Genomic DNA, 56133 nt, shown 5'->3' on the forward strand with positions numbered 1-56133 from the left:
GCCGTGAGCCCTGCACAGGCCGCTGCCGCCCGGCTTCGCGTTCCCCTCGTCTCGCTGCTCGCCGCCCTGGTCGCCGCCTCCGCCGTGCTCCTCGGCGCGGGCAGCGCCCAGGCCGCCGGGTACCGCTACTGGTCCTTCTGGGAGGGCAACGGCAAGAACTGGGAGTACGCCACCCAGGGGCCGTCCCTTCTGCGCCCGGACGACGGTACGGTCCAGGGCTTCCGGTTCGCCGTGAGTGAGGACTCCGGCGACGCGGACCAGCCGCGCCGCGCCCCCGGCTTCGGGGCGATCTGCGCGGACACCCCGGCGAAGGACGGCCGGAAGCGGGTGGCACTGGTGATCGACCCGGGGACGACCACGGACGCTCCGGACGGGGAGAAGCCGCCGGCCCTGCGGACGGCCTGCGCCCAGGTCGCGCCGGACGCCAGCAGCGCGGAGGCGCTCGCCGCGGTGGCGAAGCCGCTGCGGTACGACGACAGCGCCATGCTCTGCGCGATCTCCGGCTATCCGAGGACGGGCTGCGGCGAGCAGGTGTCCGGCGACACCGGCAGCGCGAAGCCGTCCGAGCCCGCGAAGACCACCGGCGACCAGGACAAGGGCGAGGGCGAGGAAAGTGACGGCGGCGGCGGCCCGTCCGTCGGGCTCCTCGTCGGCATCGGCGCCGTCCTGCTGCTCGGCATCGCCGCCGTCGTCCAGGCCCGCCGCCGCCGGTGACCGCCGCCCCCGCCCCGGCCCGGCGGCTGCGCCGGGCCCTGCACGCCCCCGAGGCGGACCGCGCCAACGCGCTGCCCGCCGGGGCGTGGTGGCTGTGGGCGCTGGGGCTCGCCACCGCAGCCTCCCGGACCACCAACCCGCTGCTGCTCGGGCTGCTGGTCGGCGTGGCGGGGTATGTGGTGGCGGCCCGGCGTACGGACGCGCCGTGGGCCCGTTCGTACGGGGCTTTCATCAAGCTCGGCCTGTTCGTCGTGGCGCTGCGCCTGGTCTTCTCCGTCTTCCTCGGCTCGCAGATCCCGGGAACGCACACCGTGTTCACGCTCCCCGAGCTGCCGCTGCCCGACTGGGCGCAGGGCGTGCGGATCGGCGGTCGGGTCACCGCCGAACAGCTCGTCTTCTCCCTCTACGACGGGATGAAGCTGGCCACCCTGCTGATCTGCATCGGCGCTGCGAACGCGCTGGCCAATCCGGCGCGGCTGCTGAAGTCCCTGCCCGGTGCGCTGTACGAGGCCGGGGTCGCCGTCGTGGTCGCGATGACGTTCGCGCCGAACATGGTGGCCGACGTGGTCCGGCTGCGCACCGCGCGCCGACTGCGGGGGCGGCCGACCGGCGGGGTGCGGGCGGTGGCGCAGATCGGGCTGCCGGTGCTGGAGGGGGCGCTGGAACGGTCGGTGGCGGTGGCCGCGTCGATGGACGCGCGGGGGTACGGGCGTACCGCCCAGGTCCCGGCGGCCGTCCGGCACACCACGAACCTCCTCACCCTGGGCGGGCTGCTCGGGGTGTGCGCCGGTACGTACGGGCTGCTGGCCGCGCAGGGGGCGGTGTACGGGCTCCCGTTGCTGCTGGCCGGTCTGGTCACCGCGATGGCCGGGCTGCGGCTCGGCGGGCGGCGCTCGGTGCGTACCCGCTATCGCCCGGACCGGTGGGGTGTGCGGGCCTGGCTGGTGGCGTGCTCGGGTGCGGCGGTCGCGGCGGCGATGATCTGGGCGGGCACGGTGGATCCGGAGGCGCTGCGCCCCGGTGTCGTACCGCTGACCGCGCCGGTGCTGCCGCTGTGGCCCGCGGCGGCGGTGCTGATCGGGCTGCTGCCCGCGCTGGTCGCCCCCGTACCGCCGTCGAACCGGGCGGCCGACAGACCAGTGCGACGCGGCAAGGAGCAGGCGTGATCAGGTTCGAGCGGGTCTCCGTGCGGTACGAGGGCACGGAGCGCCCCACACTGTCCGGGGTCGACCTCACGGTCCCCGAGGGCGAACTCGTGCTGCTCGTCGGCCCCTCCGGTGTCGGCAAGTCGACTTTGCTGGGTACGGTCTCGGGGCTCGTCCCGCATTTCACGGGCGGGCTGCTGTCGGGCCGGGTCACGGTGGACGGCCGCGACACCCGTACGCACAAGCCGCGTGAACTGGCCGATCTGGTCGGGACCGTGGGCCAGGACCCCCTGGCGCACTTCGTCACGGACACCGTCGAGGACGAGCTCGCGTACGGCATGGAGTCCCTGGGTCTCGCCCCGGACGTGATGCGCCGCCGGGTCGAGGAGACCCTCGATCTGCTGGGCCTGGCCGAGCTGCGCGACCGGCCGATCGCGACCCTGTCGGGCGGCCAGCAGCAGCGGGTGGCGATCGGTTCGGTGCTCACGCCGCACCCGAAGGTGCTGGTGCTGGACGAGCCGACCTCGGCGCTGGACCCGGCGGCGGCCGAGGAGGTCCTCGCGGTGCTCCAGCGGCTGGTGCACGACCTGGGCACGACCGTGCTGATGGCCGAACACCGGCTGGAGCGGGTGGTGCAGTACGCGGACCAGGTGATCCTGCTGCCCGCCCCGGGCGCACCCCCGGTGATGGGGCCGCCCGACGGGATCATGAAGGTGTCGCCGGTCCGGCCGCCGGTGGCCGAGCTGGGCCTGCTGGCGGGCTGGGACCCGCTGCCCCTGTCGGTACGGGACGCCCGGCGCGCGGCGGGCGGGCTGCGGGAGCGGCTGGCGGATGCGTCGCCGCCCGCGCCCACGGGGACGACGGGAGCACCGGAGGGCGCGTCGGGTTCGAAACTGCCGGGGGCCGCGGCGCCCGCGCGGGCGGACGCTGCCCCGGCGTCGGGGCCGGGGCCGGCACCGGTGCCGGTGGTCGCCGCGGAGCGGCCCCGCCCCGGCCGCCTCGCCCGGCTGCTGGGACGAGGGCACGCCGCCCCGGTCACCCCGGCCGCCGCCGATCCGGTCACCCGGGTCGACGGGCTCGGGGTGCGGCGCGGCCGGGTCGAGGCGCTGCGGCGGGTGACGCTCACCGTGGCTCCGGGCGAGACCGTGGCCCTGATGGGGCGCAACGGGGCCGGCAAGTCCACGCTGCTCGGCGCGCTCGTCGGCATGATCGAGCCCACCGCGGGCTCCGTGCGCGTCGGCGGCCTGGCCCCGGCCCGGACGGACCCGCGCGCGATGGTGCGCCGGGTCGGCCTCGTACCGCAGGAGCCGCGCGATCTGCTGTACGCGGACACGGTGGCCGCCGAGTGCGCGGCCGCCGACCGGGACGCGGGCGCGGCGGAGGGCGCCTGCCGGGCGCTGGTGTCGGAGCTGCTGCCGGGGGTCGGGGACGACACCCATCCCCGGGACCTGTCCGAGGGGCAGCGCCTCGCGCTCGCCCTGGCGCTGGTGCTGACGGGCCGCCCGCCGCTGTTGCTGCTGGACGAGCCGACGCGGGGCCTGGACTACGCGGCGAAGGCCCGGCTCGTCGGCGTACTGCGCGGACTGGCGGCCGAGGGACACACGATCGTCCTGGCGACGCACGACGTGGAGCTGGCTGCGGAGCTGGCGCACCGGGTGGTGATCCTCGCCGACGGGGAGGTCGTCGCGGACGGACCGACGGGGCAGGTCGTGGTTTCCTCCCCCGCGTTCGCCCCGCAGACGGCGAAGATCCTCGCCCCGCAGGAGTGGCTGACCGTGTCCCAGGTGCGCGGGGCGCTGGAGGCGGGAGCGTGAAGGCGATGACGGACGTCACCGAGCGGGCTCCCCGGCCCGTGCGGCTCGGGCCGAAGTCGGTGGCCGTGCTGCTGCTGACCGGGGCCGTCGGTGTGGTCGCCTTCGGGTGGCCGCTGCTGGCGGACTCCGGATCCGGGCTCGCGCACGCGAAGGACGCGCCCTGGCTGTTCGCGGCGCTGCTGCCGCTGCTCGTCGCGGTGGTGGTGGCGACGATCTCCGAGTCCGGGATGGACGCGAAGGCCGTCGCGATGCTCGGCGTGCTGGCGGCGGTCGGGGCCGCGTTGCGCCCGCTCGGCGCGGGGACGGCGGGTCTTGAGCCGATGTTCTTCCTGATGGTGCTGAGCGGCCGGGTGCTCGGCCCCGGCTTCGGCTTCGTGCTCGGCTCGGTGACCATGTTCGCCTCGGCGCTGCTGACGGGCGGGGTCGGGCCGTGGATGCCGTTCCAGATGCTGTCGATGGGCTGGTTCACGATGGGCGCGGGGCTGCTGCCGGGGGCCGACCGGCTGCGCGGGCGGGCCGAGTTGACGATGCTGGCGGGGTACGGGTGCGTGGCGGCGTTCGCGTACGGCACGGTGATGAACCTTCAGGGCTGGCCGCTCATCGCCGGTCTCGGATCGGGGATCTCGTTCGTCGCGGGCGACCCGCTGCACGAGAACCTGGTGCGCTTCCTCGCCTACTGCGCGGCGACCTCGCTGGGCTGGGACCTGGGGCGGGCGGTGCTGACGGTGGTCCTGACCCTGACGCTCGGCCCGACACTGCTCAAGGCGCTGCGCCGGGCCACCCGCCGCGCCGCGTTCGACGCGCGGGTGGCGTTCGGAAAGCCGGAGAAGCGGCCCGAGGGGACGGCCCCGGGCTCATCGTGAGGGGCCGCTGAGGCCGACAGGACCGCCGAACGCCCCGCCGTGAGGACCGCTGGACGCCCCCGCTACGGGGTCACAGTCGCTGGATGATCGTTCCCGTCGCCAGGGCTCCTCCCGCGCACATCGTGATCAGCGCGAACTCCTTGTCGCGGCGTTCCAGTTCGTGCAGGGCCGTGGTGATCAGCCGGGCTCCCGTCGCGCCGACCGGGTGGCCCAGCGCGATCGCGCCGCCGTTGACGTTGACTTTCTCGAGGCCGTCGAGGTCCGCCTCGAACTCCTGCGCCCAGCTCAGGACCACCGACGCGAACGCCTCGTTGATCTCGACGAGGTCGATGTCGCGCAGCGACATGCCGGCCTTGCCGAGCACCGCCCGGGTCGCGTCGATCGGACCGTCGAGGTGGAAGTGGGGGTCGGAGCCGACGAGGGCCTGGGCGACGATCCGGGCCCGCGGCTTGAGCTTCAGGGCCCGCGCCATGCGCTTGGAGGACCACAGGATGGCCGCGGCCCCGTCGGATATCTGCGAGGAGTTGCCCGCCGTGTGGATCGCGCTCGGCATGACGGCCTTCAGTCCGGCGAGCGCCTCCATCGAGGTGTCGCGCAGCCCCTCGTCCCGGTCGACGAGCCGCCACATGCCCTGCCCGGCCGCCTGCTCCTCCTCGGTGGTCGGGACCTGGACGGCGTACGTCTCGCGTTTGAAGCGCTCCTCGGCCCAGGCGGCGGCCGCCCGCTGCTGGGAGAGCAGCCCGAGGGCGTCGGCCCGCTCCCGGGTCAGACCGCGTTTGCGGGCGATGCGCTCGGCGGCCTCGAACTGGTTGGGCAGGTCGACGTTCCACTCGTCCGGCCAGGGCTTTCCCGGGCCGTGCTTGGAGCCGCTGCCCAGCGGCACCCGGGACATCGCCTCGACGCCGCAGCTGATGCCGACGTCGATGACCCCGGCGGCGACCATGTTGGCGACCATGTGGGAGGCCTGCTGCGAGGAGCCGCACTGGCAGTCCACGGTGGTGGCGGCGGTCTCGTAGGGCAGGCCGACGGTCAGCCAGGCGGTGCGGGCCGGGTTCATCGACTGCTCGCCCGCGTGGGTGACGGTGCCGCCGACGATCTGTTCGACGCAGTCGGCCTGGATGCCGGTGCGGCCGAGAAGTTCACGGTAGGTCTCGCCCAGCAGATAGGCGGGGTGCAGATTGGCGAGTGCGCCTCCACGCTTGCCGATGGGGGTGCGTACGGCTTCGACGATGACGGGTTCCGCGGCCATGAGCTCGTCCTCTCCTCGCGCTTCCGCAGGGGGCGTCCCGGCGCCCGCGGAAGGAACTAGTACGCGTTCTAGTTCTGTCCAGCAGTCTCGTGACGGCGCCCCGGCTGCGCAAGGGGCGTGCACGCACCGCACACACGCGACTCCGCAACGGAAGCCCCCTTCCACGCTTCCGCACACCCGCCCGGGGCGATGGATCCGGCCACGGCTCTTGCCACTTGTAGAACTCGTTACTACCTTGCGGGAAACTCCTGATGGGCCGTCAGAAGCAGGGCGGCGCGCCCGTCGGACTCGGACGGTTCGCGATCAGATCCGGAGTGGAGAGGTGCCCATGCGCTGCCCCCATCTGCCCGACGGGTTCGACTTCACCGATCCCGATCTCCTCCAAGACCGTGTGCCGCACCCGGAGTTCGCCCTGATGCGGGAGACCGCACCGGTCTGGTGGTGCACCCAGCCGGCCAACATCTCCGGGTTCGGCGACGAGGGCTACTGGGTCGTCACCCGCCACGCGGACGTCAAGTACGTCTCCACGCACCCGGAGTTGTTCTCCTCGAACACCAACACCGCCGTCATCCGCTTCAACGAGACGATCAGCCGCGACCAGATCGACGTCCAGAAGCTGATCATGCTGAACATGGACCCGCCGGAGCACACCCGGGTCCGCCAGATCGTCCAGCGCGGCTTCACCCCGCGCGCGGTGCGCTCGCTGGAGGCGGCGCTGCGCTCCCGGGCCCGCTCCATCGTCGAGACGGCCCTCGCGTCGGCGGACGCGGACGGGTCCTTCGACTTCGTGACGAACATCGCGGTGGAGCTGCCGCTCCAGGCCATCGCCGAGCTCATCGGCGTACCGCAGGACGACCGGTCCAAGATCTTCGACTGGTCCAACAAGATGGCCGCGTACGACGATCCGGAGTACGCGATCACCGAGGAGGTCGGCGCCGAGGCGGCGATGGAGATCGTGGCGTACTCGATGAACCTGGCGGCGGCCCGCAAGGAGTGCCCGGCCCAGGACATCGTCACGCAGCTGGTCGCGGCGGAGGGCGAAGGGAACCTGTCGTCCGACGAGTTCGGGTTCTTCGTGATCCTGCTCGCGGTGGCCGGGAACGAGACGACCCGTAACGCGATCAGCCACGGCATGCACGCCTTCCTCACCCATCCCGAGCAGTGGGAGCTGTACAAACGGGAACGGCCGAAGACCACCGCCGAGGAGATCGTGCGCTGGGCGACGCCGGTCGTCTCCTTCCAGCGGACCGCCACCCAGGATGTGGAGCTGGGCGGTCAGCGGATCAGGAAGGGCGAGCGGGTGGGTCTCTTCTACTCCTCGGCCAACAACGACCCGGAGGTGTTCGACGCCCCGGAGGCCTTCGACATCACCCGCGATCCCAATCCGCACCTCGGGTTCGGGGGCGGCGGCCCGCACTTCTGCCTGGGCAAGTCGCTGGCCGTGATGGAGATCGACCTGATCTTCAACGCCGTCGCCGATGTGCTGCCGGACCTGCGGCTGCTGGAGGATCCGCGGCGGCTGCGATCGGCCTGGCTCAACGGGATCAAACAGCTCCAGGTGACCACGGCGGCGGAAGCCTGATACTCGTCCCGAGTGGCGGGGCGGGCGCGACGGCCGGACCATGTAAGGACGCGGCGATCCACGCCGAAGGGGTGCCGGGACGGTGAACGTCGTCCCGGCACCCCTTCGGCCTGCTCACCCGCTGTGCGCCGCCTCCTGCTTCCCGGCGGGTACGGGCTCCGCCTGCTCGCCCGCGGGTTCCGCGGGCGGCGGCTCGGCGGGCTTCGCCCCCGCTTCCCGCTCCTCGTCGACCAGCTTCCGCGGACCCGACAGCACATACGTCAGGCCGAAGCCCAGCCCCACGACCAGCGCGCCGCCGACCGCGTCGAGCACCCAGTGGTTGGCGGTGGCCACGATCGCGGCGATGGTGAAGAGCGGGTGCAGCAGGCCGAGCGCCTTCATCCACAGCTTCGGAGCCAGCATCACGATCACCACACCGCACCACAGCGACCAGCCGAAGTGCAGCGACGGCATCGCCGCGTACTGGTTGGTGACGGTGGTCAGTGTCCCGTAGTCGGGCTTCGCGAAGTCCTGCACCCCGTGGACGGTGTCGATGAAGCCGAGGCCGGGCATGAGCCGGGGCGGGGCCAGCGGGTAGAGCCAGAAGCCGACGAGCGCGAGGAGCGTGGCGAAGCCGATGGAGGAGCGGACCCAGCGGTAGTCGGCGGGGCGGCGCACGTACAGGACGCCGAGGATCGTCAGCGGGACGATGAAGTGGAACGTGGAGTAGTAGTAGTCGAAGAACTCGCGCAGCCAGTCGATCTTGACGACGGCGTGGTTGACCCAGTGCTCGATGTCGATGTGCAGCCACTGCTCGATGGCGTGGATCTGCCGGCCGTGTTCCTCGGCGAGCGGGCGGCCCGCCCGGGCGGCGAGGCGGACCTGGGCGTAGGCGTCGTAGACGACCCGGATGAGCAGGAGTTCCAGCAGCAGGTTGGGGCGGGTGAAGACCCGGCGCCAGAACGGCAGGAGCGGCACGCGTCTCCAGCGCGCCGCGACCGGTTTCGCGTAGTCGGTGGGGACCGGGTGCTGCCAGTACGGCGAGGTGCGGGGCAGGAAGGGGGCGAGGCAGGCCGCGCCGAGCGCCGCGAGGAGCAGGATGTTGTCGCGTACGGGGAAGAGCGCCTCGATGTTCGGCAGGAGCATCGTGCCCGGCAGGGTGACGGCGAGCACCACCACGGACGGCCAGACCAGCCGGTCGGAGGCGCGCTTGCCGACCTTGCCGACGACCGCGAGGAGCACCCAGAGCAGCTGGTGCTGCCAGGCTGTCGGCGAGACGGCGACGACGACGCACCCGGTCACGGCCACCGCGAGGAGCAGCTGGCCGTCCTCGGCGTACCGCACCGCGCGCCGCAGCCCGAGGACCACGACGGCGGCGGCGAGCACCAGGAACAGGGCGATCTCCACGGGGCCTTCGAGGCCGAGCCGGAGCAGCGCCCCGTGCAGGGACTGGTTGGCGAGGCTGTCCGGCCGCTCCCCCAGTCCGGCGCCCGCGAGATGGTGCACCCAGTACGTCCATGAGTCCTTCGGTGCCGCGGCCCAGGCGACGGCCGTGGCGAGGGCGAAGGTCGCGCCCGCGCTCACCGACGCCTGCCGTCGGCCGGTCAGCCAGAGCAGGGCGGCGAAGAGGACCAGCACCGGCTGGAAGGCGGCGGCGATGCCGACGAGGACGCCCGCCGCCCGGTGTTCCCGGACGACGAACCAGGCCAGGAGCACCAGCAGGACGGGCAGGATGCTCGTCTGGCCCAGGTGCAGGGCGTTGCGGACCGGCAACGACAGCATGAACAGGCTGATCGCGACGGGGGCCGCGAGCAGGGCCGTCCGTCGGCTCACCGGCCCGGGCAGGGCCTTGGCCGCGACGAGGCCGAGGGCGACGACGAGCAGCAGGGACCCGAACGTCCAGACCACGCCCAGGGTCTGCTGGGCCGTGGCGGTGAGCGGCTTCAGGACGAGCCCGGCGAAGGGCGTCCCGGTGAACCGGCCGCTGTCGTACAGCGAGCCCGTCATGTGCAGGACGCCGTTCTCCCCGATCCAGGTCTCCAGATCGAGGAGCCGTTCCCCCGGTGGCTGCCGGAGCACCACCGCCACCTGCCGAACCGCGAGCACGGCCACGACCAGCCAGAGCAGGGCCCTGGTCAGCCCCGCCCCCGCTCCCGTGTCCGCCGCCGCGTCACCGCGCACACTGTGATCCGCATTCACCACGCTGCGCCGACCCTCCCACCGTTCCATGCACCGCCCCTTCGAGTGGGGGCCATGCAGGATGAAGCCTCGCATTGCCCTACGAGGTAGACACAATCAACCCCCTCTTTGCCTGACTGTCATCCTGCTTTGGTCCGGAAGAAGTCGTCCGTCGGGATGACGGGGGCGCCGGAAGGCCTCAGATGGGCGCGGGAAGGGCCTCAGGCGTCCGGGTCGGCAGGGGCGTCCGCCTGCCAGGCGGTGAACAGGGGTACGTCGTCGGCTCCGGCCAGCACGACGATGCCGAAGGGCCGGTCGAAGGCGATGTGGTGGAGCCGCTGCGGCCGGGGCGCCGCGCCCGCCGGGGCCGCGACCACCGTCACGGCCGCGGCCTCCACGCCCTCCTCGGCGATCTTCAGCACGGCTTCCTGGATCACGTCGGAGACGCGAAGGGATTCGGGCGAGAGGCCGGAGAAGTCGGCGTCGTCGGAGGTGGCGAGCCGTACGCCGAGGGCGGGCAGTTGCTCGGTGACGGCCGCCCGGGTCCGCAGGGCGAGCCGGGGCAGCCCGATGGTCACCCGGTCGGTGTCCAGCGCGGTGCCCGCGGTCCGGGGCGCCCAGCCCACCGGGAGGACACGTTCCGGGCCCGCCCCCGGCTCGCCCAGGACGAGGCGGACCCGGGCTCCGGAGGCGCCGCCCGGTTCCTGGGCGCAGCGCAGCTCGACGACGTACGCCCCGCCGGCCGTCCAGGCATCGGCCAACGGGACGTCCTTGGACATGGTCGGCACCGGGCGGACCGTCCCGGCCGCGTCGGTGAACGGCAGGTCCCGGGTGCGCCACCCCTCGAACGGCTTCTCCCAGCGGGCCTTCAGCGCCAGGACGTTGACCAGGGCGAGCAGGGTGTCGTCGGTGATCTCCAGCGGCAGCCGCTCGATCAGCCCGCCGGTGGCCTCGCGCACCCAGGTGTCGACGGCCGCCGGGTCCATCGGGTCGAAGCGGACGTCCGGCAGCGCCTCCCGGTACGCGCGCAGCACGGGCACCCGGCTCCAGACCCGGGTGGCCACGCCCAGCGCCCCGGTCGCCGCCAGTCCGCGGGCCACCGCCGTGACGGCCGGGGCGGCCTCCCGGTCCGCGGTGCCGAGGAGGGCCCGCAGCTCGGCCGCGGTCGCGCCGCGGGCGCCGGCGGCGACAGCGGCCAGGGCGAGCCACAGCCCGGCGGGCGAACAGACGAAACCGACGGTCTGCACGGTACGGCCCCGGCGCCACCACCGCTCTCGCCCCCGGCCCGCTGTTCCCTCGGTCGCCATGCCGTCCTGTATCCAGCGTTCGGCGAGATGCTGGATCGCCCGGGTGGTCGTGGTCGCGGCGTCGGTCGCGGACACGTCGGTCACTGCTGCCCCCTGCACAGGTAATTGCGTCGTCGTCAGTCCGTACGGCAGCAAGAATGCCTGACATGACCTGGACCGTGGCCGCCGAACGATTCGACTCCCCCGACGCGAGCGCGCTGCGCCGTGACTACTACGACGAGGTCGCGAGCAGCTACTGGAACCGGCCCGCGACCGCCGAGGAGATCGCCGACGGGCTGGCCGACGACGGGGCCGACCTGCTCGTACCGCCGACCGGTCAGTTCGTCGTCGGCCGGTACGGGAGCAAGGCGGCGAGCTGTGCCGGTCTTGTGCTCACGGAGGAGGCCGGGGCGGGCACGGCGGAGCTGACGCGGGTGTACGTGCGCCCGGCGTTCCGGGGCACGGGTGGCGGCGGGCTGCTGCTGGCCGCGGTGGAGGAGGAGGCGAGGGCGTACGGCGTACGGCTGCTGCGGCTGGACACCCGCAACGACCTGGTCGAGGCGCGCGGGCTGTATGCGAAGCACGGGTACCGGGAGGTGCCGGCGTTCCACCGCCGTAACCGGTACGCGGAGCACTGGTTCGCCAAGGAGCTGTGACCCGGCCCCGGCGCACGGGAACCGTTGGGGTTCAGGCGGGCGGGTGCGGGTGGCCGTGGTCGTCCCGGTCGTCGAGGGCCCGGCTGTGGGCCTCTCGCTCGTCGCGGCGCAGATGGGCCTCGTGGTCGCGAGGAGGCGTCGGGGAGTGGGGCCGCTCCCTGGTCGAGCCGCTGACCTCGGCGGTCAGTTCATGGACGAGTGTGACCAGGTCGGTGGGGCGCTCGGGGCCCCACCAGTCGCCGAGGAGTTCGGCGAGCGAGTCCTCGCGGGCCTGCGAGAGCCGGACGACGGCCTCGGCCCCGGATTCGGTGAGGATCATCTGCAGGCCCTCCCGGCGGGCCAGTCCCCGTTCCTCGACCTGCCGGGCCGCGTCGGTGATCACGTGCAGCGGTACGGGAGCCGTCTCGGCGAGCCGGGCGGGTTCGACCATGCCGTGCCGCTTGATCCGCAGGAGCAGCCAGCTGGCCGCGGGCAGCAGGTCGTACCCCGCCCGCGCGGTGATCTTCTCGTAGATCTCGCGGCGGCCCTCCCGGGTGGCGAGCACGGACAGGGCGCGGGCGCACTCGTCGTACGAGGAGCGCTCGACGGGGTTGGAGGCGAGGGTCTGGCTCGTGTCCGGGGCGGTCACCGAGCCCCGGAGCTTGTCCTCGCGGAGGAACCAGGCGAGGACGAAGGCCAGGAGGACGACCGGGGCGGCGTACAGGAAGACGTCCGTGATGGAGGTCGAGTACGCGCTGAGGACACCGGGCCGCAGGTCGGCGGGGAGCTGCCCGAGGGCCCGGGGGTCGGCGGCCAGGCTCCCCGCGTCGATGCCCGGGGGCAGCGGCTGCCCGGCGAGCGCGTCCGTCAGCTGGCCGGTCAGCCGGTTGGTGAAGATGGTCCCGAAGACGGCCACGCCGAACGCCGCGCCGATGGACCGGAAGAACGTCGCGCCGGAGGTGGCGACCCCGAGGTCCTGGTAGGAGACGGAGTTCTGGGCGACCAGGACGAGGACCTGCATGACCAGCCCGAGCCCGGCGCCGAAGACGAAGAAGTAGAAGCTCATCAGCCAGGTGGAGCTGGACTCGTCGAGGCGGTGGAGCAGCAGGAGGCCGACCGTGGTGAGGGCCGTGCCGAGGACCGGGAAGACCTTCCAGCGGCCGGTCCGGCTGACGATCTGGCCGGAGGCGGTCGAGGTGATCAGCAGGCCGAACACCATCGGCAGCATGTGCACGCCGGACATCGTCGGGGTGATGTCGTGGACCACCTGGAGGAACGTCGGCAGGTAGGTCATCGCGCCGAACATGGCGAAGCCGATGACGAAGCTGATCACGGCGACGAGGGTGAAGGTGCGGATCCGGAACAGCTTCAGCGGCAGCACGGGCTCGACGGCACGCCGTTCGGCGGCGATGAAGGCCACGAGCAGGACGACGGCGAGCACCGCGAGCGCGATGATCTGCGGGGAGGTCCAGGCCCAGGTCGTCCCGCCGAGGGAGGCGATGAGCACCAGGCTGGTCGCGACGGCCGCGATGAGGAAGGTGCCGAGGTAGTCGATGGTGTGCTTCTCGCGGCGGACCGGGATGTGCAGGACGGCCGCGATGACGCCCAGCGCGACGACGCCGATCGGCAGGTTGATGTAGAAGACCCAGCGCCAGCTGAGGTGTTCGGTGAAGAAGCCGCCGAGGAGCGGTCCGAGGACGCTCGTCACCCCGAAGACGGCGCCGAAGAGCCCTTGGTACTTGCCGCGTTCGCGCGGGGTGACGAGGTCGCCGACGATCGCCATCGACAGCACCATGAGCCCGCCGCCGCCGAGTCCCTGGAGAGCACGGAATCCGATGAGCTGGGGCATGTTCTGGGCGACCCCGCAGAGCGCGGAGCCGATCAGGAAGATCACGATCGCGGTCTGGAAGAGCTTCTTGCGGCCGTACTGGTCGCCGAGCTTGCCCCACAGCGGGGTCGCCGCGGTGGCCGCCAGCAGATAGGCGGTCACCACCCAGGAGAGATGGTCGAGCCCGCCGAGCTCGCTGACGATGGTCGGAAGGGCCGTGGAGACGATGGTCTGGTCGAGTGCCGCGAGCAGCATGCCGAGGAGCAGCGCTCCGATCGCCACCAGGACGCTCCGGTGGGAATGCCCCTCACCGGGAACGGCGGCCGGGGGCTGCGGGCTCAGCTGCTGGGACATGGGCGTCTCCTCTGCTGGGCCATGGCGTCTCCTCGATCCGCTGCGTCCGCTGATCCACTACACCCCCATCCTGGACGTTTCGCCCCGTTATGGCCTGCCGAAGGCGGGCTGAGCCCGCTGCGGGCCGTTGGGCTTCCCCGAAGCGGGCTGCATAATCGCAGGCAGTTCAAGGGGAGGGGACCCACGATGACCGGACACGCATGCCCGGAGTGCGGTAGACGGACGGCCGGGGAGCCCGGCACGGAGCACCGGGTGCCGTGCCGGTGCGGCGCGGGCGCGGGTTCGGCACCGCTCACGGAGGACGAGCAGCGCGCGGCCCGCACGGCGGAGATCGCCGCGGCCGAGGACTTCGACCCGCTGCGCATCCGGCCGTACGTGACACTGACGGCGGAGCAGACGGGCCCGGGGGCGGACCGTACCGGGGCGGGCGAGGCTTCCCGTACGGCGGAGGGCACGCAGCCCGGCACGTGGGCGGGTGAGGCTTCTCGTACGCCGGAGGGTGCGACTTCCGGGGCCGCGCGGCTTGGGGCAGGCGTTCCGGGGGCGGCGGCGACCACGATGCCGTTGTTCCTGGGCGGCGACGGCCCGGACGCCGGTACGGGCGCAGGCCCGGGCTCGGGCACCGCCACGGGCGCGTACGCCGCACCGGCCGGAAGCGGTGACCGCAACCGCAGGCGGACCGCCGCCGCGAACCCCGCCTTCGCCCCCGACCCCGTGCAGCCGCGCCGCAGGCGGCCCTTCGGAGCGCTCGCCGCAGGGGCGGCCGTGGCCGCGGTGGTCGGCACGGCCGCCTTCGCCGGGGGGCTGTTCGGCGGCGACGACAGCGGGGACGAGGCGCTGCCGGAGGCGACCACGAGCGTCCCGGACACGGACGGCGAACCGGCCGCGTCGGTGGCCCCGTCCCCGTCCGCGTCGGCAGCGCCGTCCCGTACGCCGTCCCGCTCGGCGGCACCGTCGGCCTCGCCGTCCGCGTCCGCATCGGCGACGAAGAGCCGGGAGCCCTCGCCGACCGCCAGCGCGTCCACGTCACCGACGGCGAGCGCCTCGCCCACCCCGGAGGACGGCGGCGCGCCCACGTCCTCGCCGTCCGCCGCCCCGCCCGCGGAGTTCGCCGGCCCCTCGCTGCGGCCGGGCGACCGCGGCCCGGAGGTCGGGGTGCTGCAGAACCGGCTCAGGGAGGTGTGGCTCTACTCGGGGCCGTCCGACCAGAACTACAGCGAGCGGGTGGGGAACGCGGTGGCGGTCTACCAGTCGTACAAGGCGATCCAGGGCGATCCGGTGGGCGTGTACGGGCCGAACACCCGGCGCGCGCTGGAGGCGGAGACGACCGGCCGCGGACACCGCTGAGCCCGGACACCCGGCGGGACGAAGAGCGGACAACGGGGTGATTGGCGTTCCGGCTCCCGTTTTTGTATCGTGATGGAACAAAGTAGCTCCCGCCCGCACTCCCTGACCGGCGGGCGGGGGTTGCTCTGGTTCCGCCCTGCGGCACGCGCGCCCGGGCCGTTCGTACACCTCCCCGCGTTTCTGGAGCAGCCGATGCCGGCCACCGTCCTCACCGCTCACGCCCTCCTGCTCGACATGGACGGCACCCTCGTGAACTCCGACGCGGTGGTGGAGCGCTGCTGGCGGCGCTGGGCGATCGAGCACGGACTGGACCCCGAGGCGGCGCTCAAGGTGGTGCACGGCCGTCAGGGGTACGCCACGATGGCCGTCCTGCTCCCGGACCGCCCGATGGAGCAGAACTACGCGGACAACCGGGTGATGCTCGCCGAGGAGACCGCCGACGTCGAGGGCGTCGTGCCGATCGGCGGGGCGCCCGCGTTCATGGCCGCGATCGCCGAGCTGCCGCACGCACTGGTGACCTCCGCCGACAGCGCGCTCGCGACGGCCCGGATGGGTGCGGCCGCGCTGCCGATGCCCGCCGTCCGCGTCACCGCCGAGCAGGTCGGCGCCAGCAAGCCGGACCCCGAAGGCTTCCTCAAGGGCGCGGCGGAGCTGGGCTTCGACGCGGCGGACTGCATCGTGTTCGAGGACTCCGAGGCGGGTGTCGCGGCGGGCCGGGCGGCGGGCATGCGCGTCGTGGGCGTCGGCCCGCGCACCGCGGCCCTGGCGCCGGACGCCCATGTGGCGGACCTGACGCGGGTACGGGTGGAGGCAGCCGAGGACGGCTCGATCCGCCTGCACATCGACGAGGCCTGAGAGCCCCGGGGTTCAGTCCCGGTACAGCAGCCCGCGCGCGACCAGTTCCAGGACCGTCGCGACGGCCACCACCTGAACCGCCATCAGCGCCACCAGGACGAACAACTGCACGGCGCCCGCCTCCACGGGTGAGGCGCCACCCAGCAGCATGCCCGCGAACGCCCCCGGCAGCGTGACGAGTCCGACGGTCCGGGTCTGATCGAGCCCGGGCAGCAACGCGTCCGACGCCGCCGACCGGACGGTCTCCAGCCGGGCGTCACGCCCTGGGGCCATGCCCGCCTCAACCTCCCCGCGCCGGGAGGCGAGTTGGGCCGCCGCCCGCACCCCGGCGACGAGGATCTCGCGCGACCGGCCCAGTGAGGCCCACGCGGCGACGGCGGCTGCGAAGACCAGCAGGACGGCGAGGACGACACCGAGGGTGACGGAGACCGGAAGCAACACGCGGCAACGATAGAGCCGCACCCTACGCCCGGGGACCCCGAGGCCGCCGAGACTGCAGAGGCAGCAGAGGGCATGCAACCGGCCCCCAAAAACACTTCAGGGGGGCGCGACCGCACGCCCGGGCGCCCCCGACCCTCCCGCAGGCCGCCCAACACCACTCGGATCACCCCTCCGTGACGGACCGACGCGCCCCCGCGATCCGTCACTCCCCTTGCACACCCCTTGATGTGACGTGCACATGTCGCCACTCTGTTACCTGACGCCTACCCCACAGAAACCTGGCGTCGCCACGATGGCCGGGATCCGCCCGAAGCCCGATCGTCGCCCACCCACGCACCCCCCACATCAAGGGAGTTCGCATGTCCGGTGTCTACGCGCGTCGCCTCTCCGTCGTCGCCGCAACCGCAGCACTCGCCGCCACGTCCGCCCTGTTCACCGCCCCCAGCGCCCAGGCCGCCATGCCCACCCCGGTCAGCGCGGCGACCGCGCGGACCTACCTCGGTCAGCTCACCGTCGGCGCGGAGGGCTCGTCCAGCGGCTACAGCCGCGACAAGTTCCCGCACTGGATCACCCAGTCGGGAGCCTGCAACACCCGCGAGGTCGTCCTCAAGCGCGACGGCACGAACGTCCAGCAGGACTCCTCCTGCGCCGCGGTCAGCGGCAGTTGGTACTCGCCCTACGACGGCGCCACCTGGAGCGCCGCATCCGACGTGGACATCGACCACATGGTCCCGCTGGCCGAGGCCTGGCGCTCCGGCGCGAGCAGCTGGACCACCGCCCAGCGCCAGTCGTTCGCCAACGACCTCACCCGCCCCCAGCTCATCGCGGTCACCGACAACGTGAACCAGGCCAAGGGCGACAAGGACCCGGCCGAGTGGATGCCGCCGAGCTCCTCGTACAAGTGCACCTACGTCCGCGCGTGGGTCCACGTCAAGAAGCAGTACAACCTGAGCGTCGACTCCGCCGAGAAGAGCGCCCTGCAGTCGGCCCTGAACGGCTGCTGATTCCGTCGCGGGCCCCCTGACGCTCCCGCCGGGACCCGTGCGCGGCCCCTCCGCGTTCTGTACGTTACGGAGCCGATCCGTTCCGGCGTCGCGAGGAGGCACCACATGGCCGGGCTGCGCCTGGGACCACTGCTGCGGTACGTCGACTGGGAGTCCGGGTCCACCGCGACCGTCTGGGTCGAGGCGAGCCGTCCGTGCACCGTGGAAGTGCGGTGCGCGGACGGCGCCTCGGGGACGTCGCCCACCTTCTCGGTGGCCGGGCACCACTACGCCCTGGTCGTGGTGGAGGGGCTGACGCCCGGCTCGACGACGGCGTACGAGGTGCTGATCGGCTCCCGGCGCGTCTGGCCGCCCGACGACACCCGTCTCCCGCCGAGCACCATCACCACGCCGCCGGCGGCGACACCGGCGGGGCCGGGGAAGGGCGCGGCGGAGAGCGCCGGGGCGGCGTCGGACGGCGTGCGGATCTCGTTCGGTTCGTGCCGCTGGGCGGCAGCCCCGGACGGCGGGCACGATCCCGTGGGGCCGGACGCCCTGGTGACCCTGGCCACCCACCTCGCCGCGGATCCGGCGGCCGAGCGGCCCGACGTCCTGCTGCTCCTGGGCGATCAGGTGTACGCGGACGAGACCTCCGCCGCGACCCGGCGCAGGCTCGCCGCCCGCCGGGACCTGAAGGAGCCGCCCGGCACGGAGATCGCGGACTACGAGGAGTACACCTACCTCTACGACGAATCGTGGCGCGATCCGGAGGTCCGCTGGCTTCTCTCCACGGTTCCCAGCTGCATGATCTTCGACGACCACGACGTGATCGACGACTGGAACACCAGCGCCGCCTGGCAGCGGGACATCCGGGCCACACCCTGGTGGCACGAACGGATCGTCAGCGGGCTGATGTCGTACTGGGTCCACCAGCACCTGGGCAACCTCTCCCCCGCCGAACTGGCCGCCGACCCCGTGTACGCGGCGGTCAGGGCCTCGCACGACGGCACGGAGGCGCTGCGCCGCTTCGCCGCCGAGACCGACGCGGATCCCGCCCGTACCCGGTGGAGCTACCGGCGTGTTTTCGGCCGAGTACGGCTGGTGATGGTCGACACCCGCGCGGCGCGCGTCCTGGCCGAGGACCGGCGGGCGATGCTCGACCCCGAGGAGGCCGACTGGCTGCGGGATGCGGTCCTGGACGACCCCGCTTCGTATGACCATCTGCTCATCGGCAGTTCCCTGCCGTGGCTGCTGCCCCCGCTCGTCCACGACGCGGAGCGCTGGAACGCCTCGCTGTGCGCCGGCGTACGCGGGGACGGCTGGGCACGCTTCGGCGAGAAGGTGCGCCGCGCCGGTGACCTGGAGCATTGGGCCGCCTTCCCGGAATCGTTCGACCGGTTCACGGAGTTGCTGCGGGAGGCCGCGAGCGGTCCGGACGCCCCGGCGACGGTATGTGTCCTCTCGGGCGATGTGCACCACGCCTACATCACCGAGCCCCGGTGGCCGGACACCCCGCCCGGTGACGGACGCGCTTCCGGTACCACCTCCGACCCCGGCCCCGGAAGCGCCCCGGTGTCCCGCATCCTCCAGCTGACCTGCTCCCCCGTGCACAACTCGGTCCCCCGGTGGATCCAGGTGGGATTCCGCTTCGGCTGGAGCCGGACGGGCCGGCGGATCGGCCGGTTCCTTTCGCGCCACGGCCGCACCGGAGCGTCGCCGGTCACCTGGGACAGGGCGGGCGGCCCCTGGTTCGGTAACCAGCTCATGACGCTCACATTGCGTGGCCGGAAGTCTGCGCTGACATTGGTACAGGCCACAGCAGGGAAGCAGGGGGCCCAGCTCGAAGCGGTTCTTGAGCGTTCACTCATCCCGGAGGGTTAGAAGATTTTCAGCCATCCGACAGAATGTTGAAGTTGCAAGCACTGATGAGGTTTCCCTAACCTGATGCGCCCAGTCGGTTCACGTCCCCACCCCGACCGAAGGAGCCCACCCCCCATGCTCATCCGCTTGAACCAGGCGCAGCCCTATGTGCTCAGCCTCTTCCGCTTCGTCGTCGGCCTGCTCTTCGCCTTCCACGGCGCCGCCTCCCTCTTCGGGATCCTCGGCGGCAACCAGGCGGAGACCGGCGCCTGGCCCGGCTGGTACGCCGCTCTGATCCAGCTGGTCTGCGGGTCGCTCGTCGCCCTCGGTCTCGGTACGCGTGCCGCCGCGTTCCTCGCCTCGGGCTCGATGGCCTACGCCTACTTCAAGGTGCACCAGCCGGAAGCATTCCTGCCGCTCCAGAACGGCGGCGAGCCGCCGGCGATGTTCTGCTGGGCGTTCCTGCTGCTGGTCTTCACCGGCCCGGGAGCCGTCGCCCTGGACCGCTTCTTCGGTTCGCGGAACACGGCGGCCACCGCCGAGGACGCGACACGGCGGGACAAGGCCCCGGCCGTCTCGGTCTGACCGGCCCTCCGGCCCCTCGGCTCCCGCGTTCCGGCGCCGACCCGGCGCGCGGCGGGACGGGGAACATACGCCGAGGCGCCCCGCTCCCCGAGTTCGCGGAGGGAGCGGGGCGCCTCGGCGTAGGCCGTGTTACTCGGTCAGGCCCGATCGTCGGGCCCGAACGGCACCGTGAAGCAGGCTGCCCGCTCCCCCGCGCCGCCCTGCCGGTCGTGGATGATCACCGACCGTGCCCCGCCCTCGCGGAAGTTCCACTCGTGCAGGGCCTCCGCGCGCCCGTCACCGTCCTCGTCCGTCCGGAAGTCCAGCCACACCTCGTTGACCGGGTCCGCGGTCGCGGACGGGCGGTGCTGGTAGTGGGGCCCCGCGGCGGCCGGGTCGGCGCCGCAGGGCGAGGTGTGCACGTGCATCCCGTACGCACGGCCGGGCACGAGCCCGTGCAGGCGCGCCCCGACGCGGGTGCCGGACGGGCCGGTGAACTGGGTGACCTCGATCCGGGCGCCCGCCGGCACCAGCCGGGTGTCGTACGTCAGCGCGTCGGACTGAACGAACGAACCGGGCGGGGAGAACACCCCCGCGGCCCGCATCCACGAGCCGTCGCCCGCGGCGACGAGGTCATCCGTACGGCTCGGGTCCGCCGCGGGAGCGCCGGGCGCGCCGTGGTCTCCTGAGCCGTCATGCGCACCGGAGGCGCCGTGGCCACCGAGGGCGTCGTGGGCGCCATGAGCACCCTGCGTGCCGTGCCCGCCGTGGGCGGACTCCTGGGCGATGCCGACGCCCGCTCCGTACGCCAGCGTCAGCAGCGCCGCCGCTCCCGCCAGCGCGCCGGAAACCCTCGAGATCCCCCGGCCCCGCGACCTCGTACCGCCCTCGGGTCCCGCCGTCGGCCACCCTCCCGAAATCGGGTGCGCCGGACCGTGTCCCGTCCGTACCATCCATGCCGTCATGCGCTGCTCCTCGCTCGTGCCGGTCGTTCTCCCCGCCTAACGGGCGCATGGCCGTCAGGTGTACGTGACCTGCACAACATCACCCGCCCTGGGCGATCTCCGGAGAAGCCCCACGCGTACGCTGTACAGCTGAACCTGCCGCCCTGCCGCTCCCCTGCGACCGTCGCGGCGTCGACACGATCGGGGAGTCGTAGACGGTGTTGGAGAGTGTGGCTGCGCTGACCAGCAGCCCATGGATCTACGTGGTGGTCGCCGCCTCCGTCCTCCTGGACGTCTTCCTGCCCCTCCTGCCCAGCGGTGTCCTCGTCATCACGGCCGCCACGGCGGCGGCGGCGGGCTCCACCACCGTGAACGGCGCCGGTGAGGGCACCGGCGGGGAGGTCCCTTCGCTCGTCGTCCTGATCCTGTGCGCGGCCACCGCGTCGGTGCTCGGCGACCTCGTCGCCTACCGGCTCGCCTGGCGCGGGGGCGACCGGCTGGACCGGGCCATCGCCCGCTCCCGGCGCCTGACCAGCGCGCAGGAACGTCTCGGCGCGGCACTGAGCCGGGGCGGCGGCGCGCTGGTGATCATCGCCCGGTTCGCCCCCGCCGGCCGCTCCGTGGTCTCCCTCGGCGCGGGCGCCGCCCACCGCAGGAAGCGCGACTTCCTCCCCTGGTCCGCGCTGGCGGGCCTGGCCTGGGCCGGTTACAGCGTGGGGCTCGGCTACTTCGGCGGCCGGTGGCTGGGCTCCACGTGGTTCGGCACGGCCGTCTCGGTGCTGGCCCTGTTCGTGGCGGGCGCGCTGGCCGCGTTCCTGGTCAAGCGCCCCGCGACGCGCCCCGTATCTCCAGGCCGTCGAGCAGATTCATCGTCGCTGCGGTGATCTCGTCGACGGCACGGTCGAACACCTCCCGGTTGTGCGCGGCGGGCGCGCGGAACCCGGAGACCTTGCGTACGTACTGAAGGGCGGCGGCCCGCATGTCCTCCTCGGTGGCCTCTTCGGGGAGGGCGGGCGGGCGGAGCGTCTTGATGCTGCGGCACATGACTCCAGTGTGGACCGCCCCACTGACAACGGACACCCGGCCGCCCCGCGGCCGGGTGTCGCTCTGCCTGCGCTCGGTGCCGCGCCGGTCGCTCAGCCGCTGCGCGCCCAGCCGTCCTCGCTCGACCGGTCGGTGCACAGGGCCCAGATGACGAAGACGTCGATCGCGATGGTGACGATGGCCCAGACCGGGGTGTACGGGAGCCACATGAAGTTGGCGATGAGGTTCAGGGAGGCGAGGGCGACGCCCGCGCCCCGGGCCCAGGCCGCGCCCTTGAGGATGCCCCAGCCCACGAGGATCAGGACCACGCCGAGGATGAGGTGGATCCAGCCCCACGAGGTGACGCTGAACTTGAAGACGTAGTCGTTGATCCGCGTGTAGACGTCGTTCGACGCGATCCCCGCGATGCCCTTCAGCACTCCGAGGACACCGTCCACGAAGAGCAGGACACCGGCGAACACCGTTCCCCCGGCCGCCCACGGGCTGCCCGGGTCGCGGCCCGGACGGGGGTCGGCGGGGCGCGAGGCTCCGGGCGGGGGCGGGGACGTGCTGGACTGCGACATGAGGACTCCTTGGCCGTGACAGGCGCCGGTTCAGCCGGAACGGATGCCGGACGCCTGCTGTCCTGACCTGCCCCGGTGGTGCGGGCCGATCAGCTCCGACGTTCCTCGCGGCGTCCGGGCGCAGCCAGCGGGACGCACCCGTTCGGGTGAAAGGTCACGGCGCGCTGACCGTGACGATGCGCCCCTGGGCGTCGACGGTGAGCGCCTCCCGTTCGACGCGGTTGACCAGGGCGAGACCGGCCCACACGAAGCCCCACACCAGGCACGAGAAGACGGTGAGGAAGGCGTGCAGCACATGGTTCACCGGCTGCCCGTGCACCAGCACCACCTGGCTCCCGGAGCGGGACTCGACGCGCCAGCCGCTCGCGATGCGCCGGCTCACGACCCAGTCCAGGATGAGGGCCCGCTGCGTCGCGTCGGGAGGCTCGCGCCCGGCGTCCCCCGCGACGTAATAGCCGGGCGGTGGTTCGATCGACGCGCTCTCCCGTACCGTTCGACGACGCTTCACGGGATCACCCCCAGGTGTCGAGGTCGCCGCCGCGCCATTCGATCAGCCCGGGCCGGTCCAGCTCGACGATCTTGTCGGGCCCGGCGGCGAACCCCGCAGCCCGCAGCAGCGCGGCCACCTCGCCCCGCCCGTGCGCCAGGCCCACGATCTGGCCGTGCACGGTGACCCGCCGTCCTCCGGTCGCGGAAGGCGGATAGACGATCACGGGCGGGTGCTCGGCCATGCCTCCACGGTGCCCCGAGCCCTGCCCCCGCGCATCCCGGGCGGCCCCGCCCCGCTCCACGGAACCGCCCGGGCGCGGCCCGGCGTCCCCGAAGACGTCTCTACGATCATGAACCACGACGGAGGACCCGCCCATGACGGCAACGGCCGCCCGCTATCTGTACGTGACCCGGCACGGCCAGGCCTCCCAGGACGAGACCACGCTGACGGAGGCCGGCCGCCGTCAGGCCGCCCTGCTCGGGGAGCGGCTGCGCGGGGCCCCGATCACGGCGATCCACCACGGCCCGCTCGCCCGCGCCGAGCAGACGGCGCGACTGATGGGCGAGCAGTTGCCGGGGGTTCCATTGCTGCGGTCCGAAGCGGCCGGCGACTACATCCCGTACCTGCCGTCGCGGGAGGAGCTGCCGGCGGATTCGGCCGATCAGTCGCTCGCCCGGCTGGCCGAATTCCCGGCGGCGGAACGCGAGCTGGGCCCCGGTCTCGCGGAGGAGGCTCTCGCGCGGTTCACGGGAACGGTCGAGGGTGACGAGCCCCGCCATGAACTCCTCGTCACCCACAACTTCCTCGTCGGCTGGCTCGTCCGGGCCGCGCTGGACGCCCCGAAGTGGCGCTGGCTGGGCCTCAACCACGCCAACGCCGGGCTGACCGTGATCCGTTACGCGCCCGGCCGTCCCTCCGCGCTCCTCCTGTACAACGACACCGGCCATCTGCCCGCCGAACTCCGCTGGACCGGCTTCCCGCCCGAACTGCACATCTGAGGGGTTCAGCCGGTCCGCCCGCGACCGCCGATCATCGACATGAGCAGCTCATGCGTCCCGGCGTCCGCAGCCACGACGAGCCCGCTGCCTCCCGACCCGCCCGGTCCGACCGGGCCGCCGTCGACCCCGGTGACGACACAGCCCGCGGCCCGGCACAGAGCGATCCCGGCGGCGAAGTGCACGCTCCCGCTCAGGTCGCCGCCGTCCGTGACATAGGCGGCCCGTCGGCCTGCCGCGACCCAGGCCAGCGCCAGCGTCGTGGAGACGACGCGCGGGCGGAAGTTCTCGACGAACCCGGGGTGGGCGAGCAGGTCGACGGCCCGGAATCCCGGGGCGCTCGGGAAGGGCGGATCGAGGTTCACATCCACCAGCCGGGTGTCCGCCGTGGGCGCCAACGGCCGCTCCTCGCCCGGCACTCCGGTCCGGACCCGGGCGGTCTCCCCGTCGGTGAGGAAGACCTCGCCGCTGAACGGATCGGCCACGGCGGCCGGACCGTTGCGCAACACCACGTTGACGGCGACGAGTTGGGCACCGGAGGCGTAGTTGAGCGTTCCGCACAGGGGGTCCACCAGCCACTCCCGCTCGGCGTCGGCCGCCCCCTGCCGGCCGCCCTCCTCACCGTGCACCGCGTCCCCGGGCCGGGCGGCGCGGATGACGTCGAGGATCGCCTCCTCGGCGGCCAGGTCGGCGTCGGTGGCGAAGTCCCCGGCTCCCTTGTCGATACGGGAGTGGAGCCGCCCGTACCGGGCCCGTACGACCTCCGCCCCGGCCAGCGCGGCGGCTGCCGCGACCTCGGTGTCCGTCGGGGTCGTGGATGAGCCGATCAAGCCCCCTCCCGACGGCCGAGGAGCAGCGCCTCCGAGCCGACCGGCCGGAATCCGGCGGCCTGGAACGCCCTGATGCTGCGCGCGTTGCCTGCGGCCTGCTGCGACCAGAGCGGTTCGCCCGGGGGTACGAGATGCCGTGCGGCGGTCGCGAGCGCGCGCCCGAGCCCCCGGTGCCGTGCGTCCTCGTCCAGCTCGACGGCCACCTCCCAACGACCGGCCACGCCGCGCCCGAGCACCAGCACTCCCCCGTCGACCTCCCACATCCGCACCCCGTCCCGGCGCCGACGGGCACTCACGACCCGAGGGTGCACAGGATCGGTGACCTTCCGCAGCTCCAGGCCGGGTTCACCGGGCAGCGAGGAGGCCACGGTCAGGAGGTCGATCGTGTCGGTGGTCCGCCCGGTACGTTCCAGGAAGGCCGACAGGAAGCGCGGATGCATGGTCGCCGCCAGCGCATCGCAGTCCAGCGCGGCCAGCGTCGCATGGACCCACTCGGGGTCCTCGTCGGTGAACACGACCGAGTGCGCGGTGAAGGCGATCACCCCCGTGTCGCGGTCACTCGGCGCGGCGACCACGGTCGTCCTCCCGTCGGCCTCCGGAAACCGCCCGCACGCCGCCCCGTCCAGGATCTCCGCCAGTGTCTGCCCCATCAACGTCCCCCTTGTCCTTCGCCGTTCACCGCCCGCGCTCAGGAGAAACGCGGATCGGCCTCCAACGGTCAACGGCAGAAGGGACGATAACCCCGTGACCGATGAGGATCTGTTCGAGCCCGCCCCCCGCGACCGCAGCGAGACCGACGGGGATCACGTCTGATGTGGGAGAGCGCGATCGCCGTCATAGGCACCCTCGCCGGCGGACTCATGGTCACGGTCACCCAGCAGCTGACCGACCGGCGCCGACAGCGCGAGCAGCACCGTGAGCGCGTCGCGGACCTCACCGGCCGGCTCCTGAGCGCCGCGCTCCGCTACCGCCAGCTGTACTGGCTCCGGGTGGACGCCCGCCGGGCGGGCGAGCCGGACCCCGTCGTCCGGGCGGACTTCTACCAGGCCCGCAGCGATGTGACCGAGGCCAGGGACCGCCTGGCCCTGGCGGTCACCGACGAGACCTTGCTCCGGGCGGCCGGACGCGCGGCCTGGAGCGCCCTGGAGCTGAGCGACATCGACCCGGGCATCCCGGAGGACGGCCGCTACACGCCGGAGATCGAGGCCCGGCTGGAGGCGGCGCGGCAGCGTACGCACAACACCCACACCGAGCTGCGGCAGGCAGCCGCCGGCTACGGCACCGCGTCGGCCCCCGGCCGTGCCGTCGACACACGGTCGCAGTCCACCTGACGCCCCTGTGGACTCTTGGTGGGCTTCCGGCATGAGAAGGCCCCCCGATCGATCACGACCGGGGGGCCGGAACAGGCTCTCACCTGCTACTCACTGCTGTGGGCGCGGACGGTTTCGAACCGCCGACATCTGCTTTGTAAGAGCAGCGCTCTACCCCTGAGCTACGCACCCGTGGATGAGGCAACAGCGTACATGGACCGGGGCGCTGCTCATAAACCGTTCAGGACCGGGGGATAACCCCACCCCCGAGACGGTGGTGGGCCGGATCCCGCCGGGAGCCGTCGGTGCATACGGTTTGAGTGCACCGGCAACGACGCCCGGTGGCACGCACCGCACGCACCGCACGCACTGGGGGACCGATCACCGTGGACATCGTGACGAGCGCACCAACCCACACCCGTTCCGGGGCGCGCCTCGGGGGCACCGGGCGGGCCCTCGCGCTCGGGGGCGGGGTGGCGTTGCTGGCGCTGGCTCTCACCGGGTGCGGGAGCACGGACGTGGACGGCGCCCCCGTCGAGCGCAAGTCGTTCGCCCTGGAAGGGAAGACGCTGACCATCGACGCCGAGAGCGATGTCGTGGACCTCGTGCCGGCCGATGTGGAGCAGGTCGAGGTGGAGCGGCAGTTCGACGGGTGGGCGGTGTTCGGCAGCGGGCCCGACGCCGTGTGGAAGATGGAGGGCGACACTCTCACGCTCCGGGTGAAGTGTGAAGGCATCTCCAGCTGCGACTCCCGGCACCGGGTGAAGGTGCCGCGCGGGGTCGCGGTGACCGCCGCCTCGGACAACGGGACGGTCACCGCCACCGGCTTCACCAACGCGCTGGATCTGTCGTCCGACAACGGGGAGATCACCGTCCGGGACGCCGGCGGCGCACTGAAGCTCAAGAGCGACAACGGTGAGGTGCGGGCCGAGCGGATATCCGGCCCCTCCGTGACCGCCCGCGCCGACAACGGGGAGATCCGGCTGGGCTTCGCCTCCGTGCCCGACCTCGTGGACACCGTGAGTGACAACGGGAGCATCACCATCGATCTGCCGCCGGGCGGGCAGAAGTACAAGGTCGACGCCTCCGCGGACAACGGGGACGTCTCCGTCGGCGTGCCGCGCGGCGACGACAGCGCCCATGTGGTGAAGGCCTACAGCGACAACGGGGAAGTCACCGTGCGAAGCGCGAACTAACCGACCCGTGTGTTCGTCCTTACCTGGTGGGAGAATGTACCGGGCAGGGCGAATCGGCACGGGAGAGGGATGTGACGGCGACCAACGCGCGGCCGGAGGCAGGAGCGGGTGCGAGTTCCGCCGTTCGCAGTGGCCGGGACCTTCTGGCGCTGATGTTGCTGCCCGTGCCCCTCGTGCTGGCTGTGCTGCCCGCCGCCTTCGCCGGTGGCGGTACGCGCCGGTGGTTCGGCGGACGCGGCGGGGAGAGTCAGCGGGCCGAGGCGCAGGCCGCGAAGGACGCCGCCGCCGAGGCTTTCTACGACCTGGACACCGCCCAGCGGGATCTGCGGATCTCCATCGAGACCATCAACGCCGTGGACAGCTCCTCGCGCGGCCGCAGGGCATCCGAGGACTTCGCCGCGCTGGGGCGGCGTATCGACGAGGTCAGCCACGCCTACATCACCGCCGTCGACAGCCATGACCTGGACCGGGACGATCTGGAGCCCGCCGTCGCCTCCCGGGCCCGCACCGAGCTGACCCGGGCCAAGGACGACCTCGTGCGGGTCAAGGGCGAGCTGGACCGCTTCGCCCAGGGGCTCGGGCCGCTGCTGGGCAGCGCGGAGACCCAGCTCGCCCGGCCCGCGCCCGCCGTAGAGCGGGCCCGGCAGGCGCTCCTCGCGGCGAGCAACGCCCTCGACACCGTGCGGGCCGCGGGGCTGCGGGCCGACGACCTCGCCGCCCGGCTCGCCGCGCTCGCCCCCGAGCTGACCAAGCTGAACCAGGGTGCGGGGAAGCACGGCGTCCCGGAGACCCTCCAGCGCGCCGATGTGGTCCTCCGTGATGCCGAGGCCGTGCGCACCGAGGCGGAGCGGCTGCCCGAGCGGGCCGCCGAGATCGACCGGCGGCTGGTGTCGCTGCGGACCCGGGCGCAGGCGCTGACGACCCGGGCGGGCTCGGTGGAGCCGGTGCTCAGCGAGTTGCGGCGGCGCTTCTCGGCCGCCTGCTGGCAGGACCTCCAGCCCGTCCCGGAGCAGGCCGCCGTCAACGTACGGCAGGCGGAGGACAAGCTCGCCGAGGCGGCGAAAGCGCGGGAGGAGCAGCGCTGGGCGGACGCCACGTCCCGGCTGTCCACGGTCCGCGCCCTGCTGAACACGGTGGACGAGGCGGTCTCCGCCGCCGGAGACCGGTTGCAGCAGCTGAACGCGGTGGCGAAGGACCCGCAGCAGGAGATCGAGCGGACCCGGTTCGCGGTGCGGGACGCCCAGCGCCTCGCCATGGCCGGGCGGCACACGCCCGACCCCCGGCACGCACGGCCGCTCGACGACTCCGTCGCCCGGCTGGAGCGGGCCATCGCCGGGCTCGAAGGGCGCCACCCCGACTACTGGCACTTCCTGACCGAGACCGAGGCCGTGCGGCAGACCGCGGCCCGGGTCGTCTCCGACATCCGCGAGGAACGCGGCGGCGGCGCGTAGGGCCTTGTCGTCGAACTGCCGCCTGCCGCGCTCCGGGCGACGACTGCGGATTGACGCCTGGCCCTGGGAACGCGTGCTCTAGCCTGAGCCCATGCCCCGTTACGAATTCCGCTGCCGCACCTGCGGAGACACCTTCGAAGTCAGCCGTCCCATGGCGCAGTCCTCGGACCCCGCCTCCTGCCCCGCGGGCCACGACGACACCGTCAAGCTGTTGTCCGCCGTGGCCGTGGGCGGCGCAGCCGGGTCCGCTCCCGCACCCTCCGCCGGCGGTGGAGGTGGCTGCTGCGGGGGCGGGTGCTGCGGCTGAGCCCCCGGAACCCGCCCCCGCAGCGGCCCGCCACTACCTCTTGCGGGACAGCGTCAGGCCGTCCGCGACCGTCAGCAGCACGCTGTCCATCCGGGCGTCCGCGCTCACATGGTCGTTGAACTCCTTGATCGCCGCCGTCGGGCCCGTCGCCTCCGGGTCCGTCACCCCGCCGTGGAAGAGCACGTTGTCCGTGGCGATGACCCCGCCCTGCCGCATCCTGGGCACCAGCTCCTCCCAGTACGCGATGTAGCCGCCCTTGTCCGCGTCCAGGTAGGCGAAGTCGATGTGCGGCTCGGCGGGCATCGCGCGCAGGGAGTCCAGCGCGGGGGCGATCCGCAGGTCGATCCGGTCCGCGACGCCCGCCTTCTCCCAGGCCTCACGGCCGTACGCCGTCCACTCCTCCGAGATGTCACAGGCGATCAGCGTGCCGTCGGCGGGCAGCGCCTGGGCCATCGCCAGGGCGCTGAACCCGGTGAACGTGCCGACCTCCACCACATGCCGGGCGCCCACCAGCCGGACGAGGAAGGCCAGCAGCGGGGCCTGTTCCTCGGCCGACACCATGCCCGCGTGGTCGGGGAATCGTGCGTACGTGGTGTCCACCAGCTCCCGCTGGACCGGGTCCAGCGGCGGGTTGTGGGCCAGCATGTACCGGTAGAGCTCGTCGGTGATCGTGGTGTCGTTGCCCTTGGTCATGACCCCAGCCTGGCGCAACGCGCGCCCGCGCGCAGGGGAACTCACACAGCGGCGGCCGCCAGGAAGCGGCGCAGGATCTCTTCCCCCGCCGCCCCGCCCCGCTCCTCCAGGGCCACCACGTGCGGGGCCCGCCAGCCCTCGTCGGCCAGTTCGCCGTGGCCGGGGCGCCAGCCGAGGTCGGCGGCGAGCAGCAGGTCGGCGTCGAGGAGGGAGTCGCCGGCGGCGAGCGTGCGGGTGGCTCCCGTGCGGCGGGCCACCTCGTGCATCGCGGCGCTCTTGGTGAGCGGGGCCGGGACCGCGTAGATCTTGCGGCCCTGGAGGGAGACCGTCCAGCCGCGCGGGCGGGCCCAGGCCGCCAGCTCCTTCACCCACTCCTCGGGCAGCAGGGACCGTTCGACGACGAGGTAGGCGAAGAGATCCTCGGCGACCCGTTCCTTGAGCAGCCAGGCCGGGTCGGCGGTGGTGGCGAGGTGGGCGCGGATCTCGGTGAGCGGCGCGCATTCGGCCGCGATCCGGGACTGCACCCGCTGCTGCCAGTCGCGGTCGGAGACCCCGTCGACCAGGATGTGGCCGCCGTTGGCGCAGATCGCGTACCGGGGGGCGGGGCCGGGGAGATGGATGCGCCCGTACTGCTCGCGGGTGCGGGTGGTGGTCGGCACGAAGACGGTGGCGCCCGCCACCTCGGTGAGGAGCGCGGCGGCCGTCTCCGTCATGTACGAGAGGGGCTTGTGGCCGTACACCTCGACGCACAGGAGCCGGGGGGCCTCCGCGTCCGGCATGGACAGGTCGAGCGAGGCGGCCGAGTAGATCAGCGTACGGTCGAGGTCGCTCGCCACCAGCGTGGTGGCCGACGAGGTCACGCTCATGCGCCCTTCACCGCCTTGCCGTCCGCGCCCGTCGCGCCGCGCGTGTACCGGGGGTGGATCAGACCGACACAGCTGTACGGGAGGTCGTCGGCCTCCTCGACCGGGACGCCTCGTTGTTCGGCCAGCAGCCGGATGTGGGTCAGGTCCGCGCCCGCGCCGCGCTTCGCGAGGATCTTCCAGGGGACGCGGCGGAGCAGCACCCGGGTGGTCTCGCCGACGCCCGGCTTGACCAGGTTGACGTCGTGGATGCCGTACTCCTCGCTGATCCGCTCGACGGCCGCCCAGCCCTCCCAGGTCGGGGCGCGGTCGGCGGCGAGCAGTTCCTTGGCCTCGTCCTCGACCTGGCCCGCCACCTCGTCGAAGCGGGCGGCGATCGTGTCGAGGAAGCGGACCGAGACGTCGGAGCCGGCCAGCTCGCGGTAGAACTTCCCGCCGTGGAAGTCGTTCGGCCCGACCAGGTCGGCGCGGAGCACCGTACGGGAAATGAGGCCGGAGACCGTGGAGTTGAGGCAGGCCGAGGGGATGAGGAAGTCCTCGCGGGTGCCGTACGTCCGCACACAGCCGCCCGGGTCCGCGAGCACCGCGATCTCCGGGTCGAAGCCGGCGGGCCCGCCCGAGGCCTCGAACTCCTCTATCGCCGCCGCCAGTTCACGGGTGATGGCGCCCTTCCCCGTCCAGCCGTCGACGAACACCACGTCGGCCGGGTCGTGATGGGCGGTCAGCCAGCGCAGGGCGGTGGCGTCGATGCCCCGGCCCCGGACGATGGAGATGGCGTAGTGGGGCAGGTCCAGGCCGTGACGGTGCTGGGCCCAGCGCCGCATCAGCACCCCGACCGGGGTTCCGGCCCGGGCGAGCGAGACGAGGACGGGGCGGGGACCGCGTTCGGCGAGGACCGTCTCGGTGACGGTGCCGACCGCGCGGGCGATGCGCGCGGCGGAGGTCTCCAGGGCGGCGGTGAACAGTGCCTGGTACTCGGCGCTCGGCTGGTACTCCACGGGCAGCGACTCCGCGTAGTGCGCGCCGCCGCTCTGGATCGCCTCCTCGCGCTCCTCGGTGGGCGCCTCCAGCTCGGTGTCCGAGAGGTCCTGGAGCAGCCAGCCGACGTCCTCGGGCGCGTAGCTGGAGAAGTCGGGGCCTCGGAGGGGCTCGGGCAGCACGGCGGACTCCTGCGAGTGGGAGACAGGTGTGGGGGTGTACGAGGGGACGACCGCGAGGAGCACCTGGCCGGCGTGGGCCGCCAGGCGGGTCAACAGCCCTTCGGGGGCGTGCAGTTCGGGGGTGTCGGCGGTGGAGTCGACGACGGCGACCACCGCGTCGAAGCCGGCGCCGGCCACGTTGTACGCGTACCGGTCGCCGGGGCCGTCCGCCGGGGTGTCGTGGGCCGGGAAGACGAGGCGGGTGCGTATCGCGTAACCGGGGTCGTCGACGGCGAGGACGGGTGAGCGGGTCGTGGTGGAGTACCGGACCTCGGCGTCCGCGCCCAGCGTCTGCTCCAGCGCGGTGCCCAGGCGCAGCGGCGCGTACATCAGCTCCTCGAAGCCGAGGACGAGCACCCGGCCCTGGCGGGCCCGGCCGCCCAGCGCGCCCGCGATCCGCTCCGCCATGCCCGGGAGCGCCGCTTCGAGCGCCGCCCGGTGGGCCGGGGTGAAGCCGTGCCGGCCGCCGTCGGGTACGCCCGCGGGCCAGGCGAGGTCGACGCGGGTGACCGGGGCGGGAGCCGGTACAGGGGGCGGCGCGGAAGCGGAAGCCTCCCGCGCTTCCCCGGCCTCCCGCGCCTCCTCCGACTGCTCCGCCTCCTGGGCCGCGACCAGGGCCTGGCCGCGTTCCAGTACACCGTCCGGGAGCGTGACCGTGCCCGTGGAGCGGGTCACCAGGTCGACGCGGGCGCCGATCTCGGCGGCGAAGGCGGTCAGCCGGTCGCGGTCCGCCGGGGAGCGCATGTCGACCAGCGCGACGATGACGTACCGGTCGCGCGGGTGCAGTTCGTGCAGGGCGCGGATGGTGTTCAGCACCGTGTTGCCGGTGGAGAACTCGTCGTCGACCAGCACCAGGGCGGAGGCCTCCGCTCCCTGGGCCAGCAGCTCGGGGTCCTCCGGCAGCAACAGGTGCGAGGTGGCGTGCGAGTGGGCCTCCTCGAAGCCGCCCGCCTGCGCCACGCCCGCCACCGGACGCCGGGTGGAGTGCAGGTACGGGGCGTCGCGCAGGCCGTCCGCGACGGCGTGGCCGAGTCCGGTGGCCGTCTCCGCGTATCCGAGGACCACCGCACGGCGGGCCTCCTCCTCGCCGAGCAGCGCCCGGACCCGCTCACCGAGCCCGTATCCCGCCCCGTACACGACGGAGGGCCGCTGGGGCACATGCTTGCCCAGCACGTTGGAGACGAGCAGGTGCGCCCGCTTGGGGTTGCGGCGCAGGGCCAGGCCCAGCAGCTCCCGCAGGTCTCCGTCGCCTTCGAGGGCGACTCCGAGCCGCTCGGCGACCCAGTCGCCCGACCACACCACGTCCACGTTCTCTTCTCTCGTCGCGCGCTCGCTCATCGACGCGCGCTCAGTTCGTCAGGCCGGCGGCCAGCAGGTCCACGAAGCCGACGTCTTCCCTCGCCACACCGAAGACCTCGGCCCGCTGGAGCGTGCGCTCGGCCCAGGCCCGGTGCGGCTTCACTTCGTTCATCTTGTTCGTGTACGCCGAGCGCAGCACCCCGCCGCCCCCGCGCTCGGGGCTCAGGATGTCCTGCGCGTCGGTGAACTCCTCGTGACTGACCACGGACAGTGCGTGGACGGGCGCCACGTGCGACGGGTGGATACAGGTCTTGCCGAGCAGGCCGTTGGCCCGGTCGAGCTCGATCTCCCGGAGCAGTCCGTCCATGTCGTGCTCGATGAGGGCCGTGCGCAGCTCCTCGGCCCGGCCCTCCAGGAAGGGGCTGCGGCGCAGCTGGGGCTTGAACATGCGCTCCTGGCGGCGGAAGTACTCCCAGACCGGGCCGGTGATCGTGAAGCCGGTGCCGTCGGCCCGGCCGAGCACGTTGACCACGTCGGCGATCACGGAGGCGACGATATGGACGTCGTACGCCGTCATGTCGGGGGCGCGGCGCAGTCCGTAGGCCGAGCAGAAGTCGGTGACGCCGAGCCGCAGGGCGAGGACCCGGTCCCGGTACTTGTCGACGCTGCGGGCGATGCCCCGGAGGATGTCGCCGCGCGTCTCGAGATGGAGCAGCTCGGGGGATTCGAGGACGGGCATGGCGAAGAGCCGTCGGCCGCATGCCGTCTCGGCCTCGGCGAGCGCCTCCAGGAAGTGCCTGCCACGCTCTTCGGTGAATTTGGGAAGTACGAAACCGGACAACATCCGGACCGAGTCGCCGAGGCGGTGCACCAGGTCGGTGATCTGGGCGGGTTCCCGTACGCGGATGAAGAGGAGCGGGACGTCCGCGCCGGCCGTGCTCCCGGTCTCGCTCTCGTGCGGGGATCCGGCCCCCGACGCCGCGTCCCGGGCGGCGAGCGCGACGAACTGCCTGATCAGGTTGGCTTCGGCGTCGGTCACCTCGGCGTCGTCGATCGAGTCCTCCAGGCAGAGCACCATGGAGACGACACCGCGCGCGGCCTGCTTGAGCACGTCCTCGGCGAGCGACGGACGGGTGGCCGGGGAGTAGAGCGTGGCCCCCAGGGCGACGGAGAGCATCTTCGCCGGGGACTCCGCGGTGAAGGTGCTGGGCTCTCTGTGGAACAGGCCCTCGCGGGCAGCGGGCGATATGTGCCCGAAGTGACGCATGATTTTCCCCCGAACTGCCTGACCGGCCGAACAACGCATGGCCGGTAATAGTACGTACGGACGGGTGTCAACAGTTCCCCATGTACATGAACTTCCGGTTACTCGCCTCTTGTCCGACCCTCTCTCGCGGTACTGTCCCGCTCGGTCAGCGCCACCGCCGGGCGCGGCCGTGCCGCCCCCCGCGTTGTCCGCACGGGTCCCCAGCAGGCAGGATGACCGTCATGACGCACACGATGCTGAAGGGCTCGAACGTCCCTGTCGATGCCGCGGCCGTCCGGGCCGTGCTGCGCTGGACCCCGGGCACCGGGGTTCCCGACGTGGACGCCTCCGCCCTGCTCCTCGGTGCGTCCGGACGGGTGCGGTCGGACGAGGACTTCGTCTTCTACAACCAGCCCAGGCACCCCTCCGGCCTGGTCCGGCGGCTGCCGAAGCGCAGTGTCCCGGAAGGGCTGACGGACACGGTCGAGGCGGACCTCGGGGCGCTCGACGCCTCGGTGGACCAGGTCGTCATCGCGGCCTCCTCCGACGGAGCCGCCTTCGAGCAGGTTCCGGACCTGCGGATACTCCTGTTCGACGCCGCGTTCGCCGACGGCGAGCCGCTGGCGGTGTTCGATGTGCGGCCGGAGACGGGGGAAGAGACGGCGATCATCTGCGGCGAGCTGTACCGCCGCGGCGAGGGCTGGAAGTTCCGTGCGGTCGGCCAGGGCTATCCCACCGGCCTGATCGGCCTGGCCACCGCCTTCGGCATCTCGGTGGACGAGTCGGAGGGCGCGGACCGGGCGGCCGACGGGACGCAGGAGCCGGCCGCCGCGGGGCCCCTCCCGGCCGCCGTGCCGCCGCCTCCGAGCGCGCCGCCGGGGCCCGTCCCGGCCGCGGCCACCGGAACCGGGCCCGACTCCCAGGCCACCGTGCAGCATCAGCAGCCCTCCTACGGCTATCCGCCCCCGGCCGCGCCCCCCGCTGCCTCCGGGGCCCAGCAGCCGGCGTACGGCTATCCGCAGCCCGCCGCCGCGCCGCCCGCCTACGGCTACCCGCAGCCCGCGGCAGCCGCCGCGCACGCGCCCGACCCCCATTTCGCGCTGCCTCCACAAGGTCCGCAGTTCGTCCGGTCCTGAGCCGTGCCCCGGGAGCGGCCCCGGATCAGGTACGGGACTTGTAGCCGCGCCCCCATTGCATGCCGTAGCCGTACAGCCGGTCCAGCTCGGACTGGAATCCGTACACGAACTTCACCTCGCGGCGCACGATCAGCTCGTCCTTGATGTTCTCCACGGTGAACACCGCGCAGGAGCGGGCCTGCGGGGCGCGTTCGTCCAGCTCGATCTCGATACGTGGGCCGTGGCCCGGGTAGAGCGTGATCTTGGCGTGCGTACGGTCGAACGCCGGCGTCCGGTCGTAGATGTAGACGAAGAACAGCAGCCGCTTGATCTTGTCGCGCTGGTCGAGGTTGACGTAGACCGTCTCGCCCGAGGGCGCGCCGAACCGGTCGTCGCCGCTGAGCCGGACGTAGGGCGGGCCGTTGAGGTCGCCGATCAGGCTGCCCAGGGGCTGGACGACCCCCTTGGTGCCGTCCATCAGCTCGTACATGCAGCCGAGGTCCAGGTCGACGTTGACGACGCCCTGGGTGTGCGCCTGGACCACCTCGGGCTTGAAGAGCTGGAGGGGGCGCCGCAGCCTGCCGCTCTGGCGTGAGCGGCCCTCGATGTCCGAGGTCCGCATCCGCCAGGAGAGGTTGACCCGGAGGTTGCCCGAGAGGGCTCCCTGCTTGTTGAGCGAGACCGTGGCGTTCCGCTTGGACAGCACGAGGGCGCTCGACGCCGCGTTGCCCGAGTCGAACTGTGCCGCGCGCCCCGGCCACAGGCCGTCGAAGAATCCCATCCCTACCCCCACCTGTTCGCGTCGCCTGCTCGCGCCGACTGCTCGCGCTGCCTGTTCGCGCGCCCGGACATCACTGCGGGGCGGCCTCCGGGCCGGGTCCGGGAGTTCCCGGAGAGCCGTCGCCGTGTGGGCCGCCCCGCAGAGAGCGTTCCTCAATCCTTACCGGGTCACACCCCGGAGGACACTTCCGCCTTGGTGCCCGAGCCGTCGCCTCCACCGGATTCCGCGGCGAGCGCACGGTTGCGCTTGACCGAGGACCAGAAGGAGAGGGCGATCAGGATCACGCCGACCGAACCGGTGATGAGCTCGTTGATCTCGTGCTGGATGGTGATCAGCAGGATGATCGAGAGCGCGCCGATCGCGTAGTGCGCGCCGTGCTCCAGGTAGACGTAGTCGTCGAGCGTGCCCTCGCGCACCAGGTAGACGGTGAGCGAACGGACGTACATGGCGCCGATACCGAGGCCGAGGGCCATCAGCACGATCTCGTTGGTGATGGCGAAGGCGCCGATGACGCCGTCGAAGGAGAACGAGGCGTCCAGGACTTCCAGGTAGAGGAAGAGGAAGAACGCGGCCTTTCCGGCGAGGGCGACCCCGGTGACGGGCTTGCCCTTCTTCTTGGCCTCTTCCTCGGCCTCGTGCTCACGCTCCTCCTCCTCTTCGAGCTTGCCCTCGAAGAATCCGGAGAGCCCGCCGACGATCAGGTAGGTGATCAGACCGGCGATACCGGAGAGCATGACCGTCGCCGACTTGTCCACGTGCCCGCCGCCGTGCTGGTGGGCCTGGGTCGCGAAGGTCATGGCGGTGATCATCAGGATGATCAGGGCGACGCAGACCGACAGCATGTCGACCTTGCCGAGCTTGGCGAGCGGACGCTCGATCCAGCGCAGCCACTGGATGTCCCGCTCCTCGTCGAAGATGAAGTCGAGGAAGATCATCAGCAGGAACATGCCACCGAAGGCGGCGATCGACGGATGGGCGTCCGTCACCAGTTCCTTGTACTTGTCCGGATCGTTGAAGGACAGGTCGATGGCCTCGATCGGTCCGAGCTTGGCGCTCACGGCCACGATCACGACGGGGAACACCAGTCGCATACCGAAGACGGCGATGAGGATGCCGACGGTGAGGAAGATTTTCTGCCAGAAGGCATTCATCTTCTTCAGGATTCCGGCGTTGATCACCGCGTTGTCGAAGGACAGCGAGATCTCCAGGACGGACAGGATCGCGACGATGCCGAAAGCCTGCCACCCCCCGTAGAAAATCGCTGCGACCAGGCCGAGCGCGGTGACCGCGAACGACCAGCCGAAGGTTTTCAGTACCACTGGCTACCCCATCGTGTTGTAAAAGGGTCTCCCCCGGAGTGTCGGGGCCCCCCGCGCCTAGGACCTGCGCGGCATTATGAAACGTTGACGCCGAAGTCTAGAGCGATGCCCCGCAGGCCAGACGCGTACCCCTGGCCGACTGCACGGAATTTCCACTCGCCGTTGTACCGGTAGAGCTCGCCGAAGATCATCGCGGTCTCCGTCGAGGCGTCCTCGCTCAGGTCGTAGCGGGCGAGCTCCTGGCCGTCGGCCTGGTTGACGACGCGGATGAAGGCGTTGCTGACCTGGCCGAACGCCTGGCCCCGGTTGTCCGCGTCATGGATCGAGACCGGAAAGACGATCTTGTCGCAGTGGGCCGGGACCTGGTCGAGGCGCACGATGACGGACTCGTCGTCGCCGTCGCCCTCACCGGTGAGGTTGTCGCCGGTGTGCTCGACGGAGCCGTCGGGGCTCGTGAGGTTGTTGTAGAAGACGAACCACTCGTCACCGAGCACCCGGCCCGACTGGCACAGCAGGGCGCTGGCGTCGAGGTCGAAAGCGGCGCCCGTGGTGGAGCGTGCGTCCCAGCCGAGCCCGACCAGCACCTGGGTGAGGTTGGGTGCGACCTTGGAGAGGGAGACATTGCCTCCCTTGGCGAGCGTGACGCCCATGTGTGTCCTCCCCGAGTCGTGAAAAACGCTGCCGGGCGCTTTCGACGCCCGGGGTCGGGCGTCGAAAGCGCCCGGTCGGGGGCGTCCGGCGGGTCAGGACCGGCCGGACGCCCCCCTGGCGCCAGAACGTCAGACGTTGACGCCGAAGTCCTGGGCGATGCCGCGCAGGCCGGAGGCGTACCCCTGGCCGATGGCGCGGAACTTCCACTCGGCACCGTTGCGGTAGAGCTCGCCGAAGACCATCGCGGTCTCCGTCGAGGCGTCCTCGCTCAGGTCGTAGCGGGCGAGCTCGCTGTTGTCAGCCTGGTTGACCACGCGGATGTACGCGTTGCGGACCTGGCCGAAGCTCTGCTGACGGCTCTCGGCCTCGTAGATCGAGACCGGGAAGACGATCTTGTCGACGTCGGCCGGGACACCGGCGAGGTTCACCTTGATGACCTCGTCGTCGCCCTCGCCCTCACCGGTGGTGTTGTCACCGGTGTGCTCGACGGAGCCGTCGGGGCTCTTCAGGTTGTTGAAGAAGACGAAATTGCCGTCGGCGGCGACCTTGCCCTCGGCGTTCGCCAGCAGGGCGCTGGCGTCGAGGTCGAAGTCACCACCGGTGGTGGTGCGGGCGTCCCAGCCCAGACCGACGATGACCGCGGTCAGGTTGGGCGCGGCCTTGGTCAGCGAGACGTTGCCGCCCTTGCTGAGGCTGACTCCCACGAGTCCTCCAGTAGTTTTCTCAGGGGCCGGCAGACACCAGCGTCCCCGTCGTTCGTTGGCATCGGATCAACGATTGGATCCTAGTGACCGGTTCCCGGCCAAAACAGGCTTTTGACCGGGCGTCGCCAGGAGATCGTCTCAGAGCGCTTCGAGCGCCTTGACGTAATCGTTCAGGTCACGGGCGTCCGGGAGGCCGTTGACGACGCTCCAGCGGACGACACCCTCCTTGTCGATGACGAAGGTGCCGCGCACCGCGCAGCCCTTGTCCTCGTCGAAGACGCCGTACGCCCGCGAGGTCTCCCCGTGCGGCCAGAAGTCGGACAGCAGCGGGTACTCGAGGCCCTCCTGCTCGGCGAACACGCGCAGGGTGTGGATGGAGTCGTTGGAGACGGCGAGGAGCTGGGTGCCCTCGTTCTCGAAGCGGGGCAGCTCGTCGCGGAGCGCGCAGAGCTCGCCGGTGCAGACGCCGGTGAAGGCGAACGGGTAGAACACCAGCACCACGTTCTTCTCACCGCGGAACTCCGACAGCCGCACGGTCCGGCCGTGGTTGTCCTTGAGCTGGAAGTCCGGGGCCTGGCTGCCGACCTCGATCGTCATGGAACACGTATCCCTTCGCCGCTTCTCCGCTTCCCGGCTCGGGTCCGTCCGGGTGACTCCCACCCTACGCAGACCGGCTGCGGCCAGACGAAGGCCCTCACGGATGCGGATGCGCCCGTGAGGGCCTCGGGGTGGTGCGAGAAGCGGTTCAGCGCTTGGCCTTGGCCCCCTTGGGAGTGGCCAGACGGCTGCCCGTCCAGTCCTTGCCCGCGCTGATGCTCTTGGTCTGGGCGAGCCCGGCCGTCTGGGCGGCCTCATTGATGTCGCTCGGTTCGACGTAACCGTCACGGCCGGTCTTCGGCGTCATCAGCCAGACCATCCCGCCGTCCTCGATCAGACCGATGGCATCCACCAGCGCGTCCGTAAGGTCGCCGTCCTCGTCACGGAACCAGAGCAGGACGACGTCTGCGACGTCGTCGTACTCCTCGTCGACGATTTCCTGGCCGGTAGTGGCCTCAATGCCCTCACGGAGCTCCAGCTCGACGTCGTCGTCGTAGCCGATCTCCTGGACCACCTGTCCGGGCTCGAACCCCAGGCGTGCTGCCGGGTTGGTCCGCTCCTCCGCGTGGTCCGCGGTCGCGCTCACGGGATGCCTCCTGATCATGTCTTCGGAAAATGCTGCAGCCACGCGCGTGCGCGGGGCGTAGGCCGTAGTCCACACGGGCCCGGCGAATCGCGCAAGTACCCAGCGTGCGAGACCGCCTATACGGTGACGTTCCCTGCCACGTCACCGCAAGTTCCGGCATGTCTCTCCGGCGGCTTCCCGGGGGCCTGCCCCGGTCGCTCCGTCCGTTTACGTCCTTCCTCAGCTTATGCGGTTTCGCTCCGCCAATAGGAGTCGAACAGCCTTTGGGAACGCTTGGACGCCTTGGGCGTAAGGTTGCGGTTTGCCCGTACCCAGCCGTGCACCGCCCACACGCCTGCCCCGCGGACGAGTTCTCCGAACCGTGCGGTTACCGGTCGGTAGAGATGACGTTCGGGGCCTCGCGGTAGCACGATGGAGGCGGCGCGCACAGAGTTGACAGAGCTGTTCGGGGGGCACGTTCCCCGTAACAGCCCCGAGCACCACCGAACAGCGAAGGAACAGTGTGGCTTCCGGATCCGATCGCAACCCGATCATCATTGGCGGCCTTCCGAGCCAGGTCCCGGACTTTGATCCCGAGGAGACCAAGGAATGGCTCGACTCCCTCGACGCCGCCGTCGACGAGCGCGGCCGTGAGCGGGCCCGCTACCTGATGCTCCGGCTCATCGAGCGCGCGCGTGAGAAGCGCGTCGCCGTGCCGGAGATGCGCAGCACGGACTACGTGAACACGATCGCCACGAAGGACGAGCCGTTCTTCCCCGGCGACGAGGAGATCGAGCGCAAGGTCCTCAACGCGACCCGCTGGAACGCCGCCGTGATGGTCTCGCGGGCCCAGCGTCCCGGGATCGGCGTCGGCGGCCACATCGCCACCTTCGCCTCCTCCGCCTCGCTGTACGACGTGGGCTTCAACCACTTCTTCCGGGGCAAGGACCAGGGCGACGGCGGCGACCAGATCTTCTTCCAGGGGCACGCGTCCCCGGGGATCTACGCCCGCGCGTTCCTGCTGGACCGGCTGAGCGAGGCGCAGCTCGACGCCTTCCGCCAGGAGAAGTCGAAGGCCCCGAACGGTCTGTCCAGCTACCCGCACCCGCGGCTCATGCCGGACTTCTGGGAGTTCCCGACCGTCTCGATGGGCCTCGGCCCGCTCGGCGCGATCTACCAGGCGCGGATGAACCGCTACATGGAGGCGCGCGGCATCGCCGACACGTCCAAGTCGCACGTCTGGGCCTATCTGGGCGACGGCGAGATGGACGAGCCGGAGTCGCTGGGCCAGCTGTCCATCGCGGCCCGTGAGGGCCTGGACAACCTGACCTTCGTCGTCAACTGCAACCTCCAGCGGCTCGACGGCCCGGTGCGCGGCAACGGCAAGATCATCCAGGAGCTGGAGTCGCAGTTCCGGGGCGCCGGCTGGAACGTCATCAAGCTGGTCTGGGACCGTTCCTGGGACCCGCTGCTGGCGCAGGACCGCACGGGCATCCTGGTCAACAAGCTGAACACCACGCCGGACGGCCAGTTCCAGACGTACGCGACCGAGACCGGTGCGTACATCCGCGAGCACTTCTTCGGCGACGACCCGCGGCTGCGGGACATGGTCAAGGACATGACCGACCAGCAGATCCTGCACCTGGGCCGCGGCGGTCACGACCACCGCAAGGTCTACGCGGCCTACGCGGCGGCCAAGGCGCACAAGGGCCAGCCGACGGTCATCCTGGCGCAGACGGTCAAGGGCTGGACGCTGGGGCCGAACTTCGAGGGCCGCAACGCGACCCACCAGATGAAGAAGCTCACGGTCGAGGACCTCAAGCGCTTCCGGGACCGCCTGCACATCCCGATCACGGACAAGCAGCTGGACGAGGGCTACCCGCCCTACTACCACCCGGGCCGCGACTCGGAGGAGATCCAGTACATGCACGACCGCCGGCAGGGTCTGGGCGGTTACGTCCCGACCCGGGTGGTCCGGGCGAAGCCACTGCCGCAGCCCGCGGACAAGACGTACGCGGCCGCGAAGAAGGGTTCGGGTTCGCAGTCGATCGCCACCACCATGGCGTTCGTCCGCATCCTGAAGGACCTCATGCGGGACAAGGAGATCGGCAAGCGGTTCGTGCTGATCGCCCCCGACGAGTACCGCACCTTCGGCATGGATGCGTTCTTCCCGAGTGCGAAGATCTACAACCCGTTGGGTCAGCAGTACGAGGCGGTCGACCGGGAGCTGCTGCTCGCGTACAAGGAGTCCCCGACGGGCCAGATGCTGCACGACGGCATCTCCGAGGCGGGCTGCACGGCCTCGCTGATCGCGGCCGGTTCGGCGTACGCCACGCACGGCGAGCCGCTGATCCCGGTGTACGTCTTCTACTCGATGTTCGGGTTCCAGCGGACCGGCGACCAGTTCTGGCAGATGGCCGACCAGCTCTCGCGCGGCTTCGTGCTGGGCGCGACCGCCGGCCGCACCACGCTGACCGGTGAGGGCCTCCAGCACGCGGACGGCCACTCGCAGCTGCTCGCCTCGACGAACCCGGGCTGTGTCGCGTACGACCCGGCCTTCGGGTTCGAGATCGCGCACATCATGCAGGACGGGCTCCGCCGGATGTACGGCGAGGCGAACGAGGACGTCTTCTATTACCTCACCGTCTACAACGAGCCGATCCAGCACCCGGCCGAGCCGGAGAACGTGGACGTCGAGGGCATTCTCAAGGGCATCCACCGCTTCTCCACCGGCGAGAAGGGCGAGATCCCGGCTCAGATCATGGCGTCGGGCGTGGCGGTCCCCTGGGCCCTGGAGGCGCAGAAGATCCTCGCGGACGAGTGGAACGTCAAGGCGGACGTCTGGTCGGCGACCTCCTGGAACGAGCTGCGCCGCGACGCGGTGGACGTGGAGCGCCACAACCTCCTGCACCCGGAGGAGGAGCAGCGCGTCCCGTACGTGACCAAGAAGCTCGAAGGGGCCCAGGGTCCGTTCGTGGCGGTCTCGGACTGGATGCGTTCGGTGCCGGACCAGATCGCGCGCTGGGTGCCGGGCGCGTACCAGTCGCTGGGCGCGGACGGCTTCGGCTTCGCGGACACCCGGGGTGCGGCCCGCCGGTTCTTCCACATCGACGCGCAGTCGATCGTGCTGGCGGTGCTGACCGAGCTGGCCAAGGAGGGCAAGGTCGACCGGTCGGCCCTGAAGAAGGCCGTCGACCGCTACGAGCTCCTGGACGTGGCCGCGGCCGATCCGGGCGCGGCGGGCGGCGACGCGTAGGCAGGAACGGCCGGGAGGGGCGGTGGCGCTGGGGCGCCGCCGCCCCTCCCGCGTGTCCGGGCTCAGTTCTCCCAGATCTTGAAGGCGCGCACCTGGTACGGGGACCGGGGCGTCCAGGTGCCCCCGCCCGGGTACGTCTCGAACTCCCCGGTCTCCGCGCACTCGGCGGACTGGTAGGTGGTGACGGGCCGCCCGGTGCGGTTGGCGAGGGACTGGGCGTCGCCGCCCTTCGGCAGCGGGACACAGCTCTCGATGTCGGTGTCGGAGAGCTCGAAGGTGTGGCGGGCCCCGGTGAAGTCGGGCTTCTTCCAGAGGCAGAGCCTGCCCGCCTCACAGGCGCCGAGAGCGACGCCCGGGGACCGCTCGGGGGCAGCGGCCGCCCGGTCGTGGGCCAGGGCCTGGGGAACGAGTGCGGTGACGGCCAGGGCGGCCGCGAGAACGGCTGTACGCGTCAGGTTCGTGCGCATCGGATTCGTCCGCGTTGGATTCGTGCCCGTGATGTTCGTGCGCGAGGCGTTCGTACCCGTGACGTTCGTGTGCGTGGCGTTCGTGCGCATGGCGGATCAACCCCCGTGGTTGGTCGGTGATGTGCTTCCGCCGCTCACTCTGTGTCACCGGGCCGGCGGTGCGGAAGAGGGGCCGGGGTGCTCCACCCTGATAGGCGACAGCCCCGCCGAAAGGATTCGGCGGGGCTGTGACCTGCACTGTGTTGACGATCCGCGTCGTCGTGCGGGGCGCGTCAGATGTGACCGACCCCGGCACCCGCCTCGGCGTTCTCGCCGCGCTTGGTGAGGGTGGCGACGAGGGCGGCGACGACCGCGACACTGCCCGCGACGGTGAAGGCCAGGCCCATGCCGGACATGAAGGTGTCGTGGATGACCCCGCCGATGCGCTCGACGACGTCCGGCGTCATGCCGGGAGCCTTGGAGAGGGCGTCGACCGGGACCATGCCGAACTCGGCGGCCTCCTCCAGCTTCGGGTCGGGTGCACCGGGCAGGCCCGCGCCCGCCCAGTTGTCCGCGAACTCGGCGCTGACCTTGGAGGACATGACCGCGCCGAGGACGGCGGTGCCGAGCGCGCCGCCGACCTGCATGGCGGCCTGCTGGAGACCGCCGGCCACACCGGACAGCTCCATGGGCGCGTTGCCGACGATGACCTCGGTGGCGCCGACCATGACCGGGGCCAGACCGCAGCCGAGCAGGGCGAACCAGAGGGACATCGCGAAGGTGCCGGTGGACTCGCTGAGCGTGGTCATGCCGAACATCGCGGTGGCCGTGCAGACCATGCCGCCGACCAGCGGGACCCGCGGGCCGAACTTGGTGATCAGCAGGCCGGCGACCGGCGAGGCGACGATCATCATGGCGGTCAGCGGCAGCAGGTGCAGACCGCTGTCGACCGGGCTGAGGCCGTGGACGCCCTGGAGGAAGAACGTCACGAAGAAGAGGCCGCCCATGAAGGCGAAGGCCATCAGCGTCATGAGCACGACGCCGGCCGTCAACGGGATGGAGCGGAACATCCCCAGCGGGACGAGGGGCTCACGGACCCTGGTCTCCCAGAGGCCGAAGATGATGAAGAGCGCGATGGCGGAGGCGAGCCAGGCCCAGGTCCGCCCGTCGCCCCAGCCCCAGGACTCACCGGCCTTGATGATGCCCCAGATGAGGGCGAACATCGCGCCCGAGAGCAGCACGATGCCGGGGATGTCGAAGGAGCGCGGCGCGTTCGCGGCGCGGTGGTCCTTGAGGATCACCAGGCCGAAGGCGAGTGCCACGATGCCGACCGGCACGTTGATGAAGAAGACCGACTGCCAGCTGACGTGCTCGACGAGCAGACCGCCGACGATCGGGCCGCCCGCGGTGGAGGCTCCGATCACCATGCCCCAGATGCCGATCGCCATGTTCAGCTTCTCGGCGGGGAACGTGGCGCGCAGCAGGCCGAGCGCGGCCGGCATCAGCAGGGCACCGAAGAGGCCCTGGAGCACCCGGAAGAGAACGACGAGGCCGATCTCCTTGGAGAAGCCGATGGCGGCGGACGAGGCGGCGAAGCCGGCGATGCCGATGAGGAAGGTCTGCCGGTGGCCGAAGCGGTCGCCCAGCTTGCCCGCGGTGATGAGAGCCACCGCGAGGGCGAGCAGGTAGCCGTTGGTGATCCACTGGACGTCGGCGAGCGTGGCGCCGAGGTCCTTCTGGATGGCGGGGTTCGCGATGGCGACGATGGTGCCGTCGAGGGCGACCATCATCACGCCGATGGCGACGGCGAAGAGGGTCAGCCAGGGGTGGCCGCGAAGCCCCTTGACCGGGGCGGGTCCTGCGTTGTCTTCGGGCTCCCGCGGCGCCTTCTCGACGGTGGTCTGACTAGTCATAACGGGGAGACTAGTGACAGCCTCTGACAGTTGACAAACCAATTCACAAGACAGTAACTGTCACGTAGCTCACACGTCGCTCGCAGCTATGCTGAGCTGGACGAACACGGGAAAAGAGGGACCGGTACGTGACCGACGGGCAGACAGTCGAGCCCCGACCCGGACTGCGTGAACGCAAGAAACAGCGCACCCGCGACGCCTTGCTGCGCGCTGCCCTCGAACTGTTCACCACTCAGGGGTACGAACGCACTACCGTCGACGAGATCGTCGACGCCGTGGAGGTCTCCCAGCGCACCTTCTTCCGCTACTTCGCGAGCAAGGAGGAGACCACCTTCGCCGTGCAGGAGATGGTCGAGTCCCGCTTCGTCGAGGAGCTGCGCCGGCGCCCCGCGCACGAAGCGCCCTTCGAGGCCATGCGCCGGGCGGTGCTGTGCGCGTGGAACAGCATCGGCGAGGCGATCGAGGAGGTCATCACCGTCGACCTCCATATGCGGACCTACCAGATGATCGAGTCGACCCCCTCCCTGCTCGCCGCCCACATGCGGCGCGGCATCGCCATGGAGAACCAGATCGCCCGGCTGATCGCGGAGCGTGAGGGGCTGGACGTGGAGCGCGACCCCCGGCCGCGGGTGGCCGTCGCCGCGTTCTCCGGGGTGATGCGGGTGACCGGCCAGCTGTGGGGGAAGGGGGTCGATCCGAGCGTGGAGGCGCTGCGCGATCTGACCGAGGAGTATCTCGACCAGCTCGTCCCGGCCCTCGCCCGCGACTGGCGCGAGAGCTAGGCCCTGTCGTCGAACTGCCGTCGTCGCCCGGCGGACCTGCCGGTCACCGGTAGCGCAGCCACGAGGCGGCCGTGACCCTCCGTGAGAAATCCGGAGTGAATCCTTCGCGGACGGGTGATGTACCTCACCTGAATCACGGTCGTCGGCGCGCGTCTCCTAGGGTGTGGCGCAGTGACTTCCTTCGACACCTCCCCCACGTTGACCGTATGGCGCGCGCTGCTCGCCGTAGCGGTGGTGTTCGTGATGCTGGCGACGACGGGCTGGAGTGCCGTACGCGATCAGCAGGCCGACGGGCCGCGCGAGCTGGCGCTCGCCGCCTGGGCGCGGGACCGGATAGCGGGCCATGCGCTGCCGGAGGCCGATGCCCCCGCCTATCGGCTGGCCCACTTCTTCGCCACGCTCACCTCGGGCCAGCGGTTCGCGCTCGCGGACAAGTACCCGTCGGTGGTGGGGAACCTGAACGGCGCGCCGGTCACGCTGCGCTACCACGCCAACCGGGTGGCCCTCGGGCAGGCGGTGGCCGTGGAGAAGACGCGGGCGCACGACGAGAAGTTGTCACCGGACGGGCGCGACGAGGCGCGGGCCCGGCTCGACCGGTTCCGTTCGCTGGTCAAGGGCGACCGGCAGATCCTGGCCTTCGATCCGTCCGGGAAGGGCCGGGCTGCCGAGGTGTTCGGCGATCTCGACCGGGCCGCCCGGGTCTCCGTCGTCGTCCCGGGCGTCGACACCCATCTGCTGACCCTGGAGCGGAGCAAGCGCACGTATGCGGCCCCCGTCGGCATGGCCAAGTCCCTGTACGGGGCAGAGCGCTCGGCCTCCCCGGGCACGCGTACGGCGGTCATCGCGTGGGCCGACTACACCGCCCCGGCCGGTCTCGGTATGGACGCGGCGCTGGGCGGGCTCGCGGCGGAGGGCGCGGTGCGGCTGAACGCGATGGTCGGCGCGCTGCCCGGTGCCTCGAAGGTCTCGCTGTTCTGCCACAGTTACGGCTCCGTGGTGTGCGGGGTGGCCGCGCACCGGGCCCCCGACCGGGTGGCCGACATCGCGGTCGCGGGCAGCCCCGGTATGCGGGCCGCCAGCGCCGGGCAGCTGGAGACCGGCGCCCGGATCTGGGCGACGCGGGACGGGGACGACTGGATCGGGGACGTACCGCACATGGAGTTCGGCGGGATCGGTCACGGGGCCGACCCGGTCGACCCGGCGTTCGGTGCGCGGATCGTCTCGGCGGCCGGGGCGGCCGGGCACAGCGGCTACTTCGAACCGGGCACCGAGAGCCTCGACAACTTCGCCGCGATCGGCGTCGGAGCGTACGGATCGGTCAGCTGCGCGGGCGCCGACAGCACATGCCACAGCGGTATTTCCGGCGAGCGGGACGGCTGACGCGCGTAGAGGACCGTACCGGGCCGAAAAATTGGGACGTACTTCGAGGGGGGACGTGCGGGACTGTGCCGCATACGATGAGGCACATGGGTGATGTGCTGGCCGGAATTCATGCCACCTGGGAGTTCGACGCCGACTCCGTGCTCATCCGCTTCGAACGGGGCATCCGCACACCGAAGCTCTTCCAGAGCCTGCGGGAGCGCCGCATCCCGTATGCGGCGCTGTCGTCGGTGACGCTGACCCCCGGGAAGCGGGGCACGGTGGTTCTGCGTGCCGTGCCGAGGGCGGGCGCCGATCCTCTGGTGGAGGCTGCCTCCGGGCAGCTCAAGGAGGGGTGCGACCCCTATCGCCTGGTGCTTCCGGCGGAGCGCGAAGTGCTCGCCGAGTACTACGCGGACGAGCTGAGGGCCCTGCTCGACCCGGCGTCCGACGAGCCCGCCGACCGCTTCCTCGTTGCGGCCCCCGAGGCCCCGATGAACTTCAAGGCGTACGACGGCCGGGCCGGCTTCGACGGCGAGCGGGTCTCCTTCCGGTGGTCCTGGACCGGGGCGTCCAGCGCCAAGTGGAAGGCCGGCGACCAGACCTTCAAAGTGAGCGAGTTGGCCGGAATCGTATGGCGCTCGCCCGAGGCGCTCGACGGCTACCTGCGGCTGCTGCCCCGCGCGGCGGCCCCGGTCGACCACCGCACCGGCGGCAGCCTGGGCGATCTGCACGGCCCCGGCGGCTCCGGGAGTGCGGACGGCGCGAGCGCCGACGGGGTGCCCGCGGCGGCTCCGGTCACCCGGGCCGCGGACCAGGATCCGGCCGCCGTGCTGTTCGGCCTGGGCTACGGGCCGGTGCACGAGTCACTTCCCTTCGCCGCCGCCGTCCTGGAATCCGTACGCCGGACCCAGCCCGCGCCCGCCGCCTCCGCCCCGGCGCTGGTGAACGCCGGGCGGCGCGATCCCGCGGACATCGCCGAGCGGATACATCACCTCGGCGAGCTGCACCAGGCCGGACTGGTGACGGACGCCGAGTACACCGCGAAGAAGGCCCAGCTGCTCGCGGAGCTGTGACCGGGGCAGGGCCTGCTGCCGCATACGCCGTGCCCTGCCCTCGCCGGGCCGTGACCGTCCGCGGGACCGTGGCCCCCCAGGGCCGTGACCGTTCGCCGGGCCGTGCCCCCCAGGGCCGCGACCGTACCCGGGGCCGTGACCCCGTACCGGAGTATGAGGCGGTCCGGCCGGGTCGGAACCCCGGTATGACGCCCGAGGGTCCTTCGCCTGCCTAGGCTGGCCGGGCCATGGCCACTTCTCCTTCCCCCTCCCCCGCCGGGCCCCCGCCGCCCGCCGACGGTCTGCTGAGCGCCGCCCGCCGCAATCTGCGCGAGCTGGCCCACGGGCTGTCCCACGCGTCCCATCCGTCCACCCCGCTGCTGGCCGACGCGCCGAAGCCGTGGCAGCGACTGCTGCCGTACGTCGTGGTGCTCGCCCTGGCCGCGACCTTCATCCCGGTCACCATCACCGTCCTGGCCTCGCAGTACGGCGTGCCGGGCGCGCTGGCCGGGGCGCTCGGGGTGGCCCAGGCGGCCCCGCTGCTGATGCTCGCCCACCGGCCCCTCCAGGCGTGGTGGATCATCTTCCCGGCCGACATCGTGACCGCGCTGGTGCTGCTGGCCCACGATCCCGGGCGGCACGACACCTGGCCGTGGCCCCCGCCGACGCTGGTCGCCTACCTCTTCCTGCTGCTGGCCCTCGGCCTGCGCGAGACCCGGCGGACCGTCGTCGCGGTGTGGGCGGCGACGGCCACGGCCGGGGCGGTCCTGCAGCTGATCGCGCCCTCGGACCGCGCCACCGGCAGCGCTCTGCTGCTGCCGATCCTCGGCGCGGTGGTTCTGGTGATCGGCGCGGCGGTACGGGAGCGGGGCGAGGCGACCCGGCGGCTGGCCGAGCAGGAGACGATCAGCGAGGCGGAGCGGGCGCAGCGCACACTGCTGGAGGAGCGGACGCGGATCGCCCGCGAGCTGCACGACGTGGTCGCGCACCACATGTCGGTGATCACCGTGCAGGCGGACTCCGCGCCGTACCGGATCTCCGGTCTCTCGGAGCCCGCGCAGGAGGAGTTCGCCTCCATCGCGGCGGCCGCGCGGGAGTCGCTCGGCGAGATGCGGCGGCTGCTGTCGGTGCTGCGCAGCGACGGCACCGAGGGCGACCGGGCCCCACAGCCGGGCCTGGACCGGCTCCAGCAGCTGGTGGAGGCGACGGTACGGGCCGGGCTGCCGGTGGAGCTGTCGCTGGCCGCGGACCTGGGCGAGGTGCCGTCGGCGGTGGATCTGTCGGCGTACCGGATCGTGCAGGAGGCGCTGGCCAATGTGGTGCGGCACGCGCCGGGTGCGCGCACCCAGGTCTCGGTCCGGGCATCCGCGGGCCATCTGAACGTGCTGGTGGTCAACGGGCCCGCGCCGAAGCCCGCTTCGCCGCTGGAGAGCGCCGGGACCGGGCACGGGCTGGTGGGGATGCGCGAGCGCGTACGGTTGACCGGCGGCACGCTGGACACCGGTCCGCTGCCCGACGGCGGCTTCCGGGTGGCCGCACGGATGCCGCTGCCGCCGGCCGGCTCGCCGCCCGACTCCCCTTCCGTACAACCTTCTTCGGAGGATCTGTGACCATCCGCGTGATCATCGTGGACGACCAGGCCATGGTGCGGGCCGGGTTCGCGGCGCTGCTGGCGGCGCAGAGCGACATCGACGTGGTGGGCGAGGCGGCGGACGGCCGCCAGGGCGTGGACGTCAGCCGCAACCAGCATCCCGACGTGGTCCTGATGGATGTGCGGATGCCGGAGATGGACGGACTGGCCGCCGCCCGCGAGCTGTTGAACCCGCCGGTGGGGGTGGTGCACCGGCCGAAGGTCCTGATGCTGACGACGTTCGACGTGGACGACTACGTGTACGAGGCGCTGCGTGCCGGGGCGTCCGGGTTCCTGCTGAAGGACGCTCCGCCCGCCGATCTGATCGCGGCGGTACGGGTCGTGGCGGCCGGGGACGCGCTGCTCGCGCCCTCGGTGACCCGGCGGCTGATCGCGGACTTCGCGGCGCAGCGGCCCGCCGGGGCGACGCGCACCGGGCAGGCGCTCCGGCGACACGGCCTGACGCCACGCGAGAGCGAGGTGCTGGAGCTGATCGCCCGGGGTCTTTCGAACCAGGAGATCGCGGGGCGTCTGGTGCTGGCCGAGCAGACCGTCAAGACGCACATCGGGCGGGTGCTGGCCAAGCTGGATCTGCGGGACCGGGCGCAGGCGGTGATCTTCGCGTACGAGTCGGGGCTGGTGACGCCGGGGGACGCGGGGGCGTAGCCGGACGGGGTCCCCAACCCGCCCAGCCGTACGGGCTCCTCCCCCACCCCCTACCCCGGTATCACCCCGCAGTTGGCTCCCGGGTGTGACGTCGCGTCACCCGTCCTCTTCCTACCTTCCTCCCGGTCGCACCGCCCGGTGCGGATCCGGAGAGGGAGGGCACGATGCGCCGATACGCGAGGACCCTGGTCGCGTTCGCACTGGCCGCCGGGATGGCGGCGGGAACCACCGGCTGGGTTTCGGGGGATGCGCAGCAGGCGCTGACCGGGCCGCCGCCGGGCAGTGCGCAGTGGCGGGCGGACCGCGCGCTGCTGGGCATGGAGCTGCCCGATCCGGAGCGCGCCACTCCTGCCGAAGTCGCGCGGTTCTTCGCGGGGTTGAGCGCAGCCGAGCAGCAACTGCTGCTGGTGCGGCATCCGTCCGTCGTCGGCAACATCGACGGGGCGCCGCTGGAACTGCGCTACCGCGCCAACTCCCTCGCCCTGGCCGCCGAGGACGACCCCCGCTACCGTTCGCTCGCCGCTCCCGGCCGCCAGATCCTCGCGTTCGACCCGCGCGGACGCGGCCAGGTCGCCGAGGTCTTCGGGGACCTGCGCACCGCGCAGCGGGTCTCCGTGGTGGTGCCCGGGTCCGACAACGACGCCGGGACCTTCGACCGGAAGGTCGCCGCGCACGGGGCCCCGCCCGGGATGGCCAGGACCCTGCACACGGCAGCCGGTCCGGGCACGGCCGTCGTCGCCTGGGTCGGGTACACCACCCCGGTGGGCGTCGGCATCGACGCGGCCACCGGCAGCCTCGCGGAGGCGGGCGCCGGGCGGCTGACCCGGTTCGCGGAGGGCCTGACGGCGGACGGGCTGCCCGAGCCCGCCGTGTTCTGCCACAGCTACGGCTCCGTCGTCTGCGGGATCGCCGCACACCGTCTCCCCGCCACCGACGTGGTGGTCCTCGGCTCCCCCGGTATGCGGGCGGACGATGCCGCGGGGCTGCGGACGAAGGCGCGGGTGTGGGCGGCGAAGGACCCGACCGACTGGATCGACAACGTGCCGAACGTGCGCTTCGCGGGCCTCGGCCACGGCACGGACCCGACCGACCCGGCGTTCGGCGCCCGCCGCGTACCGGCGGACGAGGCCCGGGGCCATGCCGGTTACTTCGCGCCGGGGACGGATTCGCTGCGGGCCTTCGCCGCCATCGCGCGGGGCACGGCCACGCCGGACGGGGCCGAGTCGCCTGCGGACGCACGGGTCTTGGCGCAGGCGCCGGTCCTGGAAGGAGCCGCCCGATGAACGCCGTACGGGAGAACGCGCGGCGGCTCGCCGCCCGTGTCGACGCCTCCACCCCCGCCCACCGCGACCGGGCGGTCGACGGCCTGCGGGCCCTGGCCCTGCTCGCCGTGCCGCTCGGTCACTGGATGCTCGGCGGGTTCCGGCCGGACGCCGACGGCCTGCACAACGCGAGCCCGCTGGCCACGTTCGGCGCGCTCGCCCCCGCGAGCTGGGTGCTCCAGATGCTGGGGATCTTCTTCCTGGTCGGCGGGTACGCCTCGGTCCTCTCCTACCGCCGCCGGGCCTCGACGACGGCCGCCTGGCTGGGCGGCAGGCTGGCCCGCCTCGGCCGGCCGGTCCTCGGGGTGAGTGCCGTGTGGGCGGTGCTGCTCGCCGTGCTCTCCGCGCTGGGCGTCCCCGGCGACACCCTGCGTACGGGGTCGACGCTGGTGATCCAGCCGCTCTGGTTCGTCGGGGTGTACACCGTGGTCACGGCCCTCACCCCGGTCTGCGTCACGCTGGCGCGGAGGCTCGGCGGCTGGGCGGCGCTCCCGCTGCTGGTCTCCGTCGCCATCGTGGACTTCCTGCGCTACGGGCCGTTCGCGGAGGCCATGCCGTCCTGGCTGAGCGTGCTCAATGTCCTGCCCGGCTGGCTGTTCGCGTATCAGCTCGGTGTGTCCTGGGGCGAGGGGCGGATCGGGAAGCGCGGGGCCCGGCTGCTGCTGGTCGGCGGCGGGGTGCTGTTCGCCGTGCTGCTGCTGGTCTTCCACTACCCGGCGTCGATGGTCGGGGTGCCGGGCGAGGCGCGGACGAACTCGCATCCGCCGTCGCTGCTGGTGGTGGCGTTGGCGGCGGCCCAGAGCGGGGCGGCGATCCTGCTGCGCGACCGGCTCGGGCGGCTGCTGCGCAAGCCGCTGCTCTGGGCGCCGGTCGTGGTGGTCAACCTGTCCGCGATGACGATCCTGTGCTGGCACCAGACGGCGATGCTGGCCGCCGCCGTACCGGCCTCGCTCGCGGGAGCCGGGGGCACGGCGGTGGCGGGGCTGACGACGGCGCCGGACACCGCGGGCTGGATCCTCGCCCGGGCCGTGTGGCTGCCGGTGTTCGCCGGGCTGCTGGTGCTGATCGCCCGGTACGCGCGCCGCTTCGAGGCCCCGTGGGGAGCGGGCACCCGCGCCGCGAACGCCCGCCGCGCGCTGGCGGGGCTGCTCGCGGCGGGGTTCGCGGTGTTCGCGCTGGGGCTGGCGTGAGGGGTCGGGGGTGCTGCCCGGCGCGTGGCTCAGCCGCCATGAACCTCATGAACCAGGCGATCACCGCGTACGCCCCCGGCCTCGTCGTAACGTCTACTCCCGCGCCACCGACGTACTACTCATGTCCGGGTAGCGGTCCCCCGCCACCCGCCCCGCGATCGGCTCCAGCGCGGCCAGTTCGTCCGCCGTCAGGGTCAGCCGGGTCGCCGCGACGTTCTCCAGGAGGCGGCTGCGCTTGCGGGTGCCGGGGATCGGGACCACGTTCAGGCCGTGAACCTCGGCGCGCTGCTGGACCCAGGCGAGGGCCACCTGCGCGGCCGTCACCCCGTGCGCGGCGGCGATCTTGTGGACGGGCTCCAGGAGGGCCGCATTCGTCCGGGCGTTGTCGCCGGTGAACCGGGGCTGGTTCTTACGGAAGTCGCCCTCGGTGAGCTCCTTGCCCGCGTCGGTGAAGGCCCCGGTGAGGAAGCCCCGGCCGAGCGGGGAGTACGGGACGAGCGTGACGCCCAGTTCGGCCGCCGCGCCGACGGCGCTCTGCTCGACGTCGCGGCTGAAGAGGGACCACTCCGACTGGAGGGCGGCGATCGGGTGCACGGCGTACGCCTCGCGCAGTTCGGGGCCGGTCACCTCGCTCAGCCCGATCTGCTTGACCTTGCCCTGCCGGACCAGCTCCGCCAGCGCGCCGACCGATTCGGCGAGCGGGACGGCCGGGTCGCGGCGGTGCATGTAGTAGAGATCGATGACGTCGGTGTTCAGCCGGCGCAGGCTCGCCTCGACGGCGGTACGGATGTACGCGGGGTCGTTGCTGATACCCCGGTACCCGGGGTCGTCGGTGCGGACGAGGGCGAACTTGGTGGCGAGGGTGATCTCGTCCCGGTGGGCCCCGACGAACGGGGCGAGGAACTCCTCGTTGGCCCCGCGCCCGTAGGCGTCGGCGGTGTCGAGGAGCGTGACGCCGGCCTCCAGGGCCGCGTCGAGGGTGTCGCGTGCGGCGCGTTCGTCGGTGTCGCCGTAGAACTCGCTCATGCCCATGCAGCCGAGGCCCTGGACGCCGACCTGCGGTCCGCCCGCTCCCAGCTCGGCGGTGGCGATCTTGTCAACAGTCATCAGGCGCTGTGCCTCTCCGGCGCCCGGCGGGCGCCCGCGTAGAAATCGATCTTGTGGTCGAGGACGGCGAGGGTGTCGTGGAGCTCCGCGATCCGCGAGATCACATCGCGGCGGGTCGACTCCAGCAGCTCCTGCCGTGCCTCGAAGGTGGACTCCCCCTCGCGCAGCAGCTCCGCGTACCGCACCATGTCGGCGACGGGCATCCCGGTCAGCCGCAGCTTGCCGACGAAGGCCAGCCAGTCGAGGTCGCGGTTGCTGAAGCGGCGCTGGCCGGTGTGCGAGCGGTCGACGTGGGGCATGAGCCCGATGCGCTCGTACCAGCGCAGGGTGTGCGCGGTGAGCCCGGTGAAGGCGACGACCTCGCTGATCGAGTAGCTGTCCTGGCCCGCGGGGCGGGGGTGCTCCGTCATGTGTTCCACGCTAGATCCTTGGAGTGCACTCGAAGCAAGCGGAATCGGCGTCGTCTCGCCGCGTCACCCCCGACCCCCTCCGCTCACATATGCCTGGTTTGTCCGATATGAAGGAATGTTCATCCTGACTTCATGTTCGTACCGCCCGGGACCGTCAGGGTGAACGCATGGCTTTCTCACCTCGTCTGGCGGCCCTGGCAGCCGTCGTCGCCGTGCCGCTGGGCATAGCGGCCACCAGCTATGCCATGACCGACACCTCGGAGGCGCCGAAGGTGCCCCCCACCGTCCAGCTGGAGGAGAGCCCGCGCGGCACACCGTCGCCGGGCCGGGACGCGTCGCCGAGCGGTGCCGCCTCCCCGAGCGGTTTCCCGGCGCCGAACGGTTCCGCCACCCCGACCCGTACCCCGGACAGCTCCGTCGTCCCGGGCCCCTCCGCGGCCGACGACGACGATGACGACGACTTCGGTGATGACGGTTAGCCGGTCGCCCCTGGGGTTCCCGAGGATCTCCGCCCGGGTCCGGATCCTGCTGTGGCTGCTGGTCGTGATGGCGGTCGCGCTGGGCGCGGTCGCCGTCACCGTGCGCTCGATCCTCCAGCGGGACGTGGACCACCGCATCAGCCAGCTGCTCACGCAGGAGACCGGCGAGTTCGCGAACTTCGTGCCGCAGGGGGTGGACCCGGACACCGGCGGCCGGTTCGACACCGCCGACCGGCTGCTCCGCGTCTATCTGCAACGCCAGTACGCCGACCCGGACGAGGAGCTGCTGGGGCTGACCGGCCCGACGGGCGACCGGCCCGATGTCATCCGGCAGCGCCGCGACCTGCCGCCGGACACCGCCCTGTGGCAGGACACCGCATCGCTCACCCGCATCCGCGCCTCCCAGGACTCCTTCGGCACGCTGGAGCGCCCGCAGGGTGAACTGCGCTGGGCGAAGGTCGAGATCGGGCCGTCGGCCGGCGGGCAGCCCGGGGCGTTCGTCGTCGCCTTCCACCCGGAGCGCGAACGGGACGTCGCCGACAAGACGTTCTGGATGCTGCTCGCCCTGTCCGGGGTCGCCCTGCTGATGACGACCGGGATCGGCTGGGCCGTAGCCGGACGCATCCTCGCGCCCGTCCGGCTCGTGCGGACGACGGCGGCGGAGCTGACCGAGCAGGAT

Annotated in this window: 53 protein-coding genes, 1 tRNA gene and 1 pseudogene (2 of these 55 running past the window's edge); 28 read left to right on the top strand and 27 right to left on the bottom strand. The window is 72.2% G+C overall.

All coding sequences use genetic code 11. The features are described 5' to 3' along the window. The 4 genes in view from WQO_RS09495 to WQO_RS09510 are tightly spaced (at most 5 nt apart) and all read left to right on the top strand, a layout consistent with a single transcriptional unit that may run on beyond the window. Positions 1 to 714, top strand: partial view of an SCO2322 family protein gene (locus WQO_RS09495; RefSeq protein WP_010057547.1) — the 3' portion only. The gene continues 27 nt to the left of window position 1, outside the view; only the last 714 of its 741 coding nucleotides appear in the window; the start codon falls outside the window, past its left edge; it ends in the stop codon at positions 712 to 714. After that, complete coding sequence (locus WQO_RS09500; RefSeq protein WP_010057545.1) at positions 711 to 1880, top strand: energy-coupling factor transporter transmembrane component T; 1170 nt, start codon at positions 711 to 713, stop codon at positions 1878 to 1880. The genes WQO_RS09495 and WQO_RS09500 overlap by 4 nt, the downstream gene beginning before the upstream one ends. Beyond that, positions 1877 to 3673 carry an ABC transporter ATP-binding protein gene (locus WQO_RS09505; protein WP_010057544.1) on the top strand — a complete coding sequence of 599 codons (1797 nt, stop codon included), beginning with the start codon at positions 1877 to 1879 and terminating at the stop codon, positions 3671 to 3673. Before WQO_RS09500 ends, WQO_RS09505 begins: the two co-directional genes overlap by 4 nt. 5 nt (positions 3674 to 3678) lie before the next feature. Next, on the top strand, positions 3679 to 4536 hold the full coding sequence (locus WQO_RS09510) for an ECF transporter S component (protein ID WP_032747837.1): 858 nt from the start codon (positions 3679 to 3681) through the stop codon (positions 4534 to 4536). Between the two features lie 70 nt (positions 4537 to 4606). Here the strand turns inward: WQO_RS09510 and WQO_RS09515 are convergent, their stop codons facing one another. Then, positions 4607 to 5785: a steroid 3-ketoacyl-CoA thiolase gene (locus WQO_RS09515; protein ID WP_010057542.1), complete on the bottom strand. Its 1179-nt coding sequence runs from the start codon at positions 5783 to 5785 to the stop codon at positions 4607 to 4609. Positions 5786 to 6113: 328 nt separating this feature from the next. Between WQO_RS09515 and WQO_RS09520 the strand changes: the two genes are divergently transcribed. Next, a complete protein-coding gene (locus WQO_RS09520; protein WP_010057541.1) occupies positions 6114 to 7367 on the top strand; it encodes a cytochrome P450 in 1254 nt (417 codons plus the stop codon). Between the two features lie 114 nt (positions 7368 to 7481). On the opposite strand, the gene WQO_RS09525 is transcribed toward WQO_RS09520, so the two are convergent. Then, the gene (locus WQO_RS09525) at positions 7482 to 9575 is read right to left on the bottom strand and encodes a bifunctional glycosyltransferase 87/phosphatase PAP2 family protein (protein WP_029181997.1); all 2094 of its coding nucleotides are present in this window, start codon (positions 9573 to 9575) and stop codon (positions 7482 to 7484) included. 170 nt (positions 9576 to 9745) lie between these two features. Then, entirely contained in the window at positions 9746 to 10915 is a 1170-nt protein-coding gene (locus WQO_RS09530) for a serpin family protein (protein WP_058953933.1), read from the bottom strand. A 62-nt stretch (positions 10916 to 10977) separates the two neighbouring features. On the opposite strand from WQO_RS09530, the gene WQO_RS09535 reads away from it, so the two are divergent. Continuing rightward, on the top strand, positions 10978 to 11466 hold the full coding sequence (locus WQO_RS09535) for a GNAT family N-acetyltransferase (protein WP_010057539.1): 489 nt from the start codon (positions 10978 to 10980) through the stop codon (positions 11464 to 11466). A gap of 31 nt (positions 11467 to 11497) precedes the next feature. On the opposite strand, the gene WQO_RS09540 is transcribed toward WQO_RS09535, so the two are convergent. Further along, a complete protein-coding gene (locus WQO_RS09540) occupies positions 11498 to 13627 on the bottom strand; it encodes an MDR family MFS transporter (protein WP_010057537.1) in 2130 nt (709 codons plus the stop codon). 186 nt (positions 13628 to 13813) lie between these two features. Here WQO_RS09540 and WQO_RS09545 point away from each other — a divergent pair, with 186 nt between their 5' ends. Together WQO_RS09545 and WQO_RS09550 are read left to right on the top strand one after the other, a co-directional pair. Further along, the gene (locus tag WQO_RS09545; protein ID WP_029181996.1) at positions 13814 to 14974 is read left to right on the top strand and encodes a peptidoglycan-binding domain-containing protein; all 1161 of its coding nucleotides are present in this window, start codon (positions 13814 to 13816) and stop codon (positions 14972 to 14974) included. Positions 14975 to 15166: 192 nt separating this feature from the next. Next, a complete protein-coding gene (locus tag WQO_RS09550) occupies positions 15167 to 15829 on the top strand; it encodes an HAD-IA family hydrolase (protein WP_010057533.1) in 663 nt (220 codons plus the stop codon). Positions 15830 to 15841: 12 nt separating this feature from the next. Here WQO_RS09550 and WQO_RS09555 read toward each other — a convergent pair whose 3' ends face one another. Beyond that, a complete protein-coding gene (locus WQO_RS09555; protein WP_010057532.1) occupies positions 15842 to 16270 on the bottom strand; it encodes an ABC transporter permease in 429 nt (142 codons plus the stop codon). A 359-nt stretch (positions 16271 to 16629) separates the two neighbouring features. Here WQO_RS09555 and WQO_RS09560 point away from each other — a divergent pair, with 359 nt between their 5' ends. The 3 genes from WQO_RS09560 to WQO_RS09570 all read left to right on the top strand — a co-directional run bounded on the left by WQO_RS09560 (position 16630) and on the right by WQO_RS09570 (position 19698). Further along, positions 16630 to 17274 carry an HNH endonuclease family protein gene (locus WQO_RS09560; RefSeq protein WP_010057531.1) on the top strand — a complete coding sequence of 215 codons (645 nt, stop codon included), beginning with the start codon at positions 16630 to 16632 and terminating at the stop codon, positions 17272 to 17274. 105 nt (positions 17275 to 17379) lie between these two features. Beyond that, positions 17380 to 19134, top strand: a complete 1755-nt coding sequence (locus WQO_RS09565) for an alkaline phosphatase D family protein (RefSeq protein WP_010057530.1) — start codon at positions 17380 to 17382, stop codon at positions 19132 to 19134. Between the two features lie 114 nt (positions 19135 to 19248). Further along, entirely contained in the window at positions 19249 to 19698 is a 450-nt protein-coding gene (locus tag WQO_RS09570; protein WP_010057529.1) for a DoxX family protein, read from the top strand. Positions 19699 to 19835: 137 nt separating this feature from the next. Here the strand turns inward: WQO_RS09570 and WQO_RS09575 are convergent, their stop codons facing one another. After that, complete coding sequence (locus WQO_RS09575; RefSeq protein ID WP_010057528.1) at positions 19836 to 20642, bottom strand: superoxide dismutase family protein; 807 nt, start codon at positions 20640 to 20642, stop codon at positions 19836 to 19838. A gap of 197 nt (positions 20643 to 20839) precedes the next feature. Here WQO_RS09575 and WQO_RS09580 point away from each other — a divergent pair. Next, positions 20840 to 21460, top strand: a pseudogene (locus tag WQO_RS09580) (DedA family protein); the annotation flags it as partial. Here WQO_RS09580 and WQO_RS34870 read toward each other — a convergent pair. The 4 genes from WQO_RS34870 to WQO_RS09595 all read right to left on the bottom strand — a co-directional run bounded on the left by WQO_RS34870 (position 21441) and on the right by WQO_RS09595 (position 22959). Further along, positions 21441 to 21665, bottom strand: coding sequence for a DUF2277 domain-containing protein (locus WQO_RS34870; protein WP_010057525.1), 225 nt, complete (start codon positions 21663 to 21665; stop codon positions 21441 to 21443). The pseudogene WQO_RS09580 and the gene WQO_RS34870 sit on opposite strands and share 20 nt — an antisense overlap. A 92-nt stretch (positions 21666 to 21757) precedes the next feature. After that, a complete protein-coding gene (locus WQO_RS09585) occupies positions 21758 to 22228 on the bottom strand; it encodes a DUF7144 family membrane protein (RefSeq protein ID WP_010057523.1) in 471 nt (156 codons plus the stop codon). A 154-nt stretch (positions 22229 to 22382) separates the two neighbouring features. Beyond that, entirely contained in the window at positions 22383 to 22736 is a 354-nt protein-coding gene (locus tag WQO_RS09590) for a hypothetical protein (protein WP_010057522.1), read from the bottom strand. A 4-nt stretch (positions 22737 to 22740) separates the two neighbouring features. After that, on the bottom strand, positions 22741 to 22959 hold the full coding sequence (locus WQO_RS09595) for a hypothetical protein (protein ID WP_010057521.1): 219 nt from the start codon (positions 22957 to 22959) through the stop codon (positions 22741 to 22743). A gap of 133 nt (positions 22960 to 23092) precedes the next feature. Here WQO_RS09595 and WQO_RS09600 point away from each other — a divergent pair, with 133 nt between their 5' ends. Beyond that, positions 23093 to 23716 carry a histidine phosphatase family protein gene (locus WQO_RS09600; protein ID WP_010057520.1) on the top strand — a complete coding sequence of 208 codons (624 nt, stop codon included), beginning with the start codon at positions 23093 to 23095 and terminating at the stop codon, positions 23714 to 23716. A gap of 5 nt (positions 23717 to 23721) precedes the next feature. On the opposite strand, the gene WQO_RS09605 is transcribed toward WQO_RS09600, so the two are convergent. Beyond that, positions 23722 to 24543 carry an inositol monophosphatase family protein gene (locus WQO_RS09605; RefSeq protein WP_010057519.1) on the bottom strand — a complete coding sequence of 274 codons (822 nt, stop codon included), beginning with the start codon at positions 24541 to 24543 and terminating at the stop codon, positions 23722 to 23724. Further along, complete coding sequence (locus tag WQO_RS09610) at positions 24540 to 25193, bottom strand: GNAT family N-acetyltransferase (protein ID WP_010057518.1); 654 nt, start codon at positions 25191 to 25193, stop codon at positions 24540 to 24542. Before WQO_RS09610 ends, WQO_RS09605 begins: the two co-directional genes overlap by 4 nt. A 162-nt stretch (positions 25194 to 25355) precedes the next feature. Here WQO_RS09610 and WQO_RS09615 point away from each other — a divergent pair, with 162 nt between their 5' ends. After that, positions 25356 to 25874 (top strand): hypothetical protein, encoded by a 519-nt coding sequence (locus WQO_RS09615; RefSeq protein ID WP_010057515.1) that lies wholly within the window; start codon positions 25356 to 25358, stop codon positions 25872 to 25874. A 99-nt stretch (positions 25875 to 25973) separates the two neighbouring features. Here WQO_RS09615 and WQO_RS09620 read toward each other — a convergent pair. Continuing rightward, a tRNA-Val gene (locus WQO_RS09620) sits at positions 25974 to 26045 on the bottom strand. A gap of 194 nt (positions 26046 to 26239) precedes the next feature. Between WQO_RS09620 and WQO_RS09625 the strand changes: the two genes are divergently transcribed. The 3 genes from WQO_RS09625 to WQO_RS34875 all read left to right on the top strand — a co-directional run bounded on the left by WQO_RS09625 (position 26240) and on the right by WQO_RS34875 (position 28807). Continuing rightward, positions 26240 to 27049, top strand: coding sequence for a DUF4097 family beta strand repeat-containing protein (locus tag WQO_RS09625; protein WP_010057514.1), 810 nt, complete (start codon positions 26240 to 26242; stop codon positions 27047 to 27049). A gap of 71 nt (positions 27050 to 27120) precedes the next feature. Beyond that, on the top strand, positions 27121 to 28500 hold the full coding sequence (locus WQO_RS09630) for a hypothetical protein (RefSeq protein WP_058953934.1): 1380 nt from the start codon (positions 27121 to 27123) through the stop codon (positions 28498 to 28500). 91 nt (positions 28501 to 28591) lie between these two features. Beyond that, positions 28592 to 28807, top strand: coding sequence for an FmdB family zinc ribbon protein (locus tag WQO_RS34875; RefSeq protein ID WP_010057512.1), 216 nt, complete (start codon positions 28592 to 28594; stop codon positions 28805 to 28807). Between the two features lie 33 nt (positions 28808 to 28840). Here WQO_RS34875 and WQO_RS09635 read toward each other — a convergent pair whose 3' ends face one another. Genes WQO_RS09635 through WQO_RS09650 form a run of 4 tightly spaced genes read right to left on the bottom strand, consistent with a single transcriptional unit; the run spans position 28841 to position 34128 of the window. After that, positions 28841 to 29500 carry an O-methyltransferase gene (locus WQO_RS09635; protein ID WP_010057511.1) on the bottom strand — a complete coding sequence of 220 codons (660 nt, stop codon included), beginning with the start codon at positions 29498 to 29500 and terminating at the stop codon, positions 28841 to 28843. A gap of 41 nt (positions 29501 to 29541) precedes the next feature. Then, entirely contained in the window at positions 29542 to 30366 is an 825-nt protein-coding gene (locus tag WQO_RS09640; RefSeq protein ID WP_010057510.1) for an HAD family hydrolase, read from the bottom strand. After that, a complete protein-coding gene (locus WQO_RS09645; protein WP_032747777.1) occupies positions 30363 to 32900 on the bottom strand; it encodes a phosphoribosyltransferase in 2538 nt (845 codons plus the stop codon). Before WQO_RS09645 ends, WQO_RS09640 begins: the two co-directional genes overlap by 4 nt. A 10-nt stretch (positions 32901 to 32910) precedes the next feature. Continuing rightward, positions 32911 to 34128, bottom strand: coding sequence for an HpcH/HpaI aldolase/citrate lyase family protein (locus WQO_RS09650; RefSeq protein ID WP_010057507.1), 1218 nt, complete (start codon positions 34126 to 34128; stop codon positions 32911 to 32913). 221 nt (positions 34129 to 34349) lie between these two features. On the opposite strand from WQO_RS09650, the gene WQO_RS09655 reads away from it, so the two are divergent. Continuing rightward, positions 34350 to 35243 (top strand): TerD family protein, encoded by an 894-nt coding sequence (locus WQO_RS09655; protein WP_029181995.1) that lies wholly within the window; start codon positions 34350 to 34352, stop codon positions 35241 to 35243. Positions 35244 to 35268: 25 nt separating this feature from the next. Here the strand turns inward: WQO_RS09655 and WQO_RS09660 are convergent, their stop codons facing one another. The 6 genes from WQO_RS09660 to WQO_RS09685 form a co-directional block, all read right to left on the bottom strand. Further along, positions 35269 to 36003: a TerD family protein gene (locus WQO_RS09660; RefSeq protein WP_010057504.1), complete on the bottom strand. Its 735-nt coding sequence runs from the start codon at positions 36001 to 36003 to the stop codon at positions 35269 to 35271. A gap of 167 nt (positions 36004 to 36170) precedes the next feature. Continuing rightward, on the bottom strand, positions 36171 to 37322 hold the full coding sequence (locus WQO_RS09665; protein ID WP_010057501.1) for a DUF475 domain-containing protein: 1152 nt from the start codon (positions 37320 to 37322) through the stop codon (positions 36171 to 36173). 74 nt (positions 37323 to 37396) lie between these two features. Beyond that, positions 37397 to 37972: a TerD family protein gene (locus WQO_RS09670; protein WP_010057499.1), complete on the bottom strand. Its 576-nt coding sequence runs from the start codon at positions 37970 to 37972 to the stop codon at positions 37397 to 37399. Between the two features lie 129 nt (positions 37973 to 38101). Then, positions 38102 to 38677 carry a TerD family protein gene (locus WQO_RS09675; protein WP_010057498.1) on the bottom strand — a complete coding sequence of 192 codons (576 nt, stop codon included), beginning with the start codon at positions 38675 to 38677 and terminating at the stop codon, positions 38102 to 38104. Positions 38678 to 38815: 138 nt separating this feature from the next. Further along, positions 38816 to 39274 carry a peroxiredoxin gene (locus WQO_RS09680; protein WP_006124187.1) on the bottom strand — a complete coding sequence of 153 codons (459 nt, stop codon included), beginning with the start codon at positions 39272 to 39274 and terminating at the stop codon, positions 38816 to 38818. A 148-nt stretch (positions 39275 to 39422) separates the two neighbouring features. Next, complete coding sequence (locus WQO_RS09685) at positions 39423 to 39860, bottom strand: DUF3052 domain-containing protein (protein ID WP_010057496.1); 438 nt, start codon at positions 39858 to 39860, stop codon at positions 39423 to 39425. Between the two features lie 502 nt (positions 39861 to 40362). On the opposite strand from WQO_RS09685, the gene aceE reads away from it, so the two are divergent. Further along, positions 40363 to 43095, top strand: a complete 2733-nt coding sequence (aceE, locus tag WQO_RS09690) for a pyruvate dehydrogenase (acetyl-transferring), homodimeric type (protein WP_010057494.1) — start codon at positions 40363 to 40365, stop codon at positions 43093 to 43095. Positions 43096 to 43157: 62 nt separating this feature from the next. On the opposite strand, the gene WQO_RS09695 is transcribed toward aceE, so the two are convergent. Both WQO_RS09695 and WQO_RS09700 read right to left on the bottom strand, forming a co-directional pair. Further along, complete coding sequence (locus WQO_RS09695; protein WP_029181994.1) at positions 43158 to 43562, bottom strand: peptidase inhibitor family I36 protein; 405 nt, start codon at positions 43560 to 43562, stop codon at positions 43158 to 43160. A 272-nt stretch (positions 43563 to 43834) separates the two neighbouring features. Beyond that, entirely contained in the window at positions 43835 to 45331 is a 1497-nt protein-coding gene (locus tag WQO_RS09700; protein ID WP_382789370.1) for an MFS transporter, read from the bottom strand. Between the two features lie 251 nt (positions 45332 to 45582). Here WQO_RS09700 and WQO_RS09705 point away from each other — a divergent pair, with 251 nt between their 5' ends. The 7 genes from WQO_RS09705 to WQO_RS09735 all read left to right on the top strand — a co-directional run bounded on the left by WQO_RS09705 (position 45583) and on the right by WQO_RS09735 (position 53458). Continuing rightward, a complete protein-coding gene (locus WQO_RS09705) occupies positions 45583 to 46236 on the top strand; it encodes a TetR family transcriptional regulator (RefSeq protein ID WP_010057490.1) in 654 nt (217 codons plus the stop codon). A 171-nt stretch (positions 46237 to 46407) separates the two neighbouring features. Then, positions 46408 to 47616, top strand: a complete 1209-nt coding sequence (locus WQO_RS09710; RefSeq protein ID WP_010057489.1) for an alpha/beta hydrolase — start codon at positions 46408 to 46410, stop codon at positions 47614 to 47616. An 86-nt stretch (positions 47617 to 47702) separates the two neighbouring features. Next, a complete protein-coding gene (locus tag WQO_RS09715; RefSeq protein ID WP_010057488.1) occupies positions 47703 to 48671 on the top strand; it encodes a DUF4429 domain-containing protein in 969 nt (322 codons plus the stop codon). Between the two features lie 227 nt (positions 48672 to 48898). Beyond that, positions 48899 to 50260, top strand: coding sequence for a sensor histidine kinase (locus WQO_RS09720; RefSeq protein ID WP_010057487.1), 1362 nt, complete (start codon positions 48899 to 48901; stop codon positions 50258 to 50260). After that, positions 50257 to 50946, top strand: coding sequence for a response regulator (locus WQO_RS09725; protein WP_030806584.1), 690 nt, complete (start codon positions 50257 to 50259; stop codon positions 50944 to 50946). Before WQO_RS09720 ends, WQO_RS09725 begins: the two co-directional genes overlap by 4 nt. Positions 50947 to 51110: 164 nt before the next feature. Next, positions 51111 to 52229 (top strand): alpha/beta hydrolase, encoded by a 1119-nt coding sequence (locus WQO_RS09730; protein ID WP_010057482.1) that lies wholly within the window; start codon positions 51111 to 51113, stop codon positions 52227 to 52229. Further along, positions 52226 to 53458, top strand: coding sequence for an acyltransferase family protein (locus WQO_RS09735; RefSeq protein WP_010057481.1), 1233 nt, complete (start codon positions 52226 to 52228; stop codon positions 53456 to 53458). Before WQO_RS09730 ends, WQO_RS09735 begins: the two co-directional genes overlap by 4 nt. A 93-nt stretch (positions 53459 to 53551) precedes the next feature. Here WQO_RS09735 and WQO_RS09740 read toward each other — a convergent pair whose 3' ends face one another. Together WQO_RS09740 and WQO_RS09745 are read right to left on the bottom strand one after the other, a co-directional pair. Continuing rightward, a complete protein-coding gene (locus tag WQO_RS09740; RefSeq protein ID WP_010057480.1) occupies positions 53552 to 54565 on the bottom strand; it encodes an aldo/keto reductase in 1014 nt (337 codons plus the stop codon). Then, positions 54565 to 54975, bottom strand: a complete 411-nt coding sequence (locus WQO_RS09745; protein ID WP_010057479.1) for a MerR family transcriptional regulator — start codon at positions 54973 to 54975, stop codon at positions 54565 to 54567. Before WQO_RS09745 ends, WQO_RS09740 begins: the two co-directional genes overlap by 1 nt. Positions 54976 to 55142: 167 nt before the next feature. On the opposite strand from WQO_RS09745, the gene WQO_RS09750 reads away from it, so the two are divergent. Together WQO_RS09750 and WQO_RS09755 are read left to right on the top strand one after the other, a co-directional pair. After that, a complete protein-coding gene (locus tag WQO_RS09750) occupies positions 55143 to 55454 on the top strand; it encodes a hypothetical protein (RefSeq protein WP_010057478.1) in 312 nt (103 codons plus the stop codon). Then, positions 55426 to 56133, top strand: partial view of a sensor histidine kinase gene (locus WQO_RS09755; RefSeq protein ID WP_237274112.1) — the 5' portion only. Its footprint extends 765 nt past the window's final position; 708 of the gene's 1473 nt are visible here — the first part of the coding sequence; its start codon is at positions 55426 to 55428; its stop codon lies beyond the right edge, outside the window. Before WQO_RS09750 ends, WQO_RS09755 begins: the two co-directional genes overlap by 29 nt.

It is taken from the genome of Streptomyces globisporus C-1027 (assembly GCF_000261345.2).
Lineage (GTDB): Bacteria > Actinomycetota > Actinomycetes > Streptomycetales > Streptomycetaceae > Streptomyces > Streptomyces pakalii.

Bases quoted from the DNA above. Each gene is read 5' to 3' on its own strand.
- WQO_RS09510 (WP_032747837.1), top strand. From the start codon at position 3,679: ATGACGGACGTCACCGAGCGGGCTCCCCGGCCCGTGCGGCTCGGGCCG.
- WQO_RS09515 (WP_010057542.1), bottom strand. From the start codon at position 5,785: ATGGCCGCGGAACCCGTCATCGTCGAAGCCGTACGCACCCCCATCGGC.
- WQO_RS09520 (WP_010057541.1), top strand. From the start codon at position 6,114: ATGCGCTGCCCCCATCTGCCCGACGGGTTCGACTTCACCGATCCCGAT.
- WQO_RS09525 (WP_029181997.1), bottom strand. From the start codon at position 9,575: ATGGAACGGTGGGAGGGTCGGCGCAGCGTGGTGAATGCGGATCACAGT.
- WQO_RS09535 (WP_010057539.1), top strand. From the start codon at position 10,978: ATGACCTGGACCGTGGCCGCCGAACGATTCGACTCCCCCGACGCGAGC.
- WQO_RS09540 (WP_010057537.1), bottom strand. From the start codon at position 13,627: ATGTCCCAGCAGCTGAGCCCGCAGCCCCCGGCCGCCGTTCCCGGTGAG.
- WQO_RS09545 (WP_029181996.1), top strand. From the start codon at position 13,814: ATGACCGGACACGCATGCCCGGAGTGCGGTAGACGGACGGCCGGGGAG.
- WQO_RS09550 (WP_010057533.1), top strand. From the start codon at position 15,167: ATGCCGGCCACCGTCCTCACCGCTCACGCCCTCCTGCTCGACATGGAC.
- WQO_RS09560 (WP_010057531.1), top strand. From the start codon at position 16,630: ATGTCCGGTGTCTACGCGCGTCGCCTCTCCGTCGTCGCCGCAACCGCA.
- WQO_RS09565 (WP_010057530.1), top strand. From the start codon at position 17,380: ATGGCCGGGCTGCGCCTGGGACCACTGCTGCGGTACGTCGACTGGGAG.
- WQO_RS09570 (WP_010057529.1), top strand. From the start codon at position 19,249: ATGCTCATCCGCTTGAACCAGGCGCAGCCCTATGTGCTCAGCCTCTTC.
- WQO_RS09575 (WP_010057528.1), bottom strand. From the start codon at position 20,642: ATGACGGCATGGATGGTACGGACGGGACACGGTCCGGCGCACCCGATT.
- WQO_RS34870 (WP_010057525.1), bottom strand. From the start codon at position 21,665: ATGTGCCGCAGCATCAAGACGCTCCGCCCGCCCGCCCTCCCCGAAGAG.
- WQO_RS09585 (WP_010057523.1), bottom strand. From the start codon at position 22,228: ATGTCGCAGTCCAGCACGTCCCCGCCCCCGCCCGGAGCCTCGCGCCCC.
- WQO_RS09595 (WP_010057521.1), bottom strand. From the start codon at position 22,959: ATGGCCGAGCACCCGCCCGTGATCGTCTATCCGCCTTCCGCGACCGGA.
- WQO_RS09600 (WP_010057520.1), top strand. From the start codon at position 23,093: ATGACGGCAACGGCCGCCCGCTATCTGTACGTGACCCGGCACGGCCAG.
- WQO_RS09610 (WP_010057518.1), bottom strand. From the start codon at position 25,193: ATGGGGCAGACACTGGCGGAGATCCTGGACGGGGCGGCGTGCGGGCGG.
- WQO_RS09615 (WP_010057515.1), top strand. From the start codon at position 25,356: ATGTGGGAGAGCGCGATCGCCGTCATAGGCACCCTCGCCGGCGGACTC.
- WQO_RS34875 (WP_010057512.1), top strand. From the start codon at position 28,592: ATGCCCCGTTACGAATTCCGCTGCCGCACCTGCGGAGACACCTTCGAA.
- WQO_RS09635 (WP_010057511.1), bottom strand. From the start codon at position 29,500: ATGACCAAGGGCAACGACACCACGATCACCGACGAGCTCTACCGGTAC.
- WQO_RS09640 (WP_010057510.1), bottom strand. From the start codon at position 30,366: ATGAGCGTGACCTCGTCGGCCACCACGCTGGTGGCGAGCGACCTCGAC.
- WQO_RS09645 (WP_032747777.1), bottom strand. From the start codon at position 32,900: ATGAGCGAGCGCGCGACGAGAGAAGAGAACGTGGACGTGGTGTGGTCG.
- WQO_RS09650 (WP_010057507.1), bottom strand. From the start codon at position 34,128: ATGCGTCACTTCGGGCACATATCGCCCGCTGCCCGCGAGGGCCTGTTC.
- WQO_RS09655 (WP_029181995.1), top strand. From the start codon at position 34,350: ATGACGCACACGATGCTGAAGGGCTCGAACGTCCCTGTCGATGCCGCG.
- WQO_RS09660 (WP_010057504.1), bottom strand. From the start codon at position 36,003: ATGGGATTCTTCGACGGCCTGTGGCCGGGGCGCGCGGCACAGTTCGAC.
- WQO_RS09670 (WP_010057499.1), bottom strand. From the start codon at position 37,972: ATGGGCGTCACGCTCGCCAAGGGAGGCAATGTCTCCCTCTCCAAGGTC.
- WQO_RS09680 (WP_006124187.1), bottom strand. From the start codon at position 39,274: ATGACGATCGAGGTCGGCAGCCAGGCCCCGGACTTCCAGCTCAAGGAC.
- WQO_RS09695 (WP_029181994.1), bottom strand. From the start codon at position 43,562: ATGCGCACGAACCTGACGCGTACAGCCGTTCTCGCGGCCGCCCTGGCC.
- WQO_RS09700 (WP_382789370.1), bottom strand. From the start codon at position 45,331: ATGATGGTCGCCCTCGACGGCACCATCGTCGCCATCGCGAACCCCGCC.
- WQO_RS09715 (WP_010057488.1), top strand. From the start codon at position 47,703: ATGGGTGATGTGCTGGCCGGAATTCATGCCACCTGGGAGTTCGACGCC.
- WQO_RS09720 (WP_010057487.1), top strand. From the start codon at position 48,899: ATGGCCACTTCTCCTTCCCCCTCCCCCGCCGGGCCCCCGCCGCCCGCC.
- WQO_RS09730 (WP_010057482.1), top strand. From the start codon at position 51,111: ATGCGCCGATACGCGAGGACCCTGGTCGCGTTCGCACTGGCCGCCGGG.
- WQO_RS09735 (WP_010057481.1), top strand. From the start codon at position 52,226: ATGAACGCCGTACGGGAGAACGCGCGGCGGCTCGCCGCCCGTGTCGAC.
- WQO_RS09740 (WP_010057480.1), bottom strand. From the start codon at position 54,565: ATGACTGTTGACAAGATCGCCACCGCCGAGCTGGGAGCGGGCGGACCG.
- WQO_RS09745 (WP_010057479.1), bottom strand. From the start codon at position 54,975: ATGACGGAGCACCCCCGCCCCGCGGGCCAGGACAGCTACTCGATCAGC.
- WQO_RS09750 (WP_010057478.1), top strand. From the start codon at position 55,143: ATGGCTTTCTCACCTCGTCTGGCGGCCCTGGCAGCCGTCGTCGCCGTG.